The organism is Streptomyces sp. NPDC028305, from assembly GCF_055569495.1.
In genome coordinates, this window is the sequence record NZ_JBVHTN010000013.1 from 171,437 (window position 1) to 229,107 (window position 57,671).

General features: G+C 71.6%; 41 protein-coding genes, 1 other RNA gene and 1 pseudogene (1 of these 43 cut by a window edge). 20 read left to right on the forward strand and 23 right to left on the reverse strand.

Annotation, left to right across the window (positions count from 1 at the left end; genetic code table 11):
* Nucleotides 1-132: 132 nt before the first annotated feature.
* A pseudogene (locus ACZ4WQ_RS44035) lies at nucleotides 133-453 on the forward strand (ATP-grasp peptide maturase system methyltransferase); the annotation flags it as partial.
* A gap of 22 nt (nucleotides 454-475) precedes the next feature.
* Here ACZ4WQ_RS44035 and ACZ4WQ_RS44040 read toward each other — a convergent pair.
* The 6 genes from ACZ4WQ_RS44040 to ftsE form a co-directional block, all read right to left on the reverse strand.
* Complete coding sequence (locus ACZ4WQ_RS44040; protein ID WP_398368861.1) at nucleotides 476-1,528, reverse strand: right-handed parallel beta-helix repeat-containing protein; 1,053 nt, start codon at nucleotides 1,526-1,528, stop codon at nucleotides 476-478.
* A gap of 180 nt (nucleotides 1,529-1,708) precedes the next feature.
* Nucleotides 1,709-2,078: a transfer-messenger RNA gene (gene ssrA / locus ACZ4WQ_RS44045) on the reverse strand.
* Nucleotides 2,079-2,175: 97 nt separating this feature from the next.
* On the reverse strand, nucleotides 2,176-2,655 hold the full coding sequence (gene smpB, locus ACZ4WQ_RS44050) for an SsrA-binding protein SmpB (RefSeq protein ID WP_311727413.1): 480 nt from the start codon (nucleotides 2,653-2,655) through the stop codon (nucleotides 2,176-2,178).
* Between the two features lie 18 nt (nucleotides 2,656-2,673).
* Nucleotides 2,674-3,876, reverse strand: coding sequence for a S41 family peptidase (locus ACZ4WQ_RS44055; RefSeq protein WP_468022882.1), 1,203 nt, complete (start codon nucleotides 3,874-3,876; stop codon nucleotides 2,674-2,676).
* A gap of 68 nt (nucleotides 3,877-3,944) precedes the next feature.
* Complete coding sequence (ftsX, locus tag ACZ4WQ_RS44060) at nucleotides 3,945-4,856, reverse strand: permease-like cell division protein FtsX (protein WP_311727415.1); 912 nt, start codon at nucleotides 4,854-4,856, stop codon at nucleotides 3,945-3,947.
* Nucleotides 4,857-4,865: 9 nt separating this feature from the next.
* Nucleotides 4,866-5,555: a cell division ATP-binding protein FtsE gene (gene ftsE / locus ACZ4WQ_RS44065; RefSeq protein WP_311727417.1), complete on the reverse strand. Its 690-nt coding sequence runs from the start codon at nucleotides 5,553-5,555 to the stop codon at nucleotides 4,866-4,868.
* A 329-nt stretch (nucleotides 5,556-5,884) separates the two neighbouring features.
* Here ftsE and ACZ4WQ_RS44070 point away from each other — a divergent pair, with 329 nt between their 5' ends.
* Nucleotides 5,885-6,079, forward strand: coding sequence for a hypothetical protein (locus tag ACZ4WQ_RS44070; protein ID WP_311727419.1), 195 nt, complete (start codon nucleotides 5,885-5,887; stop codon nucleotides 6,077-6,079).
* Nucleotides 6,080-6,229: 150 nt separating this feature from the next.
* Here the strand turns inward: ACZ4WQ_RS44070 and ACZ4WQ_RS44075 are convergent, their stop codons facing one another.
* The 4 genes from ACZ4WQ_RS44075 to ACZ4WQ_RS44090 all read right to left on the reverse strand — a co-directional run bounded on the left by ACZ4WQ_RS44075 (nucleotide 6,230) and on the right by ACZ4WQ_RS44090 (nucleotide 11,852).
* Nucleotides 6,230-6,892, reverse strand: coding sequence for an LPXTG cell wall anchor domain-containing protein (locus ACZ4WQ_RS44075; RefSeq protein WP_398368855.1), 663 nt, complete (start codon nucleotides 6,890-6,892; stop codon nucleotides 6,230-6,232).
* Between the two features lie 408 nt (nucleotides 6,893-7,300).
* On the reverse strand, nucleotides 7,301-8,407 hold the full coding sequence (prfB, locus tag ACZ4WQ_RS44080; protein WP_311727421.1) for a peptide chain release factor 2: 1,107 nt from the start codon (nucleotides 8,405-8,407) through the stop codon (nucleotides 7,301-7,303).
* 61 nt (nucleotides 8,408-8,468) lie between these two features.
* Nucleotides 8,469-9,797 carry a serine/threonine-protein kinase gene (locus tag ACZ4WQ_RS44085; RefSeq protein ID WP_385340241.1) on the reverse strand — a complete coding sequence of 443 codons (1,329 nt, stop codon included), beginning with the start codon at nucleotides 9,795-9,797 and terminating at the stop codon, nucleotides 8,469-8,471.
* Nucleotides 9,798-10,106: 309 nt separating this feature from the next.
* The gene (locus tag ACZ4WQ_RS44090; RefSeq protein WP_398370465.1) at nucleotides 10,107-11,852 is read right to left on the reverse strand and encodes a serine/threonine-protein kinase; all 1,746 of its coding nucleotides are present in this window, start codon (nucleotides 11,850-11,852) and stop codon (nucleotides 10,107-10,109) included.
* A gap of 529 nt (nucleotides 11,853-12,381) precedes the next feature.
* On the opposite strand from ACZ4WQ_RS44090, the gene ACZ4WQ_RS44095 reads away from it, so the two are divergent.
* From ACZ4WQ_RS44095 to ACZ4WQ_RS44130, 8 genes are all read left to right on the forward strand, one after another.
* Entirely contained in the window at nucleotides 12,382-16,479 is a 4,098-nt protein-coding gene (locus ACZ4WQ_RS44095) for an FHA domain-containing protein (RefSeq protein WP_468022883.1), read from the forward strand.
* Nucleotides 16,480-16,802: 323 nt separating this feature from the next.
* Nucleotides 16,803-18,170 (forward strand): ABC transporter substrate-binding protein, encoded by a 1,368-nt coding sequence (locus tag ACZ4WQ_RS44100; protein WP_311727426.1) that lies wholly within the window; start codon nucleotides 16,803-16,805, stop codon nucleotides 18,168-18,170.
* Nucleotides 18,171-18,194: 24 nt separating this feature from the next.
* Nucleotides 18,195-19,571 carry a carbohydrate ABC transporter permease gene (locus ACZ4WQ_RS44105; protein ID WP_398368850.1) on the forward strand — a complete coding sequence of 459 codons (1,377 nt, stop codon included), beginning with the start codon at nucleotides 18,195-18,197 and terminating at the stop codon, nucleotides 19,569-19,571.
* Nucleotides 19,568-20,449 carry a carbohydrate ABC transporter permease gene (locus ACZ4WQ_RS44110; protein WP_311727429.1) on the forward strand — a complete coding sequence of 294 codons (882 nt, stop codon included), beginning with the start codon at nucleotides 19,568-19,570 and terminating at the stop codon, nucleotides 20,447-20,449. The genes ACZ4WQ_RS44105 and ACZ4WQ_RS44110 overlap by 4 nt, the downstream gene beginning before the upstream one ends.
* A gap of 210 nt (nucleotides 20,450-20,659) precedes the next feature.
* A complete protein-coding gene (locus ACZ4WQ_RS44115; protein ID WP_398368847.1) occupies nucleotides 20,660-22,912 on the forward strand; it encodes a bifunctional glycosyltransferase/CDP-glycerol:glycerophosphate glycerophosphotransferase in 2,253 nt (750 codons plus the stop codon).
* Between the two features lie 76 nt (nucleotides 22,913-22,988).
* The gene (locus tag ACZ4WQ_RS44120; protein WP_398368845.1) at nucleotides 22,989-24,905 is read left to right on the forward strand and encodes a stealth family protein; all 1,917 of its coding nucleotides are present in this window, start codon (nucleotides 22,989-22,991) and stop codon (nucleotides 24,903-24,905) included.
* Complete coding sequence (locus ACZ4WQ_RS44125) at nucleotides 24,878-25,906, forward strand: FkbM family methyltransferase (RefSeq protein WP_398368843.1); 1,029 nt, start codon at nucleotides 24,878-24,880, stop codon at nucleotides 25,904-25,906. Before ACZ4WQ_RS44120 ends, ACZ4WQ_RS44125 begins: the two co-directional genes overlap by 28 nt.
* A 233-nt stretch (nucleotides 25,907-26,139) precedes the next feature.
* Nucleotides 26,140-30,390: an nSTAND1 domain-containing NTPase gene (locus ACZ4WQ_RS44130; RefSeq protein WP_398368841.1), complete on the forward strand. Its 4,251-nt coding sequence runs from the start codon at nucleotides 26,140-26,142 to the stop codon at nucleotides 30,388-30,390.
* A gap of 65 nt (nucleotides 30,391-30,455) precedes the next feature.
* On the opposite strand, the gene ACZ4WQ_RS44135 is transcribed toward ACZ4WQ_RS44130, so the two are convergent.
* Both ACZ4WQ_RS44135 and ACZ4WQ_RS44140 read right to left on the reverse strand, forming a co-directional pair.
* Nucleotides 30,456-30,746 (reverse strand): hypothetical protein, encoded by a 291-nt coding sequence (locus tag ACZ4WQ_RS44135; RefSeq protein ID WP_385349616.1) that lies wholly within the window; start codon nucleotides 30,744-30,746, stop codon nucleotides 30,456-30,458.
* Nucleotides 30,747-30,781: 35 nt separating this feature from the next.
* Nucleotides 30,782-31,033, reverse strand: a complete 252-nt coding sequence (locus tag ACZ4WQ_RS44140) for a hypothetical protein (protein WP_398368839.1) — start codon at nucleotides 31,031-31,033, stop codon at nucleotides 30,782-30,784.
* Nucleotides 31,034-31,303: 270 nt separating this feature from the next.
* Between ACZ4WQ_RS44140 and ACZ4WQ_RS44145 the strand changes: the two genes are divergently transcribed.
* Complete coding sequence (locus ACZ4WQ_RS44145; RefSeq protein ID WP_311727438.1) at nucleotides 31,304-32,140, forward strand: helix-turn-helix domain-containing protein; 837 nt, start codon at nucleotides 31,304-31,306, stop codon at nucleotides 32,138-32,140.
* Nucleotides 32,137-32,346, forward strand: a complete 210-nt coding sequence (locus ACZ4WQ_RS44150; protein WP_311727439.1) for a DUF397 domain-containing protein — start codon at nucleotides 32,137-32,139, stop codon at nucleotides 32,344-32,346. The genes ACZ4WQ_RS44145 and ACZ4WQ_RS44150 overlap by 4 nt, the downstream gene beginning before the upstream one ends.
* 160 nt (nucleotides 32,347-32,506) lie before the next feature.
* Here the strand turns inward: ACZ4WQ_RS44150 and ACZ4WQ_RS44155 are convergent, their stop codons facing one another.
* The 3 genes from ACZ4WQ_RS44155 to ACZ4WQ_RS44165 are packed head-to-tail and all read right to left on the reverse strand — an operon-like array spanning nucleotide 32,507 to nucleotide 34,142.
* Nucleotides 32,507-33,358: a helix-turn-helix domain-containing protein gene (locus tag ACZ4WQ_RS44155; protein ID WP_385349604.1), complete on the reverse strand. Its 852-nt coding sequence runs from the start codon at nucleotides 33,356-33,358 to the stop codon at nucleotides 32,507-32,509.
* 24 nt (nucleotides 33,359-33,382) lie between these two features.
* Nucleotides 33,383-33,910, reverse strand: coding sequence for a DUF6879 family protein (locus ACZ4WQ_RS44160; protein WP_311727441.1), 528 nt, complete (start codon nucleotides 33,908-33,910; stop codon nucleotides 33,383-33,385).
* The gene (locus tag ACZ4WQ_RS44165; RefSeq protein ID WP_311727478.1) at nucleotides 33,882-34,142 is read right to left on the reverse strand and encodes a hypothetical protein; all 261 of its coding nucleotides are present in this window, start codon (nucleotides 34,140-34,142) and stop codon (nucleotides 33,882-33,884) included. Before ACZ4WQ_RS44165 ends, ACZ4WQ_RS44160 begins: the two co-directional genes overlap by 29 nt.
* A gap of 335 nt (nucleotides 34,143-34,477) precedes the next feature.
* Between ACZ4WQ_RS44165 and ACZ4WQ_RS44170 the strand changes: the two genes are divergently transcribed.
* The 4 genes from ACZ4WQ_RS44170 to ACZ4WQ_RS44185 are packed head-to-tail and all read left to right on the forward strand — an operon-like array spanning nucleotide 34,478 to nucleotide 36,853.
* A complete protein-coding gene (locus tag ACZ4WQ_RS44170; protein ID WP_311727442.1) occupies nucleotides 34,478-34,894 on the forward strand; it encodes a hypothetical protein in 417 nt (138 codons plus the stop codon).
* Nucleotides 34,891-35,520: a hypothetical protein gene (locus tag ACZ4WQ_RS44175; protein ID WP_311727443.1), complete on the forward strand. Its 630-nt coding sequence runs from the start codon at nucleotides 34,891-34,893 to the stop codon at nucleotides 35,518-35,520. Before ACZ4WQ_RS44170 ends, ACZ4WQ_RS44175 begins: the two co-directional genes overlap by 4 nt.
* Nucleotides 35,490-36,365 (forward strand): protein kinase domain-containing protein, encoded by an 876-nt coding sequence (locus tag ACZ4WQ_RS44180; protein ID WP_398368835.1) that lies wholly within the window; start codon nucleotides 35,490-35,492, stop codon nucleotides 36,363-36,365. Before ACZ4WQ_RS44175 ends, ACZ4WQ_RS44180 begins: the two co-directional genes overlap by 31 nt.
* On the forward strand, nucleotides 36,359-36,853 hold the full coding sequence (locus ACZ4WQ_RS44185) for a GNAT family N-acetyltransferase (protein ID WP_398368833.1): 495 nt from the start codon (nucleotides 36,359-36,361) through the stop codon (nucleotides 36,851-36,853). The genes ACZ4WQ_RS44180 and ACZ4WQ_RS44185 overlap by 7 nt, the downstream gene beginning before the upstream one ends.
* A gap of 700 nt (nucleotides 36,854-37,553) precedes the next feature.
* Here ACZ4WQ_RS44185 and ACZ4WQ_RS44190 read toward each other — a convergent pair.
* The 3 genes from ACZ4WQ_RS44190 to ACZ4WQ_RS44200 form a co-directional block, all read right to left on the reverse strand.
* On the reverse strand, nucleotides 37,554-39,677 hold the full coding sequence (locus tag ACZ4WQ_RS44190) for a glycosyltransferase family 2 protein (RefSeq protein WP_398368831.1): 2,124 nt from the start codon (nucleotides 39,675-39,677) through the stop codon (nucleotides 37,554-37,556).
* A 54-nt stretch (nucleotides 39,678-39,731) separates the two neighbouring features.
* On the reverse strand, nucleotides 39,732-42,122 hold the full coding sequence (locus ACZ4WQ_RS44195) for a bifunctional glycosyltransferase/CDP-glycerol:glycerophosphate glycerophosphotransferase (protein ID WP_398368829.1): 2,391 nt from the start codon (nucleotides 42,120-42,122) through the stop codon (nucleotides 39,732-39,734).
* 206 nt (nucleotides 42,123-42,328) lie between these two features.
* Nucleotides 42,329-47,314: an NAD-glutamate dehydrogenase gene (locus ACZ4WQ_RS44200; RefSeq protein WP_398368827.1), complete on the reverse strand. Its 4,986-nt coding sequence runs from the start codon at nucleotides 47,312-47,314 to the stop codon at nucleotides 42,329-42,331.
* A 507-nt stretch (nucleotides 47,315-47,821) separates the two neighbouring features.
* Between ACZ4WQ_RS44200 and ACZ4WQ_RS44205 the strand changes: the two genes are divergently transcribed.
* The gene (locus ACZ4WQ_RS44205; protein WP_311727449.1) at nucleotides 47,822-48,388 is read left to right on the forward strand and encodes a DJ-1/PfpI family protein; all 567 of its coding nucleotides are present in this window, start codon (nucleotides 47,822-47,824) and stop codon (nucleotides 48,386-48,388) included.
* A 73-nt stretch (nucleotides 48,389-48,461) separates the two neighbouring features.
* Here ACZ4WQ_RS44205 and ACZ4WQ_RS44210 read toward each other — a convergent pair whose 3' ends face one another.
* Together ACZ4WQ_RS44210 and ACZ4WQ_RS44215 are read right to left on the reverse strand one after the other, a co-directional pair.
* Nucleotides 48,462-49,124, reverse strand: coding sequence for an HAD family hydrolase (locus ACZ4WQ_RS44210; RefSeq protein WP_398368824.1), 663 nt, complete (start codon nucleotides 49,122-49,124; stop codon nucleotides 48,462-48,464).
* Between the two features lie 65 nt (nucleotides 49,125-49,189).
* Nucleotides 49,190-49,696: a DUF6912 family protein gene (locus ACZ4WQ_RS44215; protein WP_398368822.1), complete on the reverse strand. Its 507-nt coding sequence runs from the start codon at nucleotides 49,694-49,696 to the stop codon at nucleotides 49,190-49,192.
* Between the two features lie 456 nt (nucleotides 49,697-50,152).
* Between ACZ4WQ_RS44215 and ACZ4WQ_RS44220 the strand changes: the two genes are divergently transcribed.
* Nucleotides 50,153-50,677: an Rv3235 family protein gene (locus tag ACZ4WQ_RS44220; RefSeq protein WP_398368820.1), complete on the forward strand. Its 525-nt coding sequence runs from the start codon at nucleotides 50,153-50,155 to the stop codon at nucleotides 50,675-50,677.
* A gap of 766 nt (nucleotides 50,678-51,443) precedes the next feature.
* On the opposite strand, the gene secA is transcribed toward ACZ4WQ_RS44220, so the two are convergent.
* Entirely contained in the window at nucleotides 51,444-54,293 is a 2,850-nt protein-coding gene (secA, locus tag ACZ4WQ_RS44225; RefSeq protein WP_398368818.1) for a preprotein translocase subunit SecA, read from the reverse strand.
* A 238-nt stretch (nucleotides 54,294-54,531) separates the two neighbouring features.
* Between secA and ACZ4WQ_RS44230 the strand changes: the two genes are divergently transcribed.
* Nucleotides 54,532-55,143 carry a GNAT family N-acetyltransferase gene (locus tag ACZ4WQ_RS44230; protein ID WP_358847541.1) on the forward strand — a complete coding sequence of 204 codons (612 nt, stop codon included), beginning with the start codon at nucleotides 54,532-54,534 and terminating at the stop codon, nucleotides 55,141-55,143.
* 96 nt (nucleotides 55,144-55,239) lie between these two features.
* On the forward strand, nucleotides 55,240-56,424 hold the full coding sequence (locus ACZ4WQ_RS44235; RefSeq protein WP_385349580.1) for a winged helix-turn-helix domain-containing protein: 1,185 nt from the start codon (nucleotides 55,240-55,242) through the stop codon (nucleotides 56,422-56,424).
* 60 nt (nucleotides 56,425-56,484) lie between these two features.
* Here the strand turns inward: ACZ4WQ_RS44235 and ACZ4WQ_RS44240 are convergent, their stop codons facing one another.
* Both ACZ4WQ_RS44240 and hpf read right to left on the reverse strand, forming a co-directional pair.
* Nucleotides 56,485-57,231, reverse strand: a complete 747-nt coding sequence (locus ACZ4WQ_RS44240; RefSeq protein WP_311727456.1) for a response regulator transcription factor — start codon at nucleotides 57,229-57,231, stop codon at nucleotides 56,485-56,487.
* Nucleotides 57,232-57,521: 290 nt separating this feature from the next.
* Nucleotides 57,522-57,671, reverse strand: partial view of a ribosome hibernation-promoting factor, HPF/YfiA family gene (gene hpf, locus ACZ4WQ_RS44245; protein ID WP_311727457.1) — the end only. Its footprint extends 540 nt past the window's final position; the window shows 150 of its 690 coding nt (coding positions 541-690); its start codon lies beyond the right edge, outside the window; the stop codon is at nucleotides 57,522-57,524.

The window sequence follows — 57,671 nt, forward strand, 5'->3', positions numbered from 1 at the left end:
AGCGAGTTTGGTTAGTTTTTTACATCCCTACCCCCGTTGGATTCGGCGTGTCGTCGTCTCAAACTCACCACAAGTCCATGCCTCCAATCGGGAGCGACCCGGCGACGGGGCCGTCCAGCCCCAGCCGAGAACGACGACGGCACGGCCGAGGGGCTGATCATCGGGGAATCGTCGTTCATGCAGGCCCGCTCCCAGGCCGCCACACCGCTCGCCGGGGACCTGTCGGCGCGCACCGCCTACGCCGACAGCGAGCGCGAGGCGAAGGTGCCGCCGACACTGCTGGAGCAGTGGATGCCCGCCTTCCTCGCCCAACTCGCCGCGCCCGGCGCCCAGCGCTGGCAGGACGCCGGACGCCTGGACATCAGCACTGTGCGGCTCCGCGTCACCCCCCACACCCACACGTACTGGATCGGCGACGGGCCCGCGCTGTGCTGGGAACACCGCCTCACCTGAGTTCCGCGCCGACCGAGGTCCCTTACCAGGGCCGTGAGGTCACATACCGGTTCCCGCCGCCGCTCTTCACCGGCGCCGGGCTGCAGCCGCCCAGGTTGGCGTTGGTGGGGGCGTCATGTCCCCACATCAGGATCTTGATCGGCTTGACCTTGCCCTGTTTGGCCGAGCCGAACTTCTTTCCGTAGTACGAGGTTCGGCCGACCACGTTGTTCTTGAAGACGTTTCCCCTGCCGCAGGCCTCCCCGCTGAACCGCCAGTCGCTGAAGATCGCGTACGTCCCGGCCCGCCAGAACTTGTTGCCGCTGACGGTGTTGTTCTTGCTGTTGTTCCTGGTCCGGATCGGATCACCCGAGACATAGCCGAACCGGTTGCCGGAGATGACGCTGGAGTTGGTGGCGTTGGCGAGATAGACGCCGTGGATGGCGCCTGGGCTGCTCCTGTTCTCCAAGTAATAGAACTTGTTCCCGGTGATCTTGACCTTGGAGGAGCTGGTGATGTGGACGCCCCCGTAGCCGATGCCGCCGGAGCTGTGTTTGTTGCCGAGGTACCGGAACGTGTTTCCCTTGATGGTGACGTTGTTCACCCGGTCTCCCGACCCGCCGCGGATCCGGATGCCGCCGTTGGTGTAGCGCTGGATCGTCCGGCCCGAGACGGTGATGTTGCTGTTGGCCGACGTGATCGTCATGTAGTAGCCGGACGCCGCCGCGGCCCGGTTTCCCCGCGAGCCGTCGAAGACGACTTTCCCCGTGCCCGGCACCGCCGCGAACGTCAGATCGCCGCCCGGTGGGTCATAGGACCAGTTGATCTCCTTCTCGGGGTAGTACGTGCCACCGGGGGTGAGGATCCTGGCGTTGATCGCACCCTTGCTCCTGAGAATCCGCTCGGCCTCTTCGAACGAGGCGACGGCGTCGCCGGCCGTCCGCCCGCTGCGGGCACGGGCTTCCCCGGCAGGCACATCGGGGTCCACGTACACGGTGATCTCCTCCGGGGCCGCGGCTCCCGCCGGGGCCGCCGCCATCGCACCTCCCCCCGCCAGGAGTGCGAGGATGAGCGCGGGAACACCGGACTTCCGCATGATCGAATCCTTCCTCGTGCCGTCTGCCGTACGCGACCACGATGTGTGGAAGGCATTGCCGCAACCTGGCGAAAACCTTGAATCGGCTGATCAGCAGTCCAGCGCCCCTTTCGGGGCGCGCCGGAACGCGACGAGGGCCCCGCGGTCGGTTGACCGCGGGGCCCTCGTCGTACATGGGATGAGTGGAGATGGCGGGAATCGAACCCGCGTCCAACGGTGTGGAACCAGGACTTCTCCGAGCGCAGTCCGCTGTGATTTTCTCAGCCCCGGAGATCACGCGGACAAGTCTCCGACGGGCTCAGCCACTGTTTGATTTCCCACCAGGCCCCGTGGCCGGGTCTAGTGGTTTAGTCCCCTAGCTGATGCCAGGATCCGGGTCGGGAACAGCCCCGGGCTGACACTTCGCAAGTCGCTACTTAGGCAGCGAGGGCGAAGGAATCGCGCTTGGTGTTGGCGATTATTGGTTTCGGCATATGGTTAACGAGATCATTGCCGCTTCCTCGGCTCGCTTCCCCTGCTTCGACAGCCGCTGTCGAAACCGATCATCCCCATGTGGTGTTATCAAGGTGGTGCCACACTCCCCTGAAGGGGTGTGCAGCCTCATCGTACGGGAACAACGCACGGCAGTGCCAGCGTATTCCCGCCGGTCAGGCCCGCTGCCGCCGCCGCGCCGCGGAGATCGCCCGGTCGGACTCGCGCCGGTCCTGCTTCTCGCGCAGGGTCTGCCGCTTGTCGTACTCCTTCTTGCCCTTGGCCAGGGCGATCTCGACCTTGGCCCGGCCGTCCTTGAAGTACAGCGCCAGCGGGACCAGCGTGTGCCCGGTCTCCTGCGTCTTGCCGATCAGCTTGTCGATCTCCGCGCGGTGCAGCAGCAGCTTCCGCTTGCGGCGAGCGGCATGGTTGGTCCACGTCCCCTGGCTGTACTCCGGAATGTGCACGTTGTGCAGCCACGCCTCGCCGCCGTCGAGCTGCGCGAAGCCGTCCACCAGTGAGGCCCGGCCCTGCCGCAGCGACTTGACCTCGGTGCCGGTCAGCACCAGACCGCACTCGTACGTGTCCAGAATGTGGTAGTCGTGTCGCGCCTTCTTGTTCTGCGCGATCAGCTTGCGCCCCGTCTCTTTAGCCATAGCCCGGCCATTCTCGCACTAAGCCCCGCCTCCGAGGCCACTCAATACTGTCCGCGCGCGCGTTTCGGCGCCCCGCGAGTCGTCGTCGCCGACGGACAGGTCGGGGGTGATCCCCTTGCCGTCGACGCTACGCCCCGCGGGGGTGCGGTAGTGGCCGACGGTGAGCTCGGCGACCGAGCCGTCGGGGAGCTCGCTGGGCATCTGGACGGACCCCTTGCCGAAGGTCCGGGAGCCGACGACCACGGCCCGGCGGCGGTCCTGAAGCGCGCCGGTGAGCATCTCGGCGGCGCTCATGGTGCCGCCGTCGACGAGGACGACGAGGGGGGAGTCGGTGTCGCCGCCCCGGTGGGCCTCCAGCACCCGCTGTTCCCCCCGGACGTCGTAGGTGGCGATCAGGCCGCCGTCCAGGAAGGAGGAGGCGGTGGTGGCGGCCTCGGAGACCAGGCCGCCGGAGTTGCCGCGCAGGTCGAGCAGGATCCCCTCGCCCTCGGGGATGGCCCGCACCGCGCGGCGGACCCGCTCGCCCGCGCCTCTGGTGAAGGCGTCGACCTTGATCCGGACGGCGGCGGGGTGCTGGTCGGTGAGGCGGTCGACGGTCACCGGTTCGGTGGCCAGCCGCGCCCGCCACAGGGTCTGCCGCCAGCTGTGCTCGCCGCGCCGCAGCCCGACCTCGACCCGGCTGCCCACGGTGTCGTCCGCGCCACCGCGCAGCCAGGAGACCACCTCGGTGACCGGGCGGCCGGTCGCCGACCGGCCGTCCACGGCGCGCAGCCGGTCGCCGGCCCGGATCCCGGCCTTCTGGGCGGGGCTGCCGGGCTGGACGCGGTCCACCTCGATCGCCCCGCCCCGCCCCGCGCGGGCGGAGATCCCCACGCCCACGTACTCGCCGTCCAGATTCCGGCGGAAGCCCTCGTACTCGCGGGCGCTGTAGACCGCGCCCCATCGGTCGCCGCTGCGGCTGACCACCTCCCGGGCGGCCTCGGAGCCGGACTCGCCGTCCTCCTCGGCCTCCGCCGCGGCCGCCTTGACCTCGGCGCTCTCGACGGTGCTCGACACGGAGCGGGACGGTATCCGGGCGGCGGCCGGGTCCCGGCCGTCCTCGGCCTCGGCGCCCCAGGAGCCGACGGCGGCCCCGGTGGCCAGCACACTCACAAACACCACAGTCAGGGTTGCCCCACGGCGAATGCGGCGGGGCCGGACGAACAAACACGGGCCCGACATGCCGGTGAGTGTAGGGCAACGCGGGGCGCCGCACCGGGGGTTGTGAGGTACGGCGCCCTGGACGAATGTCACACCTTGAGGTACTTGCGGAGCGCGAAGAACGCCGCGAGGGCGGGCATCAGCAGCCCGATCGCCAGCACCAGCGGCAGCTTGGCCAGCACCGCGTCGCCGCCGATGAAGTTGATCACCTTGATCTGGCCGGCCAGCCAGTTCTTGACCAGGAAGTAGTAGCCGCCCACCAGCAGCACACAGGCGAAACCCGCGCCCAGCAGGCCCGCGAGGGCCGCCTCCAGGATGAACGGCATCTGGATGTAGAAGCTGGACGCGCCGACCAGCCGCATGATCCCGGTCTCCCGGCGGCGGGAGAAGGCCGACACCCGCACCGTGTTGACGATCAGCATCAGCGCGACGATCAGCATCAGCGACATCACCCCCAGCGCCGCGTAGTTCATGCCGTTGAGGAGGTTGAAGAGGTCGTCGACCACTTCCTTCTGGTCCTGCACCTCCTGCACCCCGGGGCGGCCGGCGAAGGCGGTGGTGATCACCTTGTACTTCTCGGGGTCCTTGAGCTTGATCCGGAAGGACTCCTGCATCTGGTCCGCGGTCAGCGAGGCGGCCAGCGGCGAGTCGGCGAACTCCTCCTGGTAGTGCTCGAACGCCTCTTTCGACGTCTCGAAATCGACGCTCTCGACGATGCTCATCTGCTTGAGCTCGGAGCGGATCTCGGCCTTCTGCGCGTCGGTGACCTCGCCCTTCGAGCAGTTGGGCGTGGTCTCCTTGTCCTGCTTGTTGCACAGGAAGATGGAGACGTTGACCTTGTCGTACCAGTAACCCTTCATCGTGCTCACCTGCTCGCGCATGAGCAGGGACCCACCGAACAGGGCGAGCGAGAGCGCGACGGAGACGATCACCGCGAAGGTCATGGTCAGATTGCGGCGGAGACCGACGCCGATCTCCGACAGGACGAACTGGGCGCGCATGGCGTCCTTTCAGTGCTGGTAGCCGTAAACGCCGCGGGACTGGTCGCGCACGAGACGGCCCTTTTCAAGTTCGATCACACGCTTGCGCATCTGGTCGACGATCTGCTGATCGTGCGTGGCCATCACGACCGTGGTCCCGGTCCGGTTGATCCGGTCCAGCAGCTTCATGATGCCGACGGAAGTCTGCGGGTCCAGGTTTCCGGTCGGCTCGTCGGCGATCAGCAGCATCGGCCGGTTGACGAACGCGCGGGCGATGGCGACCCGCTGCTGCTCACCACCGGAGAGCTCCCCGGGCATGCGGTCCTGCTTTCCGCCCAGTCCCACCAGGTCCAGCACCTCGGGGACGGTCTTACGGATGGCAGCGCGCGGCTTGCCGATCACCTCCAGTGCGAAGGCCACATTCTCGCCCACCGTCTTGTTGGGGAGCAGCCGGAAGTCCTGGAAGACCGTGCCCAGCTGGCGGCGCATCTGCGGCACCTTCCAGTTGGAGAGCCTCGCAAGGTCCTTGCCCAGCACATGGACCGCGCCGTGGCTGGCCCGCTCCTCACGCAGCAACAGACGGAGAAAGGTGGATTTACCCGACCCCGAGGAGCCCACCAAGAAGACGAACTCCCCCTTCTCGATCTCGAGCGAAACATCCCGGAGTGCAGGACGGTTCTGCTTGGGGTAGGTCTTGGTTACGTTGTCGAATCGGATCACTGAAGCACCACGGTCGACCTGGATAGGGGTACGGGTGGCCGCTCGGCGGCTCCCGTCGGTGTGCGTGACCATACGCGAACCGCGCACGACCTCGCAGTCGCCGTTCGGGGTTGGTGCGCTGATTCACGGCACTATTGGGGGCAAACGGTTGACAACCCTCCCGCTGAGCTGTCCGAAACAGCTACGGAACCGGTACGGATGCGGTACGGAACCGTGCGGGGCGCGCCGAACCGGGCGGAAGCTGGCACAGTGGAAGGGGAACCAACACATTTTCCAGAGCGTTGGCCCCGTGTCTACTGCGGCATCGCCGCGCGGGAGGAGAAGAGCGCATGACGTATGACAGGCTTGTCTGCGCCAACTGCGCGAGCCCCGTCAGCGAGGGCCGCTGCCCGGTCTGCCGGGCCAGCAGAGAGCGCATGCAGCAGGAGGGCCCGTTCGGCGGGGTGACGCCGGCCGCCCTGATAGCGCTGCTGGTCGCGCTGATCGCCGTGGCCCTGCTCGCCCACCAGGTGGCCGCGGCATAACGGATCGTAGCGACTCGCGCGGCGCGTCTCACACTGTGTGACGGCCGCGTGGTTGTGGCGTGCCCGAGAAGCCGTGTGCCGAACAACACAGACACGCACGAGGGGCCCGGAGTGACGCCGCACTCCGGGCCCCTGGTGTGTGTGATCCGATCAGGCCACGGTGTTGCGGTTGACCAGACGCGGCATGAGGCGGAAGCCGATGCCGCCCGCGATCATCGTCGCGGCGCCGATCAGCAGGAAGGTGGTCTCGGAGGCACCGGTCTCGGCCAGCTCCTCCTTGGGCTTGCTCTGCTCGACCGGCTTGGCGCCGGCGCTGTCGGTGTCGGTGTTGTCCTGGCAGTCGGTGCCGTCGAGCTCCACCGTGCAGGTGTTGGAGTCGTCGCTGCCGCCACCGCCACCGCCGTTGCCGCCGGGCGACTGGGTCGGCTCGGGCGTCGGCTTGCCGGTCGGCTTACCGGTCGGCTCACCGGTGGGCTCGCCCGTCGGGTCGCTCGTGGGCGGGGTGGTGGTCGGGTCGTCCGTCGGGTCGCTCGTCGGCGGATTCGTGGTCGGGTCGTCCGTCGGGTCGCTCGTGGGCGGGTTGGTCGTCGGGTCGTCCGTCGGCTCGGGGATCGACGTCGGGTCGTCGGTCGGGTCCCCGGTCGGGTCCTCGGTCGGGTCGTCCGCGCCGACGGTGACCGAAGCCTCCACGCCGCCGATACCGACGTCGATGCCCACGGCCGATGCGGCACCGGCCGCCGTCAGCGACGCGCCCGCGGCGATCACGGCGCCGGCCGCGATCCGCGCGACGCGCAGCCGCGTCTTCTTCGTCATCTGCCTGCTACCCCCAGTAGCTGTACTCGTCGATGGAGCAGCTATGCACGGAACAACGCTCTGCGGGGAGTTCTGATCCACGGGACCGGCCAGACAAGGCGATCCGCACGCCCCCCATTCACACGCGCCCCAGCACATACGCATGCCGCGCGTCAGCTTTCCCACTTTTCATATGACCGTCAAGGTCATTGCGCACAAGATGTCCGCTATGGAGGTGGTTGGCGGATGCATGGGTACAGGACTGTGACCAATTGACGGTCAAGCCAGGGACGAACGGCCGTCAGGCGGCGGGCGAAGGGGAAGCGCGGCGAGGAGGGTTACTTCTGCTGCTCCTGCTGCTTGCGCCAGCGGATCCCCGCTTCGAGGCTGTGTTTGTCGTTTCTCTCGCAGGGGATCCGCACGGTCGAGTTACTTCTGCTGCTGCTTGCGCCAGCGGATCCCCGCTTCGAGAAATCCGTCCAGCTCGCCGTCGAGGACCGCCTGGGGGTTGCCGACCTCGTACTCCGTCCGCAGGTCCTTGACCATCTGGTACGGGTGGAGGACGTACGAACGCATCTGGTTGCCCCAGGAATTGCCGCCGTCGCCCTTGAGCGCGTCCATCCTGGCCTGCTCCTCCTGGCGGCGCCGCTCGAGCAGCTTGGCCTGGAGCACGTTCATCGCGGTCGCCTTGTTCTGGATCTGCGAGCGCTCGTTCTGGCAGGAGACCACGATGCCGGTCGGGATGTGGGTCAAGCGCACCGCGGAGTCCGTGGTGTTGACGCCCTGGCCGCCGGGGCCCGAGGAGCGGTAGACGTCGACGCGCAGCTCGGACTCGTCGATCTCGATGTGGTCGGTCTGCTCGACCACGGGCAGCACCTCGACGCCCGCGAAGGACGTCTGACGGCGGCCCTGGTTGTCGAACGGCGAGATGCGCACCAGACGGTGGGTGCCCTGCTCGACGGAGAGGGTGCCGTACGCGTACGGGATCTGGACGGCGAAGGTGGTCGACTTGATGCCGGCCTCTTCCGCGTACGACGTCTCGTAAACCTCGGTCTTGTAGCCATGGCGCTCGGCCCAGCGCAGATACATCCGCTGGAGCTGCTCGGCGAAGTCCGCGGCGTCCACGCCACCCGCCTCGGCCCGGATGTTGACGAGCGCCTCACGGGAGTCGTACTCGCCGGACAGGAGGGTGCGCACCTCCATCTCGTCGACCGCCTTGCGCACCGACTCCAGCTCGGCGGCGGCCTCGGCGCGGGCGTCGGCGTCGTCCTCGGCGTCGGCGAGCTCGAAGAGCACTTCGAGGTCGTCGATGCGGCCGCGGAGCTCCTCCGCCCTGCGCAGGTGGCCCTGGAGATAGGACAGCTTGCTGGTGATCTTCTGCGCGCTCTCCGGGTCGTCCCACAGGGAGGGGGCCGCCGCCTGCTCCTCGAGCACGGCGATGTCGGCCCTCATCTTGTCGAGGTCCAGGACGGCCTCGATCGACCCCATGGTCGAGGAGAGGGACTTCAGCTCTTCGGATACATCGACGACTGCCACGGGACCAGCGTAACCGGACGGGCGGGCGACCGGGCCCACGGGCGCCCGACCGCCCCGGTCCTCAGCGGCTGCCGGAGTCCGCCGGGGCCGAGTGCTCGCCGCCCTTCGGCTGCTCCTCGCTCTCGTCGCCGCCGGAGGCGAGCCAGCCGCCGATCCCCACCGCGGCCAGCAGCGCGCCCGCGACCACGGCGAGCCTGACCCGGCGGCGGCGCACCGCCTCCGACACCGGCCGGTTGCGGGCCGAGCCCGCGCGGCGCTGGCCGCTGACCCGGGGGGCGCGCGCCGTGCCGTGCGGGCCCCCGGCGAGCTCGTCCGCGCTGGGCACCCGCATGCTGGTGTGCGTCTCGCGGCTGGAGTCGGGCACCGCCCCGGGCACCAGCGGCACCGCGCCGCGGCGCCGCTGCGGCTTCTCGGCGGCCGGGACGCGGCGCGGGGTCGGCGCCTCGTCGTACCGGCCCTCCGGCTCGGCCCCGGACTCGTCGGGCTCGTCGATGTCCAGCGGCGGGTAGCCGGCCAGCGACGGCAGCACCTCGCGCAGCCGGGCCGCCAGCTCGGAGGCGCGCAGCCGGGAGGCGGGCGCCTTGGCGAGGCACTGGACCAGCAGCTGCCACAGCTCGTCGGGGATGCCGGGCAGCGGCGCGACGGTCTCCGTCACATGGCGGCGCAGGATCGCGCCGGGGTGGCCGCCGCCGAAGGGGGTGAAGCCCGCCAGGAGCTCGTACAGGACCGTGGCGAGGGCGTACACATCGACGCTCGCCCGCGGCGGCAGCCCCTCGACGATCTCGGGGGCGAGATAGTCCGGGGTGCCTATCACGCTGCGCGGGTTCGGCGAGCGTCCCTGGGCGCCGCCCTGCGGGCGTCCCTGGGCGGTGCCCTGCGAGCGCGCCCGGCGCGGCGCGTCCACCAGGCGGGCCACGCCGAAGTCGGTCAGCAGGGCCGGGTGGGAGCCGCCGGGTCCCAGCGGGCCCTGCATGTCCAGCAGGACGTTCTCCGGCTTGACGTCGCGGTGCACGATCCCGGCCGCGTGGGCCGCGGCCAGGGCGTCGGCGATGTCCGCCGCGATGGCGACGGCCGCCTCGGGGGCCAGCCGCCGCTCGCGGTCGAGCCGGGTGCGCAGGTCGGTGCCGCGCACCAGGTCCATGACCAGGGCCAGGTCGTTGCCGTCGACGACGAGGTCGCGCACGCCGACCACCCGGGGGTGGTCCAGGCTCAGCAGCGCGGTGCGCTCCTGGACGAAGCGGCCGACGAGCTCCTGGTCGGAGGAGAGTTCCTCGTGCAGCAGCTTGATGGCGACCGGGCCCTCGGGACCCTCGCCCAGCCACACCGTCCCGGCACTGCCGCGGCCAAGGACCTGGTTGGCGGTGTACCGGCTGCCGATCTTCCGTGACAAGACTGCTCCGAATCCTTCGACAGGGGGCACGTTGGCGACAAAGCTACGCGGCTACCGGCGCGTTGGGTGCCATGGACAGCGCCAACTGTCACTTCTGTGCGGAAAACACCCCTCGGATGTCGACAAATCCCCTTAGTCGCGAGGGGCGTTGGCGGCCGCGGCCCGCCGAGGGTGGGCACGGGGCGGCCGAGCAGCTCGGACCGCCCCGGGGCGGCCGGGGGCGCCCCGGAAGCGGCTGAGGGCGCCCCGGCCTGCCGGGGCGCCCGGGCAGAGCGCGGGGCCGTCAGGGGCGGCCGGCGGCGCCGGGGATCAGCTGGGGCCGCCGAGGCCGGCGATCCAGTCCTTCACGTCGGTGATCCAGCCGGTGACCGCGTCCCAGTAGCTCTTGCCCTCGGCGATCCAGTCCTTGAGCGGGGTCAGCTCCCAGACCAGCCAGGAACCCACGATCAGGATCACGATCACGAACAGACAGCCCTTGAGGCACCCCATGCCGGGGATCTTCATCGGGCTGGAGCTGCGCTGCCGGGGCTGGCGCGGCTCGGGCTGCTGCGGCTGCGGGGGCGGCGCGTAGTGCTGGGGCTGCGGCTGCTGGGGGTGGTGCGGCGCCGGGGCGTAGCCCTGGGGCTGCTGCTGGGCGTACGGCTGCGGCTGCTGCTGACGCCGCTGCTGCCGGCGCGGCGGCTGCTGGGGCGGCTGCTGGGGCTGGTATTGCTGCGGCTGGTACTGCTGGGGCTGCTGATACTGCTGCGGCGGCTGCGGAGCGGGGCGGCGCTGCGGGCGGCGGCGCAGCGGGTCCTCGCTCGGGTCGAGGTACTGGACCTGCGTCTGGTCGTTGCGGTCCCGCGCCGCGCGCAGCTGGCTCTGCCAGGGGTGCGGCTGGTCGTCTCCCGGGCCCTGGCCGCCGGGCGGCACGGGCGGCATCGCGCGGGTCGGGTCGGCGCCGCCGGCCGGGCCGGAGCCCGCGGGCAGCACCTGGGTGGGGTCGGCGCTCGGGCCGCCCCCGGGGCCGCCGGTCTGCGGCAGCACGCTGGTGGCCGCCGCGGGGTCGTACCCGCCGGCGCCGGGGCCCGCGTTGGACGGCAGCACCTGGGTCGGGTCGGCGGCACCCGCGGGGTCGGTGTCGGGCACCGGGGCGGGCGCCGGGTCCGGGGCGAGCAGCGCGCCAACGCCGAGTGCGGCCTCGGCCTGCGCGGGCGAGGCGTGCACCCCGACGCCCGCGGCGACCACGCGCAGCGCGCGGGCCAGGTTCTCGGCGCTGGGCCGGTCCTCCGGGCTCTTGCGCAGACAGCGCTCTATGACCGTCCACAGCGGCTCGGGCACGGTGGTGGGGCGGCGCGGCTCCTCGCTCAGATGCCGGTGCAGCACCTCGAGCGCGGTGTTGCCCGCGAACGGCGGACGGCCGGTGACCAGCTCGTACAGCATGATCCCGGCGCCGTAGATGTCCACCGCGGAGGTCTGCGGGCGGCCCTCGGCGGACTCCGGCGCCACATAGGCGGGCGTGCCGACGAACTCATGGGTGCGGGTGAGGCCGGGCGAGTCCGCGAGGCGCGCGATGCCGAAGTCGGTCAGCATCGGGTGCATCTCCTCGCCCTCGCCCGTGCCGGCCAGCAGCACGTTGGCGGGTTTGAGGTCGCGGTGCACCACGCCGTCCGCGTGGCTGGCGGCGAGCGCGTCGGCGATCTGCGCCATCAGCAGGGCGCCGGCCACGGGGGTGAACGGGCCGTTGCCACGCAGGTAGTTGTGCAGGTCCGGGCCGTCGATCAGGTCCATGACCAGGGCGAGCAGATCACCCTCGACGACCAGGTCGCGGGTGCGCACGATGTTGGGGTGGGTGAGCCGGAGCAGCACGGAGCGCTCGCGCAGAAAGCGCATCACGATCTCCGCGTCGTTCGCGAGCTCCTCCTTGAGGACCTTGATCGCGACGGTCTCGCCGGGCTGACCGGCCACGGCGGCCTCGGAGCCCGCCGCCTCCCGCTGGCGGGCTCGCCAGACGGTGCCCGTGGCTCCGCGTCCGAGCGGCTCCTCGAGCAGGTACTTGCTGCCTACCGGCCGCACGTCATGCGCTCCCTGGTCGTGGTCCATGTTGTTTGCGTTGTTTGCGTTGTCCGCGTCCTGCCGACTGCTGGTTCGCGTCGCCGGCATCGCCTGCGTCCGCCCCACTGTAGTGGGGCCCTGTGACATGCCGCAGTGATCTCCGTACGAGCCGCGCATGCACCGCGGACGTGCCGCGCGCATGGCTCGGAGTGCTCAGCTTGCCGAGAAGACGCACGATCCGGACAGATGGTTGCCAAGCGCCGGAACGATCTACGCCGTCTGGCGACAGAAGGACACCTACTCCGATCACAATCGACCAGTTTCGGCCAGTCAGTCGAGCAATCAAGATCACGAAAGGGCGGTCGCCGGGCGGGATGTCCGCGGCAAGTGCGAGGATGCACGCAGCACGGAAGCGGCGGGGAGCCTGGGGGGACCCGCGCGCCGTGCCCGTACACCCGTACGGACCTTGTACGTGCCGACGCGCCTGGGGGCGGTGGGGGAAGCGGCAGCCCCTGCCCGGCCCCTCGGAGAGAAGGGACCGTTGACGGCTATGCAGATTCGGCTGACCGTCCTCGGGCCGCGCAGCGCCCACCCGGGCCGTCCGGGCCAGCCCGCGCCCGGCCACGTCCACGCCGGGCCCTGCGCCGTGGACGTGCTGATCACCGCCCCGGCCGGCACGGCCCTCGCCTCGGTGACCGGCGGCCTGGCCGCCGCCCTCGCCGCCGCCGGCTGCGACACGGGCGGCGGCAGCGGCGCCGCCGTGCTGTACGCGGGGGCGGAGCGGCTCGACGCACAGCGCTGCGCCCTCGGCGAGCCGCCCCTGGTGGACGGCGCGGTCCTGGCGCTCAACACCCCCGCCGACCCCGATCGCTACCCCGGCTACCCGGGCCTGCCGGAGGCCGCCGCGCCGGACGCGGCCGTCCGGCTCGACGTGGTGGCCGGGCCCGACGCGGGCGGCGTCCATCTGCTGCACGGCGGCCAGGTCCGCATCGGCCGCTCCGCCGAGGCGGACGTCCCCCTCGACGACCCCGACGTCTCCCGCATCCACTGCGCGGTGACGGTCGCCGACGACGGCCGGGTCACCATCGCCGACCTCGGCTCGACCAACGGCACCGCGGTCGACGGCGCCCCCGTCGGCCCCCGCGCCGTCCCCCTGCCGCCCGAGGCCCTGCTGCGCATCGGCGAGTCCGCCCTCCGGCTGCGCGCCCCGGGCCCCTCCACCGCACCGCCGGAGCGCCTCCCGGCCCACCCGGACGGCGAGGGCCATCTGCGGGTCACCCCCCAGCCCCCGGCGCCGCCCTCCCCCGGCCCCGCCCCGGCCGCCACCACCACGGGCCAGGGCGACTGGCTCCCGGGCGGGGGCCCGGCCGCGCGGCGCGGGGGCGTCCCCCAGGTGCCGGAGGACCACGGCTCGACGGCGGCGTACGGCGAGCCGTACGCCGACCAGGGCAGCCGGAACCACGCCGGGCACCCCGCGCCGGGCGGCGCCCCGGCCGCGCGCGGCGCGGGAGGCGGGTGGCGCGCCGACGACCACGCCCTGCCGGGGACGGACGAGAACCCGACGCACTACGGCGCCTCCGGGTTGAGCCAGGGGCCCTGGGCCGCCACCGGCGCGGCCGGCGCGGGTGCGGCGTGGGCGGAGGACGCTCCGGGGCACGGCCGGGCCGACGAACCGGCGCGGCCGGGCGCGGGAGCCCCCGGCGGACCGGCAGCGGGCGGCGGCGCGGACCATACGCACGCGGGAGCACCCGGCGGGCAGCCGGGCGGGCTTCCGGGCGGCTATGACGTGGCCGGGGCACAGGTGCGGCGCCGGGGCGGGATAGGCGCCTGGGCGCGGCGGCTGGCCTCGGGGCTCGGCGCCGGTGAGCGGGACGAGGCGGACGGCGCGGAGCCGGGCGGCGATGTCGCCGGGCAGGCCGCCGCCGAAGCCGCCGCGCTGCACCGGCGGTGGCCCGATCCCGCCGCCGTGCTGATGACGGCGCTCGGCCCGGGCCCGCGCCTGTGGGAGCGCGACCCGGCGCACCCGGACGCGCTGACCGTGCGGCTGGGGTCGACCGACCGGCCCGCCGTGGGCGGCGGACTGCTGCCCGTCGCGCCCGTGACCGTCGATCTGCGGGAGGCGGGCTCGCTGGGCCTGGCCGGCCCGCGCGCCCGGCTGGCCGGGCTCGCCCGCTCCGTCGTCGCGCAGCTGGCGGCGCTGCACTCGCCCACCGCGCTGGAGATCGTCCTGGTCAGCACGGACCACCGGCGCGCCGTCGCGGAGCGGCTCGCGGAGTGGTCGTGGCTCGGCTGGCTGCCCCATGCGCAGCCGCTGCGCGGGCAGGACTGCCGGCTGCTGCTGGCCTTCGACCCGGAGCAGGCCACGGCCCGTACGAACGAGCTGGTGCGGCGGCTGGAGGACGGCCGGCCGGGGCCGGGCTGGGCCACCGCGTCCCCGGCGGCCGTGGCCGCCGCCGCGGCCCGGCACTCCGGCCCGTACACGCTGGTCGTCGTGGACGGCGACCCCGGCCCGGCGGCGCTGCGCGAGACGCTCGCGGCCCTGGCACTGGGCGGCCCGGCGGGCGGCGTCCATCTGCTGTCCCTGGTGGAGGCGCCCGCCGCCTCTCCCACGTCCCCGCTGCCGGCGAGCTATGGGGCGGCCCGTTCCGCGTCCCCGGTGTTCGCCGCGTGCGGGGTGGCGGCGCTGCTCAGCGGCGATGTCGCCACGGGGCTCCAGATCGTGCGCCGCGGCGGCCAGGACGGGGCCGCGGGCGCGGTGGCGACCGTGGACGCGGTGTCGGCGGCGTGGGCCGAGCGGTTCGCGCGGGCCCTGGCGCCCCTGCGCCCGGCCGACTCCGCGGTGGACGGCGGCGGCTCCGGCCGCGCGGCGGCCGCTCCGCTGCCGCGTACGTCGCGGCTGCTGGACGAGTTGGGGCTGGCCCGGGCCACGCCCGCGTCCCTGCTGGCGCGTTGGGCGGCCGCGGCCGACGAGGTCCCGGCCGGCGGCCAGGCCCTGGCCGTGCTCGGCGCGGGCCCGCGCGGCCCGCTCGTCGTCGACCTGGTGGCCGACGGCCCGCATCTGCTGATCGGCGGCGGGCCCGGCACCGGCAAGACCGAGCTGCTGCGGTCGCTCGCCGCCTCGCTCGCGGCCGCCGAGCGCCCGGACCGCCTCGGGCTCGTGCTCGTCGACGGCGGGGGCGCGGAGCGCGGCGAGGGGCTGCGGGTGTGCACGGACCTGCCGCAGGTCTCGACGTATCTGGCGGCCTCCGACCCGGTGCGGATGCGGGAGTTCGCCCAGGCGCTCAGCTCGGAGCTCAAGCAGCGCGCGGAGCTGCTGGGCGACCAGGACTTCGTCACCTGGCACGCCCAGCGCCCCGCCACGCCCGCCTGGACCACGGGCGGCGACGCGGGGAGCGTGGGCGTGAGCGCCGCCTCGGCGCGGAGCGCGGGCGGCGTCGGCGCGCAGCGGCCCGGCGGCGCGCGCCCGAGCACCGCGGCGGACCCCGCCGCGGGCGGCGGTACGGCCAGGCGCCCCGACACCCCGGACCGGAGCACGGGCGAGCGTCCGAGCACCGGCGACGCCTCGGCCCGCGGTGCGGGCGGACGTGCGGGAATCGGCAACGACGGCAGTACGGCCCACCGCCCGGACGCCCCGGACCGGAGCACGGGCTACGCCCCCGTGCGCGGGGCGGGCGAGCGTCCGAGCACCGACGGCGGCACGGCCCGCCACTCCGACGCCGAGGCCCGGAACGCGGGCTACGCGCCGGGACGCGGCACAGGCGCGCGTCCGAGCGTCGACGACACCTCAGCCCGCGGCGCGAGCAGTCGCGCGGGCGGCGGCACGTACGCGGGCACCGACGGCGGCGGAGGCGAGGGCGGTCGTACAGCCGTGAGTGACGCCTCGGCCGCCCGGGGCATGAGCGGCGGCAGCGGACACGCGGACTCGCCGGGTACCGGCGGCACCCCGGCGGGGGACGTGAGCGGCGCGCGGGTGGTCGCGCCGCGGCGGGCGGGGGATCTCGACGCCCCCGCCTCCGGCAGCACCCTGCGGCTGCGGACGACCCAACCCGGCAGGGAAGACGCGGCAGCGGCCGCGCTGCCCCGGCTCGTCGTCCTCGTCGACGACTTCGACGCACTGGTCGCCCCCGCCCTGGGCAGCACCGGCCGGCCGGCAGCCGGGTCGGTCGTCCGGGCGCTGGAGGCGGTCGCCCGCGACGGCGCGCGCCTGGGGGTGCATCTGATCGCCGCCTCCGGCCGCCCGGACCGTACGGCGGACACGGCGGCGGCCGAGCGGGCCGGGCTGTGGATCACCCTGGAGGCCCGCCCGCTGTCGCCCTCGGCGCCCGGAGCGCTCACCGGCTCCGGCGCCGACTCGGGCGCCGGCTCCGGGGCGGCGGAGGCGGCCATCGGCCGCGGGCAGCTGCACCGGCGGCGCGACGACAGCGCGCCCACGCCGTTCCAGGCGGGCCGGGTGACCGGGCGGATACCTCGTACGGCGACGCAGCGCCCCACCGTGGTGGCGGTGGACTGGGAGCGCGTGGGCGACCCGCCCGCCCGGCGCCCGGTGCGGGAGCTGGGCAACGGGCCCACGGACCTGGCCCTGCTCGCCAGCGCGCTCCAGCGCGCGGCGCAGTCGGCGGGCGCCCCCACCGCGCCCGCGCTCATCTGACCCAGCCGGGAGACCCCAACCGGAGACCTCAGCCGGAGACCCCAGCCGGGAGACCCCAGCCGGGAGACCCCAGCCGGACAACCCATTCGTCCGGCCCGCTCGCCGGGCTCCCGCCTTCCGACCCGTCCGGCTTTCGGATCGATCTTCCCATCCTCCTGTCTGACCGCCCTGCCCCGTTCCCTCCTGACTGTTCATCACGGCCCGGTCACAATCGGAGAGTTACCGCAGAAAACGGTATTGCGACGGACCGTGACCGGGCGTAGGACTGTCCGCACGGGATACGGCCGCAGCGGGGGAACGGCCGATTTGGGAGGAAAACGGGGATGCTCACACCGCTTCGCACGAAGCGCAGCAAGCGTTCGACACGAGCCGCACTGGCCCTCTGTTCGGCGGGGGCACTACTGCTCACCGTCGCGGGCTGCGGCACCGATGACGGGGAGGGGGCCGGCGGCAGCCCGCCGCCCGTGACCGTGAAGCTGCCCAATCTCAAGGGCAAGCAGCTCGAGGTCACGGCCGTATGGACGGGCACCGAACAGAAGAACTTCACCAAGGTGCTCAAGGAGTTCGAGAAACGCACCGGCGCCAAGGTGGCGTTCGTGCCGAGCGGCGACGACATGGCCGGCTTCGTCGGCTCGAAGATGGCGGGCGGCCAGCCGCCCGACGTGGCGCTGGTCGGGCAGGTCGGCGTCTTGCGCGAGTTCGCCCAGAAGGGCTGGGCCAAGCCGGTCAACGACGCCACCAAGGCGGAGCTGGCCAAGAACTTCTCGAAGGGCTGGCAGGAGCTCGGCTCGTACAAGGGCAAGCAGTACGGCGTCTACTTCAAGGTCAGCAACAAGTCGCTGATCTGGTACAACACCTCGGCGTTCGAGTACGCGGGCGCCAAAGAGGCGAAGACCTGGAAGGAATTCCTCGCCCAGGCGCAGCTGATCTCCGACTCCGGCACCGACCCGGTCTCGGTCGGCGGCGCGGACGGCTGGACGCTCACCGACTGGTTCGAGAACGTCTATCTGTCCCAGGCGGGGCCGGAGAAGTACGACCTGCTCGCCGAGCACAAGATCAAGTGGACCGATCCCTCGGTGAAGCAGGCGCTCACGACGCTGGCCGAGCTGTGGGGCGCCAAGGGGCTGCTCGCGGGGGGCAGGTCGGGCGCGCTCCAGACGGCGTTCCCGGATTCGGTCGTCAAGGCCTTCGCCAACGCCGCCGAGCCGGACGCCGCGATGGTCTTCGAGGGTGACTTCGCCGCGGCCAACGTCTCCGACGCGGGGGCGAAGCTGGGCTCGGAGGCGAAGGTCTTCCCGTTCCCGGCGGTGGGTGAGACCGCCCCGGTGGTCACCGGCGGCGATGTGGCCGTGGCGCTGAAGGACAGCGAGGCCTCGCAGGCGCTGCTGACCTTCCTGGCCTCGCCCGACGCCGCGCACATCTGGGCCGAGGCGGGGGGCTTCATCTCGGCGAACAGGAAGCTCGACACCAACGCCTACCCCAATGAGCCGCTGCGCAAGATCGCCAAGGCGGTGATAGCGGCGGGCGACAACTTCCGCTTCGACATGTCGGACCAGGCCCCGGCCTCGTTCGGCGGCAAGCCGGCCCAGGGCGAGTGGAAAGCGCTCCAGGACTTCCTGAAGAACCCCAAGGACGTCGAGGGCACTCAGCGCCAGCTGGAACGTGACGCCGCCAAGGCATACGGGAACTGACGACGCGACCGGGAGATCCACATCATGTCGACCGCGACAGCGGGCGGCGCGGCAGAACCGGGCCGCGTAACGCCTGTGCAGGCGAACAATAAGGACGAGAAGAACAAGAAGAAGAAAAGCATCACGGGCACCCGGCTCTGGGTGGCGGGGATCTTCCTGCTGCCCGCGCTGGTGCTGCTCGGCGCGCTCGTCGTCTACCCGATCGGCTACTCCGTCTACCGCAGTCTTTTCGACGCGTCGGGCGACGGGTTCGTCGGGCTGGACAACTACCACGAGATGTTCAGCGACGACGCGACGATGACGGCGATCAAGAACAACATCATCTGGGTCATCGTCGCCCCCTCCGTGGCCACCGCCCTGGGTCTGATCTTCGCCGTGCTCACCGAGCGCGTGCGCTGGGGCACGGCCTTCAAGCTGGTCGTCTTCATGCCGATGGCGATCTCCATGCTGGCGGCGGGCATCATCTTCCGGCTGGTGTACGAGGCCGACCCGGACCGGGGCGTGGCCAACGCCATCTGGGTGAGCGTGCACGACACGTTCAAGGAGTCGCCGCCCTTCCCCGGCGCCCACCCACGGCCCGACGCCGGGCTGACCGAGTCGTCGAACGGGTCGTTCACCACGGGCGCGACGGCGAAGGCGGGCACCCCCGTCTCGCTGCCGCTGGTCGGCGCCAAGCGCGGCGACGTGACCGGCGCGCAGGACGCCAAGGCCGCGAAGCCGGAGCCCGGGAAGGTCACCGGCACGGTCTGGTTCGACTTCACCAAGGGCGACCTCGGTGAGCACAACGTGCTCGACAAGGGCGAGAAGGCGCTCGCCGACGTCAAGATCGAGGCGGTCAAGGACGGCAAGGTCGTCGCCACGACCACGACCCGCGCCGACGGTACGTACACCCTCCCGGCCAAGGCGGACGGCGCCGAGCTGCGGCTGCCCGCCTGGAACTTCGGCCAGCCGTACAACGGGGTGGACTGGCTCGGCCCGTCGCTGGTCACCCCGGCGATCATCGGATCGTATGTATGGATCTGGGCCGGCTTCGCGATGGTGCTGATCGCGGCGGGGCTCGCGGGCGTGCCGCGCGAGCTGCTGGAGGCGGCGCGGATGGACGGCGCCAATGAGTGGCAGGTCTTCCGGCGGGTCACGGTGCCGCTGCTGGCGCCGGTGCTGTCGGTGGTCGCCGTCACCCTCATGATCAACGTTCTGAAGATCTTCGACCTGGTGTACATCATCGCGCCACAGACCAGCCAGGACGAGGCCAATGTGCTCGCCCTCCAGCTCTATCAGTCCTCCTTCGGGACCGATGTCAACCAGGGCGTCGGCAGCGCGATCGCCGTGTTCCTCCTGGTGTTCGTATTGCCCGTCATGTTCTTCAACATCCGCCGGATGCGAAGGGAGAGCCGCCGATGACCAGCGCGGACACGGTCGTAAAAGCCAAGCAGTCGCTCGCCGCGCGGATCGCGGCCCGGGCCGGCGGCGGGGTGATGCGGGTCTTCCTGATCCTCATCGGGCTGTTCTGGCTGATGCCCACGGTCGGGCTGCTGCTCTCCTCGCTGCGCGACCCCTCCGAGGTGGCCGTCTCGGGCTGGTGGAAGGTCTTCACCGACCCCGGTCAGCTCAGCTTCAGCGCGTATGACGATCTGCTGTCCAACCAGCAGATCACCGACTCGCTGTGGACCACCCTCGCGATCACCGTCCCGGCCACGGTCCTGGTGGTGGTGCTCGGGGCGCTGGCGGGCTACGCCTTCGCCTGGATGGACTTCCCCGGCCGCGACTGGTGGTTCCTGGTCGTCGTCGGCCTCCTGGTGGTCCCGGTGCAGGTCGCGCTGATCCCGGTGGCCAAGCTCTTCGGCGAGATCGGCATCTTCCAGACGACGACGGGCGTGGTGCTCTTCCACACCGCCTTCGGCCTGCCCTTCGCGATCTTCCTGCTGCGGAACTTCTTCGCGGAGATCCCGCGCGAGCTGCTGGAGGCGGCGCGGCTGGACGGGGCGGGCGAGCTGCGGCTGTTCGTACGGGTCGTGATGCCGCTGGGCGGGCCGGCCATCGCCTCGCTCGGCATCTTCCAGTTCCTGTGGGTGTGGAACGACATGCTGATCGCGCTGATCTTCGCGGACAGCGGCAACCCGCCCATCACGGTGGCGCTTCAGCAGCAGGTGAGGCAGTTCGGCAACAACATCGACATCCTGGGTCCTGGCGCCTTCATATCGATGGTGATCCCGCTGGCCGTCTTCTTCGCCTTCCAGCGGCAGTTCGTCGCCGGGGTGATGGCGGGCGCGGTGAAGTAGACCGAACCCACTGAGTCCCAGGCACTGAGCCACCACCACTGAGCCGGTCGGCCCGTCGAGGGCCGGCCGGCTCGGTGCTGTGCGCGCGGCGCCGCTGCGCCGAACGGGTTACTTTCCGTACCTCCCCGGCACGCGTCGCACCGCATTGTGCGTACGTTCCGATGATGCTGATAAACCACATCTGCGCCGCCTCAACCGATGGGATGCGCTTTGCCCCGGTTCAGCGTCATCGTGCCCGCGTACCAGGTCCAGCCCTACCTCCATGACTGTCTGCGCTCGGTGCTCACGCAGGACTTCACCGACTTCGAGCTGATCGCGGTCGACGACCGCTCGCCCGACGCCTGTGGGTCGATCATCGACGACGCCGCGACCCGGGATCCACGGGTGCGGCCGGTGCATCTGAAGGACAACGTGGGGCTGGGGCCCGCCCGTAACGCCGGGATGGAGCGGGCCGCCGGGGAGTATGTGCTGTTCCTCGACGGCGACGACACGCTCGCGCCCGGGGCGCTGCGGGCCATGGCCGAGCGGCTGACGGCGGCCGGTGAGCCGGAGGTGCTGCTGTTCGACTACGCGCGGGTGTACTGGACGGGGCGCGCGGTCCGGAACGTACGGGCGGAGCTGCTGCGCCAGAGCGGGCCCGCGACGTTCCGGCTGGACGACCGGCCCGAGCTGCTGCGGCTGCTGATGGTGGCGTGGAACAAGGCGTACCGGCGGGACTTCCTGGAGCGGGAGGGGTTCACCTTCCCGCCGGGCTACTACGAGGACACGCCCTGGACCTATCCGGTGCTGCTGACCGCCCGCTCGCTCGCCGTGCTGGACCGGGTGTGCGTGCACTACCGGCAGCGGCGGCGCGGCGGCATCCTGCGCACCGCCAGCCGCCGCCACCTGGATGTCTTCGACCAGTACGACCGGGTCTTCCGGTTTCTGGACAGCCGCCCGGACCTTTCCCACTGGCGGCCCGCGCTGTTCCAGCGGATGCTCGACCACCTCGCCGCCGTGTTCACCGCGCCCGGGCGGCTGCCGCGCGGGGCGCGCGCCGAGTTCTTCCGGCGGGCCGGGGCGCACCACCGCCGCTATCGGCCCGGCGGCGCGACCGGCCCGCCGGGGCGGGCCTGGTGGCGGGGGCTGCTGCTGCGCATCGGGGCCCGCCGGGTCTTCCAGTTCCTGCGCGGCGCCGACCGGATGCGGCGGCGGGCGGGAGAGCTGGGGGTGGCCGCGTACGCGGGGCTGCGCTCGGCGGCGCTGCGGGGGTACTACCGGCTCCAGCGGCTGCTCCCCCTGGACCGGCGGCTCGCCGTCTTCGCGGCGTACTGGCACAAGGGCTACGCCTGCAATCCGGCGGCGATCGAGGCCAAGCTCCGCGAGCTCGCGCCGCACATCCGCACCGCCTGGATCACCGGCCGCGAGTACGCGCACACCCTGCCGCCCGGCGTGCGCCGCCTGCACCCCGGCTCGCCCGCGTACTGGGCGGCGCTCGCCCGCGCCGGATACCTCGTCAACAACATCAACTTCACGCCCCGGCTGCGCAAGCGGCCCGGCCAGATCCACCTCCAGACCCACCACGGCACCCCGCTCAAGCACATGGGCCTGGATCTGCTCGACCGCCCGGCCGCCGCCCGCTCCACCGACTTCGGCGAACTGCTGGAGCGGGTGGACCGCTGGGACTACAGCCTCTCCGCCAACCGCCACTCCACCCTGGTGTGGGAGCGGGTCTATCCGTCCGGCTACGCCACGCTCGAGTACGGCTTTCCGCGCAACGACATCTTCCAGCGCGCCACCCCCGAGGACGTGGCGCGGCTACGGGAGCGGCTCGGCGTCCCGGAGGGCACCACGGCCGTGCTGTACGCGCCCACGCACCGCGACTACCAGCGCGGCTATCTGCCGCGCCTGGACCTGGAGCGGGTGGCCCGCGCGCTGGGGCCCGGCTTCACCTTCCTGGTGCGACCGCACTACTTCTACTCGGTGGCCGGCCCGGAGGGGGCGGGCGGCGGGCGGGTCGTCGACGTCTCGGTCCACCCCAGCGTGGAGGAGCTGTGCCTGGCCGCCGACGCGCTGCTCACCGACTACTCGTCGATCATGTTCGACTACGCCAACCTCGACCGGCCGATCGTCATCCACGCCGACGACTGGGACGCCTACCGCGCCGCCCGCGGCACGTACTTCGACATCACCACCGCCCCGCCCGGCCCGGTCACCCGCTCCGAGGACGAGCTGATCGACGTCTTCGCCACCGCCGCCTGGTGCGATCCGCGCCATGACGCGCGACGGGCCGGATTCCGGTCGCGGTACTGCCCGCACGACGACGGGCGGGCGGCCGAGCGCGTGGTGCGGCGGGTCTTCCTCGGCGAGCGCTCCGAGGCGCTGCCGCCCGTCGTCCCGCTCGCCGACCGCCGCCCCGCCCCCGCCGCGGGCCGGCCGGCCACGGCCCAAGCTCAAGCGGCCCAGGCCCAGGCGCCGCCGTGATCCGGGCGGCCGTCCGCGCGCGCCGGCCCCACCACCTCCCCTGATCCAGGCCCCCCCACACACACCAGGACCCAGGATGCCCCGCACCGCACCGCCCGCCCCCCGCCTGCCCTGGCACACCGACACCCCACGCCTGGTGCGCGGCTATCGGCGCCGGGTCCCCCTGCCCGTCCGCCGCGCCGTCGTGGCCGTGACCGGCGCCAGGCTGCGCCGGGCGGCCAAGCGGGGCCTGGCCCGCCTCTCGGCGGCGTCCGCGACGCTGCGGCTGCGGTGGGGGCGGCGCCGGCTGCGCCGGGCCGGGCTGCTGTCGACGCCGGACCGGATCGTGGTCGTCGACCGGCACGGCCCGCGCATCGCCCACCTCACCACCGTGCCCACCCCCCTGCACGCGCGCACCGAGAATCTGCGGCTGGTGTGCGAGGCGCTGGAGCGGGCGGGGGTCGACCACTTCGTGGTCCGCGCGTACGGCAATGTGTCCTCCGCCGTCGGGGTGCCCGCCGAGGCGCGGCCCCGGGCGGTCGCGGCGCTCACCGAGCTGTGCGCCCGCGAGGCGGGCTATGTGTCGCTGCCCGCGCGCGGCAGACGCCCCGGGACCGCGCCCCGGTCCGGCCACACCGCGCGGGCCTGGGGCCGGCTGTCCACCGCCCCCGTCGTCCGCTTCACCCGCTTCTACGCGAGCCCGGGCGCGCGCTCGGGCGCGGGCTCCGGCGCGGGCCTGGTGCTCGGCGTGGCGCAGGGCTGCGACATCGAGTTCTGGCGGCGGGGCAGAGCCGAGAGCGGGGCCGGGACCGAAGGAGGGATCGAAGGGGGCCCGGACCTGCTGCTCGCGCCGCGCCCCAACCGCACCACCGCCTCCGTCGCCGCGGCCGCCACCGCCGTGCACGCGCCGGGCCACCTGTTCACCCGGCTGGCCCCGGCCGAGGGCTGGCGGGCGGGACCGCTGGTGCGCACCCGCCCGGAGTTCACCACCCGCCTCCCCGACGAGGTCCGCTTCCCCATCGACGTCGTCTACACCTGGGTCGACGGCGCCGACCCCGCCTGGCGCAGGCGCCGCGCCGAGTGGACGGCCGTCGCCGACGACGCGGCCGAGCCGTACCACGAGCAGGCGGCCAACGAGGCCCGCTACGCCAACCGGGACGAGCTGCGCTACTCCCTGCGCTCCCTGCACATGTACGCCCCCTGGGTGCGTCATATCTACCTGGTGACCGACGACCAGGTGCCGCCGTGGCTGACGGGCTCGCACCCCGGGATCACGGTCGTCGACCACCGCGACATCTTCGACGACCCGCGGGTGCTGCCCACCTTCAACTCCCAGGCCATCGAGACCCGGCTGCACCACATCGACGGGCTGGCCGAGCACTTCCTGTACTTCAACGACGACGTTTTCCTCGGCTCGCCGGTGACCCCGCAGGACTTCTTCCTGGCCAACGGCATGACGAAGTTCTTCCTCTCCCGCGCACTGATCCCGCTCGGCCCCGCCCACCCCGGCGACGTCCCGGTCTCGGCGGCCGGGAAGAACAACCGGGCGCTGCTGGAGGGCCGGTTCGGGACGACGGTCACCCAGAAGCTCAAGCACACCCCGCACGCGCTGCGCAGAAGCGTCCTCGCCGAGATCGAGGGCGAGTTCCCCGGCCCGTACCGCGCCACCATGGCCAGCCGGGTGCGCAGCGCCTCGGACATCTCCCTGCCCTCCGCGCTCCACCACTACTACGCCTTCCTGACCGGCCGGGCCGTCCCCGCGCCGCTGCGCTACGACTACTTCGACCTGTCCCGGCCCGGCATCCCGGCCCGGCTGGCCCGGCTGCTGCGGTCCCGGCGCTGCCAGGCGTTCTGCCTCAACGACACGGTCTCGTGCGAGCGGGATCTCGCGGACCAGCTGGCGCTGCTCCGCCCCTTCCTCGACGCCTACTTCCCGGTCCCCAGCCCGCTGGAGCGGGCCATCGCCCGTCAGGAGGCCCGTCAGCCATGCCCCTCGCCATCACCCTCCCGCTGAATCCGGACGTCATCGCCGCCGAGGGCCCCTACCCGCGGGCGCTGAACGTGCTCAGCCGCAAGCAGACGGCGGTGCAGCGGCAGTTGCGCCGGGCGGGTCTCGCCGGATACGAGCCGACCACACAGGCCACCCTGCTGGCCCTGGCCCAGCGGGCGCCGACGGGGAGCGCGGTGTACGACATCGGGGCGCACATCGGGCTGTACTCGGCGCTGATCAGCGCGGTCTACGGGCGCGGCAGGCTGCGGACGTACGCGTTCGAGCCGACCCCGGACACCGCCGGTCTTTGCCGCCGTATCCGCGCGTGCAACCGGCTGTCCTACGAGGTGGTGGAGTCCGCGGTCTCCTCGGCGCCCGGGACCGCCGAGCTGTATCTGTCCGAGAAGACGGAGTCCTCGAACTCACTGAACCGCGCGCACCGCAAGCACAGCCGGTCGGTGCGCGTCCCCGTCACCACGGTCGACGACTTCACGGCGGAGCGGAGCGCCGCCCCGTACCTCGTCAAGATCGACGTGGAGACGCTGGAGGCGGCCGTGCTGGAGGGCGCGCTGCACACCATCGACCGCCATCGCCCCTGGATCGTCTGCGAGCTGCTGCCCGGCGCCGACCACGACGCGCTGCGCCGGGCGCTGGCCCCGCTGGTCGCGCTCGGCTACGGGCTGCACCCCATCACCCCCGAGGCGCCGTGGAGCCGCTACGACGAGAGCGGCTACCGGCGGGCGGTCAGCGGCCAGTGCCGCGACTGGCTGCTCGCCCCCGAGCCGCTGACCCCGGGCTTCCACCGGGCGGTGCGGCGGTGGCTGATCGCGATCCTGGCGTGCGACGAGACGACGAACCTCCTCACGCCCGCCGGCTCGCCCTTCCCCTGCGGCTGGAACGCCCCCTACCCGCCCCCCGGCCGCCGCCGACCGACCCGACCGGACTACCGGAAGTACGCCTCCCGGAGGCTCCGGGAGGGCCTGGCGGCCCTGGCGGCCCTGCCCCGCCGCGGAGCGGGGCCGTAGGGCGCGAAGTGAAACGGCCCGAAGCCTGAGTTGCGGTGAGTATCGGACGGCGACACGCCGTGGTGTCGGCGTGTCGCCGTCCGATACTCACCGCAAAGTCACCGGCATTCGCCCCTACGCCGGTACGGTCCGGTGTGCGTCAACTCGACGGTTATACGCAGCATTGTGCGAGGCGCCTTCGCCAGGAATGCTGACTTGTGGCGTATCACGCGACAAGTCGGAAGGCGGGGTCCATGACCGCTGTACGGGGGAGTGATGTCCTGGAGGCGTCGCAGGTGCGGATCTGCTCGGCCGCCGGTGAGGTGGTCGGCGCCGGGTTCCTCGTCACCGCCGATGTGGTGTGCACCTGCGCCCATGTCGTAACCATGGCACTCGGGGTGCCGAATGCCGTGGAGCAGGCGCCCGGCGAGCCGGTGGACCTCGACTTTCCGCTGCTGGGCGGCCGGCCCCGCGCGCGGGCGACCGTGGTGTCCTGGCGGCACGGCGGGGCGGACGTCGCGCTGCTGCGGCTCGACGCGGCAGTCGAGGGCGCCCGGCCGGTGCAGCTCGTCGACGGGACCGGCGTATGGGGGCACACATTCCGTGCGCTCGGCTACCCGGACGGCGCCGACAACGGCATATGGGCCTCGGGCACGCTCCGCGCCGGGCAGGGCTCGGGATGGGTGCAGATGGAGGCGCAGGAGCCGGGGCCGCGCATCATGGAAGGGTTCAGCGGGGCGCCGGTCTGGGACGACGTGCAGGACGGCGTCGTCGGGATGACGGCCGCCGCGCACCGGGGCGAGCGCACTGCGTATCTGTTGCCATCGGCCGAGCTGGTCGACGAACGGATTCTGCGGCCGCGCTGCCCGTTCAAGGGACTCGCGGTGTTCACGGAGGACGACGCGGAGTTCTTCCACGGTCGCGACAGCGACACCGCCCGCGCGCACACGGCCGTGCGCGGGCGCCCGGTGACACTGGTGGCGGGGCCCTCCGGGTGCGGGAAGTCGTCCCTCGTCCGGGCCGGAGTGCTGCCCCGCCTGCGGGCCGGGGGCATGAGCGTTTCCGAGCTGCGGCCCGTCCCCGGCGTGCGGCCGACCGCCGTGCTCGCCCGGGCGCTGACCGGGGTCCTGGAGCCGGGGCTCGGCGAGGTCGACAGGCTCGCCAAGGCCGAGGAACTGGCGGGGCTCCTGGAGGCCGGCGACGATGTGCCTGCCGAGCTACGTGCCAGGATCCTCGCCTGTGGAGAAAGCGCTGGGCACGTCCTCTTCGTCGACCAGCTCGAGGAGTACGCGGGCGCCGAGCCGGATGCCGCGCGCGACCTGTTCGGGCTGCTCGCCGCCCTGGCAGGCCAGGACGGCGCGGCCGTGCTGCGGGTCGTCGCCACCGCGCGGCCCGACTCCCTTGATGCGCTGGTGACGGCTGACACGTCCGACCTCGTCAGCGATGCCGTGCAGTTCCTCGCGCCTTTGGCCGCCGACGACCTGGAGCGGGCGGTGACCGCGCCCGTCGACGCCGTGCCGGGGCTGTGGTTCGAGCCAGGGCTGCCGGAGCGGATCGTCGCGGACGCGGGCAACGAGCCCGGGCGGATGCCGCTGGTCCAGTTCGCCCTGACCGAGCTGTGGAAGCGCCGCACCCGCTCGATGCTCACCCACGCTGCCTACGACGACCTGGGCGGCGTCGCGGGCGCCCTCGTCACATACGCGAACGACGCCCTCGCCGGACTGACCCAGGCCCACCAGGAGTGCGCTCGGCGGCTGTTCGTGCAGCTGGCTCGGCCCGGCGACGGTGACGCCTTCTCCCGCAGGCCCACCCGCACCGCCGACCTCGCCCCCGAACTCCTCAGCCTGGCCGAGAAGCTTGCCCCCGGCAAGCTCGTCGTCCTCTCCCCCACTCCGGGTGGTGCCGAAAACGAGGTTTTCGTCGACCTGGCGCACGAGGCACTCACCAAGCTCTGGCCGCGCCTGAGGCAATGGCTCGCCGACTCCCGGGACTTCCGCCTCTGGCAGGAACAGCTGAGGGCCGACCTGAAGCGATGGAAGGCTCAACATCGTGAGCCCGCCCGCCTGCTGAGCGGAACCGACCTGATAGAGGCCGACAGAAGACTGGCCAAGCACCAGGCGGACATCTCCGTCGACGAGCGCGGCTACATCCTGCTCAGCCGCCGCCACTCCCGGCGCAGCGCCCGCCTCAAGCGGGCCGCCGTCGGGGCGCTGGCCGTTCTCACGGTGCTCGCCGTCGTCCTGGCGCTGTCCACCTGGCAGAGCCTCAAGCGGACCGAGGAGCAGTTACGCACGCAGGCCGCAGGCCTGCTCGCCCAGGCCGCCGAGGACCGCCCGGGCAGCGATCCCGCCACCGCGTTGCAGCTCGCCCTGGCCGCGTGGAAGACCAAGCAGACCGCCAAGACCCGCCAGGCCCTGCTGCACCAGTACGCGCGAGGGCAGTACCTGGTGGGCAGCTACCCGTCGGTATGGCGGGGCCGGGTCACCGGCATGAACGCCACCCCGGACGCCCGCACCCTCGTTGTGCAGTCGAAGCCCGGCGGCGGCGACCGGTCGACGATCACCGTGGTCACAGGAGCTCTCCAAGGCAAGCCCCGGGCACGGGAACTGAGCGGCGTCCCCGAAAGAGAGATCCCAGCCGCCGCCATCAGCCCGGACGGCCGCTTCTTTGCCGCGGCCGCAGGCGGACGGGTACAGCTGTGGCGGCTGAGCGACCCGAAGCACCCTGCCATCCTTGACCTCGGCGGCCATGACGTCCCCGAGAGATTCGCGGCGACCCTGGACTTCAGCAGCAACGGGAAGCGGCTGCTGCTGACGATGGACGACCGGTCCGCAGAGTGTTACAAGGACACCCAGCGGTGCGCTCCCGTCTTCGCTGAGGCATGGCGGGTGCCCTCCGGTGCCCGCATCGGCGTACCGGACCAGCTCATCCCTGAGACGGTGAAGGATGCCGCGTTCACATCCGACGCAAACACCGTCGCGACAATCAGCACCATCAAGGAGCTGCGCAAGCGCATCGAGGTCAGAGACTTCACCACCGGTCGGCTGCGGTACGCCTCCACCACCGGGGGAGACGACTACGCGGAGCTTCGAGCGGGCGGTGAGATCCTCGTCAGGACGGACACCACGTACGCCCAGGCGCTCGACCGCATACCCGGCCGCAGGAGCGAGCTGCCCACTGGCGGGGGCACGCCGGATGCGACCTCCTGGTACGGAGTCGACGGGACAGCAGCCGCATACGCCCCAGGGCTCTCGGACGCGGACTACGCCGAGCCGACCCTGACCGACCTGCGCACCGGGCGCACATACCGCACCCGCATCCCGACCTCGGGCAGCACTCCCACCGATTACAAGGGTCTCGCCGCCGCGCCGCGTGCCGACGGCGGGCTCACTGTTCTCGTGCCCGTCGGCACGGCGTTGATAGCGGTCCGGGCCGAGCCGACGGGCAACGAACGGTTCTCGAAGAACAGCGCCGCCGACGAGAAGTACACGGTGTCACCCAACGGGCGCTTCGTCGCCCGGGCCACCGACCGGCGCCTTGAGGTCCTGGACGCCTCCCGCACCCGCCACCGGTCGGTGCCGCTGCCGCCACCGGCCGAGGCAGTCGACTGGATACCTGTTTGGACCGCTGACTCGAAGCGGATCGTGGTGTGGAGCGAGAACGACAGCCTCTACCGGTCGTACTCGGTGCAGGACCTGAGCGACAGCGTGTCGTTCGATGACGTCGTTCCGAAGGCGACGGAAGTGGACAGTGTCGCCCCGCTGCAGGGCAGCGAGATCGTCCTGCTGGCCAAGGACGGTACGCTCACCCGCGTCGACGCCGCCGACGCGGCCGTGCGCGCCCAGCCCTTCCTCGTCCACCCCACACCGACCTCCACCGGCTCCACCAACGAGCTCTCTGTCGCCGGCCAACTGATCGCCCGTCCCGGGCACCCTGGACAGGTTGTCGCGGTCACCAGGAGGGGGACCGTGCGCGGAGAAATCCTCTTGTGGGATGTCCGTGCTCCCCGGCCCATCACGACGCTGTCGGGGCGAGCCATCAGCACGCCATCCACTCTCACATCCGCTGTCACCAGCACACTCGCCTTCGACGCGGACGGCTCGCACCTGGCCGTGCGGAACACCGACGGGCAGGTACGCGTCTGGGACGTGGACCGCAAGAAACAGCTGAGCGGTGGCGCACCCGTCTCGACTCTCGGCACCCTGGTCGGGTTCGGGCCCGGTGGCAGCATCGTCACGTACGTCGCAGCGAAGCACCAGGTCCTGATCCACGCTCTGACAGGCGACGGTGCCTCCGGCACGTTGGCAGTCTCGGGTGACGAGTGGACGGCGGGCCTCGTGAACGGCCGCCACCTGACCATCGAGACCGGTCACCTGCGCCAGACCTTCGACCTGCGCCCCGACGCCCAGTTCCGCACCCTGTGCGCCGCCGCAGGGCGCGACTACACCACAGCCGAGCGCAAGCTGCTCCCGGAGGGAACCCCATCGAATCCGCCTTGCGCCTGACAGGCCCTGCGGGCGTCGTGTGCACCGTCCGCATCTGGTACTCCTTTCGGGTCGGCCGCTTTCCCTTATGGCGAAAAGCAAACCTTTACGTTCGCCCAGCCGTCCGGACTCAGGTATTGCCATGTGCCGGTCTCGTCGGCCGTAAGCATTGCTTCGGAGTACAAGGCTCCGGCCAGGAGTTTCCAGGGCTCGTCTCTCTCAGTGGTTTCATTGTGTGCCAGGTCCCGTAGCGACTTGTCTGCCGCCTTGAAGATGGCGGTACGGAGATCGAAGTACCGGGCCTTGTCGACTGTTCCTGTGGTGACGCCGGATGTGCTGATGAACGTCCATTCGGCGTGCCAGGGTCCATCAGCCATGGGCGAGAATCCGATCCGGGGAAGTGCTCTGGGGCCTATGCGGACGCCGTGCCTCGTTGTCGCTGGGCATGAAGCCGGGCGATGGCCCGCAGCTGCCGCCGCTCGTATGCCGTAGCGGGGCGCACCGAGGCACAGTGCGACCGCCATTCGAGGCCGGTGGGACGGCTGAGGCACACCATCGGCCCATCAAAGTCGGCGATGGTCCCGGGCATGTCGTAACGCCGGTCGTAGACCACCATGCCGACCGCGAGAGTGGGCAGGACCTTGGTCCAGTCCCTGCCGTTCACTGCGGCCCCCGCCCCAGATGCTGGGCGATCTGTTCGCTCAGGGCCGCTGATTGCTGTCGCAGTTCCTCAAGGGTGGGGCGGTCGCCGCCGCCATGCTGCCCCTGCTGCTGTCCAACGGGCTGGGGCTCGGGCCCGCCCGGTGGGGTCGTGGTCTCGCTGGGCACCGACGACTCCTCTCTGTAGTGCTGTGACTACCAAGGAGGTTCAGCGTGGCCTTCAGCGGGGAATCAAGCAACTGCTCAAACAAGAACGAAGGACGGTGAACGCCTCTTGAACCGCAAGGAGTTGCATCCGGACAGCAGTCCGCTGGCTGCCTTCGGGGCGCGTCTGCGCAGCTTACGTGAGAGCCGTGGCTGGACCCAGGAAGAGCTGGGGGAGCTGACGGGATATTCCAGCGTGCATGTTTCGGCCGTCGAAACTGCTCGCAAGCCTCCCACTCTTCGGTTCGTGCGCAGTACGGACCGCGCCTTCGGGATCGAGGGGACGGAAGACTCGTTCGAGCGCGAGTGGCGCAAGATCCGCCACGGCAGCCTGCTGGAGGGCTTCCCCGAGTACGTCGGGCACGAGGGCCGGGCAGCGGAGATCCGGCTGTACGAAGTGGGGGTCATCCCTGGTCTGCTCCAGACACCGGAGTACGCGACGATCCTCGCGGAGAGCGCCGTCAAGCGGGGGGCGATCACCGCCGAGCAGGCGCAGGAGCGGGTGGCGTTCGTCGCGGAGCGGCAAGCCGCGCTCGTCCGGACGCCTCCGCCGCTGGTCTTCGTGGTACTGGACGAAAGCTGTGTCCGTCGGCCCATCGGCGAACCCGCCGTCATGGAGGCCCAGTTCGCGCGGTTGCGCGAGTTCGCCGAGCTGCCGAACACCGTGCTCCAGGTCGCTCCGTTCGACATGGGCACGCGCCGCCCGTTCAACCTGCCGCTCTACATCCTGACGATGTCGGACCGTTCGCTCGTGTCGTACGCGGAGTCCGCCCAGCGAGGCCATTTCGAACGGGAAAGCACCTCCGTGGTGCCCATACTGACGGCCTACCATCAGCTACAGGCCGAAGCGCCTTCTCAGGCGGAGTCTGTGGCCATGATCAGCCAGTTGCGAAAGGGCACCCCGTGACGACCGAATCCCCCCGTTGGTTCAAGTCCTCGTACAGCGACAACGGCGGCGCCTGCATAGAGGTCGCCGCCAACCTCGTCGCCTCGCGCGGCGTTGTTCCCGTCCGTGACAGCAAGGACCCGAACGGTCCGGCACTGGTTTTCTCAGCGGACGGGTGGTCATCGTTCGTCTCCGCCGTCCAGCGTGAGGAGTTCCCCACCCTCTGAGTCCGGCACCAGCCCCGCCCCATACAGCGACAATGCGCCCTGCCCACAGCAACAGCTGTGAGCAGGGCGCATTCAGTCGGCCCTAACCGGTGTACGAGATCCGCCATCCCTGACGGCATCACGGGGCGCCGCCGACGAGGGGGCTTTGTCGCGCCCGGCGTCAGTGAAGGGCCTCGATGGCCTTGAGGATCAACCCCCGCGCCTCAGCTCCGTATACGGCCATGCTGCGCAGCCGCTCGAACGTCTTCAGATACTCCGCGAGTTCCCCGGGCTGAACCACGTTGACCTCGGCCGTCACCAGCTCCACAGACACCATCCGGTCGTCGTAGATGTGGAAGGTTTCCTCGGTCCAGTGCGTCCTCCGGGTCGCCATCGGGATAATCCCGAGCGACACTGCGGGCAGCGCCCCGGCAGTCAGCAGGTAGCCCAACTGGGCGGCCATGGCGTCAGTATCGGCGACCTGGCAGTACAACACCGACTCCTCGATGACCACGACGAAGCGATGCCCCTGCTCGTGGATGATCCGGGACCGCTCGATCCGCGCGCGGGCCGCGGCCTCGCTGTCGTCGATGGGCAGGTCGTGGACGCTCGCGGCGATCCCGAGGACGGCCCGCGCGTAGCCCTCGGTCTGCAGCAGGCCGGGCACGAGGCTGGAGGAGTACATGCGGAACACCTCGGTCGCCTGAAACGCCTGGACGCGGCTCTCCTGAATGTGCCGGAGTCCGGCCCGGACCTGGTCGCGCCACTGCCGGTACATCGTCTCAGCGTTGATGGACTGGACGACGAGTTCCCGCGCCTGGCCGTCGGCGCAGGTCGCGGCACACCAGCGGCGGATGTCCGTGGCGGACGGCCCGGTGAGGGCGTTCTCGATGCGGCTGGTCTTGGAGTAGTGCCAGCCACACGCGGCAGCCAGCTGCACGACCGTCAGGCCGGCTTCCTTGCGGAGGTCGCGCAGCCGCTGGGCGACGGCTTCACGTGCGGCCTGGGCAGATGAGGACGGCGAGACGGGCATGAGCTGGCTGCCGGTGCTTCCTGGTCAGTGGATCTGGTAGTGGTCGTGGGGTGTGGCGCGCGCCCAGACGGCGTCGAAAGCCTCCGCGCACAGCTTGGCGGCCACCGGGTCCTTGGAGATCTCGTGGCCGACGAGGGCACCGTTCCCAGAGAAGAAGCCCCAGCGGATCAGGTGGTCGTCGAACAGCCAGAAGTCGTTGCCGGGCAGAGCGATGTCCGAGGCACGCCGACGGGGCAACCAGCGCACTTGCTCGCCTGCGTGCACGTTGACGACGGTGGACGCGTGCTCGTAGCGGATGTAGTCGGTGACCGGCTCGGACACGATCCGGGCCCGGCGCACGACGACACCACGTGCCACCGCGCTGGAGACGAGGTCGACCCAGGGCGCCCAACCCGGCGAGCCGGGGTCGGTGTCCACGCTGCCGGTCTGCAGCCACTCCCTGAACTCGTCGGCTTCCGCGGCTACTCCGTAGTGGTCTCGCATCTCAAGGTGCACGGCGGAGCGCGTGCAGTCGGCCATCAGGTCAGCGATGGTCGGGATGCTCGAGGGCATCACATGCCTCCCTGATCATGCGCACCATCCTGGCGGGGATACGAATCACGGCCTCATCGTCCGGGATGCCGACGGCATGCCCCGGCACCTCGAACGCGGCGCACTCGGCTTCGAGTTCAGGGCCCGGTTTCCAGCCCTGGAAGACGAGTTCGTGCTTCTCCTGGTCGACCCACACGGTCGGGGAGTCTCCTGTCTTGGTGTCGGGATCGATCCCGATGAACCGTAGCGGCACGCCTGCCTCCATCCACGTGATGTGCAGTTCTTTGCGTCACAGTCATGCAGTCCGAGGGCCACGTCAAGGGCGCGAGCATGGCAAGTCACGGGCCAGCAGCCCACCCCTGCAAATATCTGCACATTGCTGGCTGTGCTGCACATCTCACTCCTAGCATCGGCGGGTACGACGAAACCCGGCGAGGCGGCGGAGCCTCCCGGGGCACGACGGCTTGCCCCTGACTCCTTCCAACCCCACAGAAAGCTCCACGGCGCCCCCTCCCCGATCTGCCACCACTCGACGGTGGCGGGGCCGCCCGTCACAGCACCACCCGAACGCACACAGAGGAGCACCACATGAGTAGCGCACTGACCCCGGAGAGGGTCGAACTGGGCAAGTTCTTCAAGGTCAGCGCCCGGCAGTTCGAGGCCCGTCGTACCACGCCGGAGATGTTCTCCACCGCCATCGACGCCGAATGGCACCGGCTGATGAAGACGCCCGAGTACGCCGCGTTCTGCGCCGAACACGCCGGTCAGGCCATCGGCCACAGCCCTGCGAAAGGCGCGGGCGAAATCTCCTGGATCTCCGTGTACGAGGAGCTGTTCGGCCCGCTGCCCGAGATCTGGTTCACGGGCGATGACGGTCAGGTCGACGAGAAGGCGCTGGGCACCTACCGGGAGAGCGGAGTCGTGGTCGCCGAGTGGGACTGCTCGCCAGTCCCGGGCGACAGCGGCGACGTCGCCCCCAAGCAAGAGAAGGCACTGGCCCGGTGACCACCACACACATCGACGGAGCGCTCCGGTCCACGGCTGGGGCGCTCCGCCTCGTTGAGAGTAGAACCACCAGCCCGAAGACGGTGGACGTCGCGGAATACGTCGAAGTCGTCGCCGCCCACTGCCCCTATCTCGCGCCGTCCGTGGAGCGCGGGCTGACGGGCTGGACGGTGTACGAGCTGCGCGGAGGCGCAGCGGACATCGAGGCGGAGGTGTTCCATGCCGGCGTTCGGGCCGCGGAGTGGGTACGTCCCTTGGCGACTCGGCCGCATGGCGCGTTAGTGTGCGAGAACATCGTGGTTCTCGGCGCCGGGCAGGATGCGCTGGCGTGGCCTCACTGGGTCCTCAAGCACTTGTACGGGCCGGTAGGGCTGATGTTCGGCAAATTCTCGGCGGGCGAGGAGAAGATCGACCGGCACGGCCGCCGTATTCCGTCGCCCCCGGTGTCGTTCCTCCCCGTGCGGGTCGCCGTACGGCCCCGCGATCCCCGGCTTCTGGAGGGGACACCGGATCTCGCTGCCGCCGTGGCGGCCGCGGTCGACGACGGCCGAGACGCTTTCGAGGGCATTCCGCAGGAGTGGAAGGAGATCAAGGAGTGGGCGCACCACCTCCTGCCGAGGCAGTAAAAGCCCTGGAAGACCGGTTCGGGCCGGTCAGCGCATGCCTGCTCAGTGACCGGCGAGGCTCTCGGGCGTGGAAGGTCGCCACCCCCAAGGGCCACTTGGCGCTGAAGGCCAACGCTCCGGGGTCCGAGGACACCCGGGACAAGGCCAGGGAACTGGAGCAGGAAAACCGTCACCTCTTCCAGCTGGCCCAGGCGGACGCCGTCGACCGGGCGTACCGGATCGAGTCCGGTACGTGGGAGGGCGGGCGGTGGCTGGCCGTGCGGTGGATCGAGGGTGAGCTCCTGTGGCGGGCCTTCAGGCTCGCCCATGCGCCCGAGGGAAACCGCCCCTCAGTGCGGCCCTGGCTGCTCGGCATCGCCCGAACCTGGGCACACCGCCTCGCGGCGATGCATGCCGCTGGCTGGGCCCACGCGGATGTACAGCCCACCAACACCCTCGTGACCAACAGCGGCACCGCCGAGGTCATCGACTACGCGCTGGCCTGCGGGCCTGGCCAGGACGAGCGCCTTCCGTACCGGGGCGCCCTCACCCACACGACCGCCCCGGAGGTCGCCGAGGCCATCCTGTCCACCAGCGACGACACCCACGTCCAAGCAGGGCCCGCGGCAGACGTGTGGGGCCTGGGCGCGTCTCTGTTCTGGTGCTGGGCAGGACATCGACCGGTGGCATACAAGGACGATCTGGACCGCCTGGACAAGCTCCGCACCATCGCAAAAGGGCACACACTCCGCCTGGAAGACGTACGGCCATGGCCCTTCCCGGAGTTCGAGCAGCTGATCACAGCCTGCATGAACGCTGACCCTGGCGCCCGGCCCACGGCCGCCGAGCTGGCCAGTGCATGCTGACCCTGCGGGAGCTGGCCGTGGACGACTCCACGGCCATCCGGCGCATCTACAGTGGCGCTTCGGTCCGCTTCACCCACGGCCACGGGTATGAGATGACCGACGAGGATGCCCGCCACCGCGTCGCCAGGGCCCTGGAATCGGCCCGGACAAGCCCCCGCCCGCGCTGGGACTTCGGCATCACGGTCGTCGGCGATGTGATCGGCATGATCTCCCTCCGCGTGCGGGAACCGGGCCTCGGGACCCTCAGCTACATCCTCCGTGAGGACTGCTGGGGTAACGGCTACGCCACCCAGGCTGCGAAAAGAGTTGTCGACTTCGCCTTCGCTCACACCGAGCTGAAGCGTCTGGAGGCCAAGCACCACCCCGACAACTCCGCTTCCGGCCGCGTCCTGACCAAAGCCGGATTCACCCGCCTCGGCCTCTCTGGCCTTCACGCCGAAGACGGAGTCGTCGTGCCCTACCCGGTGTACGAGATCCGCTGCCCCTGACCACGCGCCGGAAAGCCAGCGGCCCCGGCAGAGGATCCGCCGCCTAGAGCCACCCAAAAGGCAGGAAACGGATCACTCACCTAATGTTTGCGTAAGTAAGCATGATCCACAGCGAAGGGCACATGTGTCATGGAGCGCCTTGGCATACGATCCACCCTCGGCCTCGCGGCCTTCGTCGTCATGGCCGGCTGCCTGGCGGCGGCCCCCTTCGCCGCGCTGTGCGGCGCCGGCTGGCCCTTCGCCGCGGCCGCGCTGCTCGGCGTGGGGTGCGACCTGTTCCTGCACCGCACCGAGCCCGCGCTGATGGGCCGTCTGGGGCGGCTGCACCTCGGCGGGACCCTCCGCTTCGAGGTGCGCAGCGTGGTGCTGCTGTTGCTGCTCGCGCGGCTGGACCTGGCGGGCCACACCGGCCTGACCGCCGCCATCACGCTGGTCGTGTGTCTGCTGGGCGGCCAGGCGCTGCACTCCGCGATGCGCACCATGATCGGCCGGCGGCTCCGCGCCCCGGTCGCGGCCCGCGATGTCGCCCCGCGCCTTCCGGGCATCAGCGACCGGCCCCTGCGGTCGCTGACCGAATGGCCCGGGCAGCGGATGCTCGGATACGAGCTGACCGCCCTGCTCGGCCTCACCGGGACGCTGGCCACCGGCGACGCCCGCTGGGTGGTGGCCGGCCTCACGGCAGCCACCGGGGCGTGTCTGCTCACCCTGCTGGCGCTCGCCCCGTACCTCGTCCGGGCGATCCACCTGGCCCGGCTGGCCCGTCCGGCCCGCGCTGGTTCCCGCGCCGGGTCCCGAAGGGGGGACGACCGAGCCGCCGCAGTCGCCGCCGCACGCCCGTGGCGACCTTGACCGGCGCCACCTCGAAGGCGAGCGCCATGGCCGGACCCCAGGTCAGCGGCTTGGCGTAGTACGGGCGGCCGAAGCGGAACCAACGCGTCCCGGCCAGGCCATCGAAGCGGGGCACGACCGTGGCGCGGCACGGCTCGGGGCCGTCCTCGCCCATCACCAGGGTCAGCGTCCACAGGCCCCGGGCGAGCCTTCTGACGGGCAGCCGGACCGTGAAATCGCCCGGCGGCTCGTCATGCCACCGCACCGGCACCTCGCGCACTTCGCCCCGTCCGTTCTCCGCGCGCAGCAGCACCTCCCCCACGTCCGCGCCGGTCAGCCGCCCGCTGACGGCCAGGACGCCGCTCCTGGCGCCGTGCCAGTCCGCCTCGGTGACCTGGCACGGGGCGTCGAGGTGGTGGGCGACCTGGCCGACGTCGAGGGAGAGGTTGCCGTACGGGGTGAAGTACGGCGTGACGACCGTGGTCCGCCCGCCGGGCCCCGCCGTGACGCACCGGGGCTCGGGGTGGGCGGCCGCGCCGCCCTCGCGGGTGTTGCCGAACCGTACGGTGCGGCTGACGCCCTGCGCCCGCACGTCCAGGTAGATGTTCCACAGGCCGCGCTCCAGCGGCGCCCCGCCGTCCGCCGTGGCCGGGTCGATCTCGACGGTGAAGCCCGCGTTGTCGTACGCGCCGTCGTCGGGCAGACCGGTGGCGGCGCGGGGGGTGACGGGCAGCCGGATCTCGGGGCGGTCGGACTGGTATCTGCGCAGAACCACCTCGGTGCGCGGGTGCAGGGCGGCGACATGCTCGATGTAGGCGTGGCCGGTCAGCCGCAACACGTCGTTGCCGTCGTCGCCGTCGCCGTGCCAGCGCGCCGCGTCGAGGCGGTGGTGGACCGGCAGCCGGTCGGTGACGTCGAAACAGTCGTCGGGGACGGCGGCGGCCGGGTCGCGGAAGAAGGGGTGCGCCCAGTAGACGCGTCCCTTGTCGACGACATGACCGCGCCGCGCGTCCTCCTTGGCGTTGCGCGCGACCGTCAGCACGTCCTCGAAGCGATCGGCGAGCAGCAGATGGACCAGAAGCCGGTCGGGCGCGTCGATCTGCCGGCAGATCTCCTCGCTCGCCCAGTTCAGCGCCCACTGCCGGAAGCGGGGGTAGAAGCGCTCGCGCGCGTCCCGCTCGCTCTCGCGGGGCAGCAGCCCGCGCAGCGGCCCGCACAGCTCCCATTCGACATGGCGGCGCATGGCGCGGTCCCGGCGCGGGCCGGGCTCCAGATAGCGGGCCACGGTCTCGAAGCACAGGCCGATCCCGTCCATGCGGTGGACGAGGTCCCCGGCGGTGAGGGTGAGGTTGCTGCGGTCCTCGCGGTAGCGGACGTAGTAGCAGTCGTAGTCGGCGACCACCGAGATGCCGGAGGCGTTGAGGTAGGCGGCGATGGTGAACGGCTTGTCCTCGCAGTTGCGGAAGGGCGGGAAGCGCAGCCCCAGCCGCTCGACCAGGGAGCGGCGGAACAGCTTCCAGGGGCCCAGGGTCAGATAGGCGGCGGAGGAGAAGATGTCGGTGCGGGGCTGGTTGTGGCTGAAGACGGCCCGGGGGACGGCGCGCCCGCCGACCGAGGCGATCTTGCCGAGGACGATGTCGGTGCCGTTCTCGTCGGCCATGGCCACCATGCGGCGCAGCGCGTCCGGCCCCAGGTAGTCGTCGGAGTCGAGGAAGAAGACGAAGTCGCCGCGGGCCAGGTCGAGACCGGTGTTGCGCGGGCGGCCCGCGCAGCCGGAGTTCTCCTGGTGGACGACGCGGAGCGCGGGGCACCCGAGGGCCAGGCGCTCCAGCTCCGCGCCGGTGCCGTCGGTCGAGCCGTCGTTCACCGCGATGATCTCGATGCGGTCGTGGCCGAGCGTCTGGCCCAGCGCGGAGGTGATGGCGCGGGTCAGCTCCGGCATGGCGTTGTAGGCGGGGACGATCACGCTGACGCGGGGAGGGGGCGCAGAGGACATGAGTGCTCCGGTCTCCGGGTTCACGGCATGGGCGCGGCAGGATCAGCCGCTAGGTCAGTCGTGGTCGGGGGCCAGCGGCGTGGGCCGGGCCGGGTGCGGCGGCACGCCGGTGATCAGGCCGCGCTTGACGGGCAGGCCGTGGCGGTCGGCCCGGCACTGGTCCGGGTGCGGCTCGGGCACGGGCGGCGCGGGCAGCGGGGGCAGCGGGGGCGCGGCGGCGGTCACTGCGTCGGCGGTCACGACGTCCACAGTGGCGGCGTCCACCGTGGCGGCGTCCACCGTGGCGGCGTCCTGGCCCAGCATGAGGGTCCGTACCACCCGCTCCGCCGCGTGCCCGTCGTCGTACTGGCAGAAGCGGGCCCGGAACGCGGCGCGCAGCGCGCTCGCGTCCTCGTCGCGCCAGCGCCCCTCGCGGAAGACGGCGATCAGCTCGTCCTCCGTACGGGCGACGGGCCCCGGGGTGTCGCCCGGCCGCCCCGACAGCAGGTCGAAGTAGACCCCGCGGGTGGCCTGGTAGATATCCCAGTCGTCCGCGTAGACGACGATGGGGCGGTCCAGGTTGGCGTAGTCGAACATGATCGACGAGTAGTCCGTGACCAGCACATCGGCGGCCAGGCAGAGCTCTTCCACCGACGGGTGGCGCGAGACGTCGATCGCCAGCCCCGCCTCCTGGAGCTGCCGCAGCCCGGCGTGCGGCTGGTACGAGTAGTGGGCGCGCACCAGCAGCACCGCCTCCGGGCCCAGGGCGCGGCTGACGCGTTCGAGGTCCAGCCGGGGCGTGAACCCCTTCTGGTAGTCGCGGATCGTGGGGGCGTAGAGGACCGTGAGGGCCCCGTCCGGGATCTCCAGCTCCTTGCGGATGCGCCGGATCTCCTCGGCGGAGGCCGAGAAGAAGACGTCGTTGCGCGGATATCCGTACTCCAGCAGCCGGTACGCGGCGGGGTAGACGCGCTCCCAGACCTCGCTCGAGTGCCGGTTGGCGGAGAGGGCGTAGTCCCAGCGGTCGACGCGCTTGAGGAGGTTGCCGAAGCTCATCCCCGACGCGGCGGCGGGATAGCGCTGCTGGTCCAGGCCCATGCACTTGAGCGGCGTTCCGTGGAAGGTCTGGAGATGCACGGTCCCCGGCCGCTTCACCACGTCATTGGGGAAGTTGACGTTGTTGACGAGGTACTTGGCGCGGGCCATGGCCCAGTAGAAGTCCCGGGTCCCCGAGATGACGTAGTCGACGCCTTCCGGGAGCGACTCGACCGCGGCCTTTCGCACCACCCACACGCCGTGCACATGCGGGGCCAGCTCCCTGGCCTTGTAGTAGATCGCCGCCGGGTTGCACAGCACTCCACGGCCCCAGTACGCCGAGTACACGGCCAGGTCCGCGTCGACGGGCCGCCGCCGGTGGACCCGGTACAGGCTCCGCTTGGCCCGCGCGGCCAGCGGCCGCCGGGTCATCCGCTTGAGCTTGCGGGCCCCGGCCGCCGCCCGCTCCGACAGCTCGTGCTCCCGGTAGCGGACGAAGGAGCCGCGGGCCAGCGCCTCGAAGCGCCACTGGGCGTCGGCGGGCGGGGTGAAGCCGTCGGGCAGATGGGCCCGGTACCACTTGGCGGCCCGGTCGAAGAAGCGCGGCCGGTCCTCGGCCGCCACCCGGGAACGGCGGCCCAGGCAGAACAGGAAGTGCGAGACGGCCCGCTCGAACAGCTGCGGGCGCAGCGGCTCCAGGTGCGGCTTGCCCTCCAGGAAGTCGAAGAGCCGGGTGTACTGCTTGAAGATGGCGAAATGCTTCTCACCGGGGCTGGCGGTGCTGGCGCCCACGCGCCGCTGGCGGTACTCGAGCCCGACCAGGTCCACGCAGGCTATTCGCTCGGCCGTGAGCATCGTCTTGTACGAGAGCAGGGCGTCCTCGTAGATGCCCTCGCTGAACGCGAAGCCGTGGCGGGTGTAGAAGGCCCGGTGGTAGACGCGGTTGGACGACATCGCGAAGATGCGCAGGAACTCCGGGCGCTCCAGGACCGAGAAGACCTCGGTCCCGGCCGAGGCCAGCAGCCCGCCGAAGAGGCTGGGTTCCGTGCGGTCCCACCAATAGGTGCGCACATGGTTGAAGTAGAGGATGTCCGGGTCCTGGACGAGATCCAGCCGGTCGGCGAGGCCCTGGAGGGTGCCGGGGGCGAGCGTGTCGTCGCCGTCGAGGAAGAGCAGATAGTCGCCGGTGGCCCGGTCGACCCCGGCGTTACGGGCGTGGCCGGGGCCGGAGTTGACCGGCTGGTGGACGGGGACGACCCGGCTGTCCCGGGCCGCGTACTCCTCGACGATCGTGCCGCAGTGGTCCGGAGAGCAGTCGTCGACCGCCACTACCTCGATGTCCCCGAACGACTGGGTCAGCACCGAGTCCAGGCAGCTGCTCAGATAGCCCTGCACTCGATAGGCGGCGATGACGATGCTGAATCGGGGCATGGAACACCTCCGGACAGGAGAGAACAGCGCTCACCGTCTGCCCACTATAGGGTGATGCGTCCCGATAGGCCCGATAGGGCGACATTGGGGTGAAAAGATCGCGAAGCCGCCGACAGGAGCCCCCGTGAAACGCGCCGCGCCGCCCGGGGCGGGCCCCGGACGGCGCGGCAAATGGCTCAGTGCCGGTCAGCTCTACTGAGAGCCGCTCAGCGCTGGCTGCGCAGCAGCGTGCGCATGGTGCGCATGGCGACGGACAGATTCGCCAGGTCGAAGGTCTCCGACCCCTGAATCTCGTCCAGCGTGGTGCGCGCCCGCTGGAGGATCGACGCGTTCTTCTCCTCCCAGGCCTTGAAGCGCTGCTCGGGCGTGGCACCGCCGTCGCCCACCGACAGCACATCGGAGGTCAGGGCGGCGTGCGCCGCGTACAGCTCCTCGCGGATGGAGGCGCGGGCCATGGACTGCCACCGGTCGGCGCGCGGCAGGTTGATGATCCGGTCCATCAGCTGGCTGATCCGCAGCCGGTCGGCGAGGTCGTAGTACACCTCGGCGACGGACAGCGGCTCCTTGCCCACCCGGTCGGCGATGGCCACGATGTCCAGCGTCGGGAAGGCGGAGGAGAAGCCCGCCACCCGCGTGGCCAGGTCATCCGGCACCCCGGCGGCGGTCAGCTCGTCGTGGATCTTCTGGTACCACTCCACGTCCGCGCCGCGCAGCAGCTTGGGCAGCTGGGCGCGGACCGCCGCGACCCGCTCGCCGAAGAACTCGATGGTCTCGGCCAGCTCCAGCGGCTGCGGGCGGTTGCCGAGCAGCCAGCGGGTGCCGCGCTCGACCAGGCGCCGCGAGTGCAGCCGCATCCGGGTCTGGATATCGGCCGGGACGACGTTGTCGAGGGACTCGACCTCGTCCCACACCTCGCCCAGCTCGAAGATCACCCGGGCCGAGGTCTGGGCGCGCACCACCTCTTCGGTGGAGGCGCCGGTCTCCTCGCGCATCCGGTGCAGGAAGGTCGTACCGGCGGTGTTGACGGTGTCGTTGACCAGCACCGTGGTGACGATCTCCCGGCGCAGCGCATGGCCGTCGACACGCTCGGGGAACTGCTGGCGCAGCGCCTGCGGGAAGTACGCGTGCAGCAGCCGCTGGAGGTACGGGTCGTCCGGCAGCCCGGTGGCGATCAGCTCCTCGGCCACCGTGATCTTGATGTAGGCGAGCAGCACGGCCAGTTCGGGCTGGGACAGCCCGCGCCCGGCGGCCAGCCGCTCCCGGATCTGGCGGTCGGTGGGCAGGAACTCCAGCGAACGGTCCAGCCGCCCCTCGCGCCCCAGCCGGCGCATCACCCGCTGGTGGGCGTGGAGCAGGCTGGGGGCCTGGGCCGCGGAGTTGGCGAGCGCGACGTTCTGGGCGTAGTTGTTGCGCAGCACCAGCGCGCCGACCTCGTCGGTCATCTCGGCCAGCAGCTTGTTGCGCTGCTTGACCGTCATATCGCCCTCGCGGACCAGCTCATTGAGCAGGATCTTGATGTTCACCTCGTGGTCGGAGGTGTCCACACCGGCGCTGTTGTCGATCGCGTCGGTGTTGATCCGCCCGCCGTTCAGCGCGAACTCGATCCGGCCCAGCTGGGTCAGGCCCAGGTTGCCGCCCTCGCCGACGACCTTGACCCGCAGATCCTGGCCGTCCACCCGGATGGCGTCGTTGGCCTTGTCGCCCACGTCGGCGTGCGACTCGGCGGAGGCCTTGACGTAGGTGCCGATGCCGCCGTTCCACAGCAGGTCGACCGGGGCCTTGAAGATCGCCTTCATCAGGTCGGCCGGGGTCATCTTGGCGACCCGGGACTCGATGCCCAGGGCCTTCCGCACCTGCGGGGTGATCGGGATGGCCTTGGCGGTACGCGGGTGGACGCCGCCGCCCTGCGAGAGCAGGGAGGTGTCGTAGTCGGCCCACGAGGAGCGCGGCAGCTCGAACAGGCGGCGGCGCTCGGCGTAGGAGACCGCGCTGTCCGGGTTGGGGTCGAGGAAGATGTGGCGGTGGTCGAAGGCCGCGACCAGCCGGATGTGCTCGCTCAGCAGCATGCCGTTGCCGAACACGTCGCCGGACATGTCGCCGACGCCGACCACCGTGAAGTCCTCGGTCTGGGTGTCGTGGCCCAGCTCGCGGAAGTGCCGCTTGACGGACTCCCAGGCGCCGCGGGCCGTGATGCCCATGCCCTTGTGGTCGTACCCGGCGGAGCCGCCGGAGGCGAAGGCGTCGCCCAGCCAGAACCCGTACGACTGGGCGACCTCGTTGGCGATGTCGGAGAAGGTCGCGGTGCCCTTGTCGGCGGCGACCACCAGGTAGGTGTCGTCGCCGTCGTGGCGGACGACGTCCTTGGGCGGCTGGACCTGACCGCCGACCATGTTGTCGGTGATGTCGAGCAGACCGGAGATGAAGGTCTTGTACGAGGCGATGCCCTCGGCCAGCCAGGCGTCCCGGTCGACCGCCGGGTCGGGCAGCCGCTTGCCGACGAAGCCGCCCTTGGCGCCCACCGGCACGATGACGGTGTTCTTCACCATCTGCGCCTTGACCAGGCCAAGGATCTCGGTGCGGAAGTCCTCACGCCGGTCGGACCAGCGCAGACCGCCGCGCGCGACCTTGCCGAAGCGCAGATGCACACCCTCCACCCGCGGGGAGTAGACCCAGATCTCGTACGCCGGGCGCGGCGCGGGCAGATCGGGGATGGCCTGCGGGTCCAGCTTCATGGACAGGTACGCGTGCGGCTGCCCGTCCTCGCTCTTCTGGAAGTGGTTGGTGCGCAGGGTGGCCTTGATGAGGGTGAGGAAGGAGCGCAGGATGCGGTCCTCGTCCAGCGAGGCCACCTGGTCCAGCGCCGCGTCCAGCTCCTCCAGCAGGGCGTCGGTCAGCTCGGTGCCGGCCCGCTGCCGCTCGGGGGACATCCGCGCCTCGAACAGGCTCACCAGCAGCCGCGTGGTGTGCACATTCGTGCGGAGGGTGTCCTCCATGTACGACTGGCTGAAGGTGGACCCGGCCTGGCGCAGATACTTCGCGTACGCGCGCAGCACCATCGCCTGGCGCCAGGTCAGCCCGGCGCCCAGCACCAGCTCGTTGAAGTTGTCGTTCTCCGCCTGCCCGGTCCACACCGCGGCGAACGCGTTCTGGAAGCGCTCGCGGGCGTCGTCGGCGAGGCCGTCGTCATGGCGCGGCAGCCGCAGCCCGAAGTCGTAGATCCAGGCGCTGGTCCGGTCCGAGCAGCGCAGCTCGTACGGGCGCTCGTCGACGACCTCGACGCCCAGCCGGGTGAGGACCGGCAGCACCGCGGAGAGCGAGACCTGCTCGCCGACCCGGTAGATCTTGAAGCGGCGCTCGGCGGGGGCCGCCCCCACCGGCTCGTACAGGCTGACCGCGAAGTCGCGGTCGCTGTCCTTCAGCCGCTCCAGCTTCTGGAGGTCGGCGACCGCGCCGCGCGGCGAGTGGTCGGCCTTGTAGCCCTCGGGGAAGGCGTGCTGGTAGCGGCGGAGCAGCTCGGCGGCGCGCTCCTCGCCGACCTCGGAGGTCAGCGCCTCGGCGAAGCCGTCGGCCCAGGAGCGGGCGGCCTCCACCAGCCGGGCCTCGATGCGCTCCACATCGGCGTCGGTGAGGTCCGGCAGCTCGGTGCCGGCCTGGACGCGGACCACGAAGTGCAGCCGGGAGAGCACCGATTCGGTGTGCAGAGCGGTGAAGTCGACCGGTACCCGGCCGTTCAGCTCCTCCAGCAGGATGTCGGTCAGCCGCAGCCGCACCTCGGTGGTGAAGCGGTCACGCGGCAGATAGACCAGGGCCGAGTAGTAGCGCCCGTACTCGTCCTGACGCAGGAACAGCCGCAGCCGGCGGCGCTCCTGGAGGTACAGCACGCTGGTCACGATGGACCGCAGCTGGTCGACCGGGGTCTGGAACAGCTCGTCGCGCGGGTAGGTCTCCAGGATCTGGAGCAGATCCCGGCCGTCGTGGCTGTTGGGCTGGAACCCGGCGCCCTCCAGGACCTCCTCGACCTTGCGGCGGATCACCGGGACCCGGCGCACGGACTCGGTGTACGCGGCGGAGGAGAACAGGCCGAGGAAGCGCCGCTCGCCGATCACATTGCCCTTGGCGTCGAACTTCTTGACGCCGATGTAGTCCAGGTACGAGGGGCGGTGGACGGTGGCGCGGCTGTTGGCCTTGGTGAGGACCAGCAGCTTGTGCTCGCGCGCCTTGGCGCGGGCGTCGGCCGGCAGCCGGTTGAACGACGGCGAGACGGGGCGCCCGGCGCCCTCGGCGGCCGCGGGCAGCCCGGCGTGCGCGCTCTCGTCGGTGTCCCGGTGGTGCGGGTCGGAGCGGAGGATGCCGAGGCCGGTGCCGGGCACCGCGCTCAGCACGTCCTCCTCGCCACCGGACTCGGTGGGCGCCTGCGTCAGCTCGTACTCGCGGAAACCGATGAAGGTGAAGTGGTCGTCGGCCAGCCAGCGCAGCAGCTCGCGGGCCTCCTCGATCTCCTGGGGGCGCACCTCGCCGGCCGTGGGCTCCTCGGGCAGGCCCTCGGCGATGCGCAGCGCCGCCTCGCGCATCTTCTCCCAGTCCTCGACGGCCTCGCGGACGTCGGAGAGCACGCGCAGCAGATCGGCGTTGATCTGCTTGAGGTCACCGCGGTCGGTCTCGCGGTCGATCTCGACATGGATCCAGGACTCGATGACCGCGTCGTGCGGCAGCTTCTCGGGCCGGCCGTCCGGGGAGACGTCCAGCACCTCGATCAGCTTCCCGGTGAGATCGCGGCGCACCAGGATCTGCGGGTGGATGACGACGTGGATGCCGCGGCCCTGGCGCGTCAGCTCATTGGTGACGGAGTCGACCAGGAAGGGCATGTCGTCGGTGACCACCTCGACCACGGAGTGGCTGCACGTCCAGCCGTGCTCCTCGACGGTCGGGGTGTGCACCCGGACGTTCGCGGTGCCCTGCGGGCGCGACTCGGCCAGGCGGTAGTGGGAGAGGGCCGCGCCGAAGACGTCGACCGGGTCGCGGCCCGCGAGGTCCTCCGGCGGCGTGTGCTGGTAGTAGTGCTGAAGGTAGGCGGTCAGAGTCTCGGGGCCTGGGCCCTGTACCGGTTGCTGTCCCCCGGCAGGACTGCTCTCAGCTACCCGGGCGGCCCGTGTGAGCAGCTCGGCCTTGGCTTCGTCCAGCTTGGTCTGCATGTCCTCTGGCTCCTGTCGCGCGCCGTTGCGTGACATCGATAGCGGTGGCATGACGTCGCGACGCGGGATATCCGGTCTGGGACGACGATATGCCCGTGCGGGGGATGGCCGGGGCGGACTCGGCCGAAAGTGACCAAGGCCCCAGGCGGCACCGGTCAGCGGCGGCCCGAGCCCGGTGGGAATCCGGGACCGGTGCGGGGGCCTCATCGCCCCCACGGCCTATCGCGCTGATCACGCAGTAAGGCTATCGCCCCTCCCCCGGGGAACGTCATGAGCCGTCCGTGTACAAAACCGAGCCTCGAAGTTTGACGTTATGGACAGCGACGTGGACAGCGACGCAGGTCCCGCGCGGTCTCTTGGCAAAGCGGCCCGGCGCGGGCACTGTGACCTTTACGGTGATTGGTGAGGCTTGTTCGGCCGTCGGCGTGTCCCGCCCGGCGCTCGGTGTGTCCTGTCCGGCGCTCGGCGTGACGGCCCCGGCCGACACGACCTGTGGAGGTGGGCGGCATGCCTGCGAAGATCCTGCTCGTGACCGGAGACGCGGCCGAGTCCCTGGAGGTGCTCTACCCGCTCCAGCGGCTGCGCGAGGAGGGCTACGAGGTGCATGTGGCGGCCCCGGCCCGCAAGACGCTGCGGTTCGTGGTGCACGACTTCGAAGACGGCTTCGACACATACACCGAGAAGCCCGGCTACACCTGGCCCGCCGACCTCGCCTTCTCCGAGGTCGATCCGGGCCAGTACGCGGCGCTGGTGATCCCCGGCGGACGGGCCCCCGAATACCTGCGCAACGACCCCGAGCTGCGCAAGATCCTCAAGGCCTTCTTCGACGCGGACAAGCCGGTCGCGCAGATCTGCCACGGGCCGCTGCTGACGGCGGCGATCGGCGGGCTCGGCGGGCGGCGGGTCACCGCGTATCCGGCGCTGGAGATGGACATGCAAGCGGCGGGGGCGGAGTTCCAGGACGCGGAGGTGGTGGTCGACGGCACGCTGGTGTCCTCGCGGGCCTGGCCGGACCATCCGGGGTGGATGCGGGAGTTCCTGGCGGTGCTGCGGGCGAAGGCGCCGGTGATCTGAGGCACGGGCGCCGTGCCGCCGTGCCGCTGTGCTCCCGCGTACGGCCGCGGGTGCGGGCGCGGGCGCGGGCTGATCAGTCGACGAGCTGCCCGGCCTCGGCGACGGCCTCCTCCAGGGTGTCCACGACCGGCACGCCCGCGGCCAGCAGGCTGGCCCGGCTGTGCGAGCCCCCCGTGTACAGCACGGCGCGGGCGCCCGCGTGCCGCGCCGCGACGGCGTCGTCGACCGCGTCCCCGATCACCACGACGCGGTCCGGCGTGACGCCCTCCAGCGCGGTGACATGGTGCACCATCTGCTCCGCCTTGCCCGTGTCGCTCTGGCCCGTGCGCCCGTCCACGCGCACGAAGTGCGGCTCGATGCCGTGGGTGCGCACCAGGGGGATCAGCCGCTCGTGCTCGGCCAGCGAGCACAGCGACTGGGTGAGCCCGGCCGCCTGCCACTCGGCGAGCAGCTGCCTGGCCCCGAGCGCCAGCCCGGCGCTCTCGGCCAGCACCCAGTAGTGACGGTGGAACGCCTCGTCCATCGCCTGCCACTCGACGTCGGTGGGCCGCCGCCCCATCAGCCGCTCGTAGAAGCGCGGGACCGGGACGCAGTACAGCTCGCGGTAGCGCTCCAGGGTGATCGGAGGCAGCCCGATCTCGGCGAACGAGGCGTTCGTCGCCGAGATCACGGCGTCGTTGTCGTGAAAGAGGGTGCCGTTCCAGTCCCAGACGATGTGCGTCACGTTCTTGCCCATCTCATGACCGTACCCAACGGGTCCGACAGGGCGGTCTGACCTGGTCTCCCTTGGTCTCCCCGGCCTCACCCGACGAGATCGGGGATCTCCTTGGCGTCGTACCACAGCAGTTCGTGATCCTCCGCGCCGTCCACCGTGAACTGCGCGTCGTCGTCCCCGACATCCGCCGCGCCCAGCGCCTCGGCCGCGGCGGCGACATCCCGCTCGGCTTCGTCGGAGTCCACGTGCACCGCGGCGGCCTTGTCCAGCGGCACGGGGAGGGCGAGCCGCACCTCCCCCAGCGCGGACTGGTCGAGCCCCCGGTCCGGGTCCGCGACCGCGACGGTGTCGGGCACGTCCACCGCCACCACGACCCGCCGCCGGGGCGCCTGCCGGTCCACCGCCAGATGCCGCAGCGACGCCTGCGCGGCACGGGACAGCGCCGCGTACTCCAGTTCCTCGATGTCGTCGGAGACGTACCACTCGCGCAGCGCGGGAGTGACCGCGTAGGCGATCAGCGGGGCCGGGCCCAGTTCCCCCGCCTTGTGCGCCTCGGCGAGACCGGGGAGGGTCAGGGGGACGTAGACGCGCATGGCTGCCGCTTCCTGGAGTTCCTGAAATTCCTGTAGTTGCCAGCCAGCATACGTTCGACACCCCGTCCCCCGGGCCCAACCGGGACCGCGGACGGAAGCATCCGGTGCCCCGCGCCGCCCGGTTCCTTGTCCCCCATCGGGGGTAATCCCGGCCCCGGGCCCTGGCTCTCGCGCGGGCCGCCGGTCGAGCCCGGGTGAGCGGGCCGGGCGCCCGGCTCCGCACCGCCCGGAAGCGCGTCCGGCCTGGTCAGGGGGGTGACAGGGCTCGGGCGGGCAGTGGCCGCCGCGGCGTCGGCGCCCGGGTGCCGTTGCCCGGGCGCCCCGGATAGGTGAATCCCGGGGGCCGGGCCGCGAGCGGGGCGCACTCCTTGCCGTTGCCGGAAGGGCGCCGATAGAAGTCTGCCGACCAAGCTACTGCCCGGTATCTTCGCCGGGCCCGGGAGAGCGGCGGGGCGCATGAACAGGACGACCTACACGACGCGCGACACAGCCGGTACGAGCGGAGGCCGAGGCGCGGGCCCCGCGCGGACGGGACCCGCGCGGACGGGACCCGCGCGGAGCGGGCCGCCGCGACGCCGCGATTCGCGGCGCCCGGCGGGTCCCGGGTCCGTATCGCGTACGGCGGCCGCCGCCGCGCGGCGCAGAGAGCTCGAGCGGCTGCCGCGCTACTGGTTCGCCAATCAGCTGCTGCTCACCCTGAGCGGGCGGCGCCCGGTCCACACGCTGCTCGGCCACACCCTCCCGGACGCCTACGACCGGCTGATCGAGCTCGCGCCCCAGGCGCCCCTGCGACCGGCCGAAACCCGCGACAGCGCCCCCGTCGTTCGGCGCTGCGACGAGTACCAGCCGCGGCAGGGGGTCATCGAGGCGTTCGCCCGGATCGCCTACGGCGACCGGCTCCGCGCGCTCGCCTTCCGCCTCGAACTCGCCCCCGACACCCGCTGGCGCTGCGCCACCTTCGACATCGGCCCGACCGCATAACCCCCACGACCCCGCGACGCGGGCAGGGCGACAGGGCAGCCGGGCACCCGCCTCCAGCCCGCCGCGCCCACGATGCCGAGCACGGCCCGCGGAGCCACGGCGCTACTCCGGGGGCGGAGGGCGAAGCGACCTCGCCCGGCGCGGCCGTGGGCGCCGCGTACGAGACCCTGCCCAGGTGCCCGGGAGCCGGGCCCCGGTCGCTCTACGGGCCCCGGCCGGGTGGCCCATAACGGCGCCAAGCCGCGGGCCGGGCAGCTCCGGGGCTGACCAACCGGACGGGCCCCGCAACGCCGCCCGGCCCCGCCCAAGCAAGCCGAACCCCGGCCACCGCACGTGCACGCACCCCGGCCCGGGGAACCCGCGACGCGGGCCCGCCGCAGCCGTAGGGCCCCGCGTACGGCCCCGCCCCACGCACCCCGGGCGCCTGGCCGTACCGCCCCCGGCGGGTGGCCCATGACGGCCCCAAGCCGCGGGCCGGGCAGTCCTGGGGCCGACCCACCGGACGGGCCCCCGGGCGCCGCCCGGCCGGGCGGCGCCCGGCCCGTACCGGCCCGCCCGGCGCCGCCGTGGGCCCCGCGTACGGGCCCCGCCCAGGCGACCCCGGAACCGGCCGCGCGAGCACGGCCGGGGGGCCTACCGCCCGCGACGGGGTGGCCCGTGATCGCGTCGGGGCGCGGCCGCGTGGGGCCCGCAACGCCGACGGGCCGGGCCCCGCGCGCTGCTCGCGCGTGGGGCCCGGCCCGTCCGTCGTCTGCCGGCGTGGCGGTTACTTCTTGCGGCGGCGGCCGCCCTTGTTCGCCTTGCGCCGCTCCGCGCGCGTCATGCCGTCGGACTCGGAGCGGGGCGCGGGGGGCGTGTCGCCGTTGGTGAAGTCGCCTTCGACGATGCCGCCCTCGCCGTCCACCGTCGGGGCGGAGAAGTGCAGCCGGTCCGGGCGCTGGGGGGCCTCCAGGCCCTTGGCGTGGATCTCGGGACGGCCGTTGGTCGACCCGGACGTCACGGCTGCGGGGACCGCGTCCTGCGCGCCGTCGCCGGCCGCCTCGGCCGCCTTCTCGCCCTCCTCGACCGGGACCTCCTCGACCTGCTGCTCGACCTGGACCTCCAGGTTGAACAGATAGCCGACGGACTCCTCCTTGATGCCGTCCATCATCGCCTGGAACATGTCGAAGCCCTCGCGCTGGTACTCGACCAGCGGGTCCTTCTGGGCCATCGCACGCAGGCCGATGCCCTCCTGGAGGTAGTCCATCTCGTAGAGGTGCTCGCGCCACTTGCGGTCCAGGACGGACAGCACCACGCGCCGCTCCAGCTCACGCATGATGTCGGAGCTCAGCTGCTCCTCACGGGCTTCGTACTGCTCGTGGATGTCGTCCTTGATGGACTCGGCGATGAACTCGTCGGTCAGCCCGGCGCGGTCGCCGACCGCCTCCTCCAGCTCCTCGATGGTGGCCTTCACCGGGTAGAGCTGCTTGAAGGCGCCCCACAGCCGGTCCAGGTCCCACTCCTCCGCGAAGCCCTCGGAGGTCTCGGCGGTGATGTAGGCGTCGATGGTGTCGTCCATGAAGTGGCGCACGTGCTCGTGCAGGTCCTCGCCCTCCAGGACGCGGCGGCGCTCGCCGTAGATGACCTCGCGCTGCCGATTGAGCACCTCGTCGTACTTCAGGACGTTCTTACGGGTCTCGAAGTTCTGCTGCTCGACCTGCGACTGCGCGGAGGCGATCGCGCGGGTGACCATCTTGTTCTCGATCGGGACCTCGTCGGGAACGTTGGCCATGGCCATGACGCGCTCGACCATCTGCGCCTTGAACAGCCGCATCAGATCGTCGCCGAGCGAGAGGTAGAAGCGGGACTCGCCGGGGTCGCCCTGACGGCCGGAGCGGCCGCGCAGCTGGTTGTCGATGCGGCGCGACTCGTGGCGCTCGGTGCCCAGCACATACAGCCCGCCGAGCTCCTTGACCTCCTCGAACTCGGCCTTGACCGCGGCCTCGGCCTTCTCCAGCGCGGCGGGCAGCGCGGCTGCCCACTCCTCGCCGTGCTCGACCGGGTCGAGGCCGCGCTGGCGCAGCTCCGCCTCGGCGAGGTCGTCGGGGTTGCCGCCGAGCTTGATGTCGGTGCCGCGGCCGGCCATGTTCGTCGCGACGGTGACCGCGCCCCTGCGCCCGGCCTGGGCGACGATCGAAGCCTCACGGTCGTGCTGCTTCGCGTTGAGCACCTCGTGCGGCACGCCGCGCTTGGCGAGCTGCTGGGAGAGGTACTCGGACTTCTCCACGGAGGTGGTGCCGACCAGGACCGGCTGGCCCTTCTCGTGCTTCTCGACGATGTCCTCGACGACCGCGTCGAACTTGGCCACCTCGGTGCGGTAGATCAGGTCGGACTGGTCGAGGCGGGCGAGCGCGCGGTGGGTCGGGATCGGGACGACGCCGAGCTTGTAGATCTGGTGGAACTCGGCGGCCTCGGTCATCGCCGTACCGGTCATGCCGGAGAGCTTGCCGTAGAGGCGGAAGAAGTTCTGGAGGGTGATCGTGGCGAGGGTCTGGTTCTCGTCCTTGATGTCCACCCCTTCCTTCGCCTCGATCGCCTGGTGCATGCCCTCGTTGTAGCGGCGGCCGGCGAGGATACGGCCGGTGTGCTCGTCGACGATCATGACTTCGCCGTCCATGACGACGTAGTCCTTGTCCTTCTTGAAGAGCTCCTTGGCCTTGATCGCGTTGTTGAGGTAGCCGACCAGCGGGGTGTTGACCGACTCGTACAGATTGTCGATCCCCAGCCAGTCCTCGACCTTGGTGACGCCCGACTCGTGGATGCCGACGGTGCGCTTCTTCTCGTCGACCTCGTAGTCCCCGGTCTCCTCCTGGCCCTTCTGCGGGTTGGCCGCCTCGCCCTTGGCCAGGCGGGTGACCAGCTTCGCGAAGTCGCCGTACCACTTGGTGGCCTGGTCGGCCGGGCCGGAGATGATCAGCGGCGTACGGGCCTCGTCAACAAGGATCGAGTCCACCTCGTCGACGACGGCGAAGTTGTGGCCGCGCTGCACCAGCTCGTCCTTCGACCACGCCATGTTGTCGCGCAGATAGTCGAAGCCGAACTCGTTGTTGGTGCCGTAGGTGATGTCGCACGCGTACTGCTCACGGCGCTGCGCGGGGGTCATGTTGGCGAGGATGCAGCCGACCTCGAGGCCGAGGAACTTGTGCACCCGGCCCATCCACTCCGAGTCGCGCTCGGCCAGGTAGTCGTTCACCGTGATCAGGTGGACGCCCTTGCCGGACAGCGCGTTCAGATACGCGGGGAGCGTGCCGACGAGGGTCTTGCCCTCACCGGTCTTCATCTCGGCCACATACCCCAGGTGCAGCGCCGCGCCGCCCATCAGCTGGACGTCGTAGTGGCGCTGCCCGAGCACCCGCTTGGCCGCCTCGCGCACCGTAGCGAAGGCCTCGGGCATCAGGTCGTCAAGGGTCTCGCCGTCGGCGTAGCGCTCCTTGTACTCGTCAGTCAGGGCGCGGAGCTCGGCGTCGGAGAGGTCGACGAAGTCCTCTTCGATGGAATTGACCTGGTCCGCGATGCGGTGCAGCTTGCGCAGGATCTTTCCTTCGCCTGCACGCATGAGCTTGTTGAGGACGGACACGTAGGCTGACTCCTTGCCGGTCGGGCCTGGCACGGTCGGGTGCGCTGGCGCGGCATTATCGAGGGGCGCAGGCCCCGCCGCAACGGCCATCGTAAGACAGGACCCCACCACGCCGGGAGGTCCGTCACTACGAGGAACCGGTGTCACCTCTCCGTGTCAACGTACGAGGGGCCTCTGAGGTGCCCCTGAACGCGAGAAACGCTCGCGGGCGCCTGGGCCACGTCCCAGACTCGGGCATATGGATCCTGTCACCCTCACCACCGAGCGCCTGCTGCTGCGCCCCTTCGGACCCTCGGACGCCGAGGCGGTGCACGCCGCCTGTCAGGACCCGGAGATCCGGCGCTGGACCCCCGTGCCCACCCCGTACCGGCGCGCGGACGCCGAGGAATTCGTCCGGCAGATCTGCCCGGAGGAGTGGCGGGACGACATCACCTACCGCTTCGCCGTGATCACCCGGGACGGCGGCGCCCTCGTCGGCTCCATGGCCCTGGTGCGCCTGGCCCAGCTGCGCACCGAGGAGCGCCAGGCGGAGCTGGGCTACTGGACGGTGCCGGAGCAGCGGCGGCGCGGGTACACCGGCGAGGCGGCGCGGGCGGTGGTCGAGTGGGCCTTCACGGGGCTGGGGGTGGAGCGGCTGGAGTGGTGCGCCCAGGTCGGCAACGAGGGCTCGCGGGCGGTGGCGCTGGCGGCGGGGTTCCGGATGGAGGGGATCGACCGGGCGCGGATCGTGCACAACGGGACCCGGCGGGACGCCTGGCGGGGCGCGGTGCTGCCCTCGGACTGGGGGCTGCCACAGGCGACGCCGTATCTGCCCGCGCCCGAGCGGCCGGCGGTCGCGGACCCCGCCTGACCCCCGGGCCCCCGCCTGAGCCCGGGACCCCGCCTGAGCGGGGGTGCCGACCGCGGCGGGCCCGCGTTGTCAGTGGCACCCCGTACGGTGTCCGGCATGACGATTGCAGCGTCCGGGCCCGCGTCCCGCCCCAGGCCCGAGGTGGCCCTCTCCGCAGACGAGGCGCGGCGGATCGCGCTGCGCGCCCAGGGGCTGCTCGGCGCGCCGGACCGGCGGGCCGGGGTGCGAGGGGTGCTGCGCCATCTGGGGGCGGTGCAGCTGGACACCATCTCGGTGCTGGCCCGCTCCCATGAGCTGATTCCCTACGCGCGGCTCGGCGCGGTCGGCCGGGCGGCGGTCGAATCGGCGTACTGGACCGAGACCCACGCCTTTGAGTACTGGTCGCACGCCGCCTGTGTGCTGCCGATCGAGGAGTGGCCGTACTTCGCCTTCCGTCGCCGGGCCTACCGCGGCCGCCCGCACTGGTACCACGAGCTGCCGGACGGGGCGTACGAGACGGTCGTCAAGCGGCTGCGCGAGGACGGCCCGCTGACCGCGACGGAGCTGGGCGGCGCCAAGAACGGCGGCCCGTGGTGGGACTGGTCGGCCGCCAAGGTCGCCGTGGAGCGGGCGCTGATGTACGGCGAGGTGGTGTGCGTCGAGCGGCGCGGCTGGAAGCGGGTGTACGACCTGGCCGAGCGCGCCGTGCCGGGCGATCTGCTCCATGACGGGCTGGACGACGCGGAGTGCCTGCGGCGGCTGGTGGGGCTCGCCGGGCAGGCCCTGGGGGTCGGCACCCGCGCGGACATCGCCGACTACCACCGGCTGAAGGCTGAGCAGGTGGACGCGGTGATCGCGGATTCGGGTCTGGTGCCGGTGACGGTGGCCGGCTGGGACAAGCCGGCCTGGGCGGACCCGGAGGCGCTGGCCACCCCGGTGCGCGGCCGGCATCGCACGACGCTGCTGTCGCCCTTCGACTCCCTGATATGGGATCGCGCCCGCACGGAGCGGATCTTCGGCTTCACCCACCGGCTCGAGGCGTATGTGCCCAAGCCCAAGCGGGTCCACGGCTATTTCGCCATGCCGCTGCTGGCGGGCGGGCGGCTGCTCGGCCGCGTCGACCCGGCCCGCGAGGGGAAGACCCTGGTGGCCCGGCAGGTGTCCCTGGAGGGGCCCAAGGCCGTGGCGCCCATGGCCGAGGCGCTGCTGGAGGCGGCCGGGTGGGTGGGCTGCGAGTCCGTGCGGATCGAGCGCGTCGACAGCCCGGAGCTCGGCGCCGCGCTCACGGCGGCGGTCGCCTGACCATCTCCTGACCGCTCACCGCTCGCCCGCTCGCCCAGCTGATCGCTCAACCGATCGCGTTCACCTGATCTCGAGGATCTTCTCCCGCATCGCGTAGACCACGGCCTCCATCCTGGAGTGCAGTTGGAGCTTCTCCAGGATGTTGCGGACATGGTTCTTCACGGTGTTCTCGCTGATGAACAACTCCTTGGCGATGTCGCGGTTGTTCATGCCCGTGGCCACGAGCTTGAGCACCTCCAGCTCCCGATCGGTCAGCCGGGGCGCGGGCACCAGCCGCCGCTCGTCGGTGCGCTGGATCATCGACTTGAACTCGGTCAGCAGCTTGGACGCCATCGACGGACTGATCTGGGACTGGCCGTCGGCCACCGCCCGGATCGCGGTGGACACCTCGTCGGTCGAGATCTCCTTGAGGAGATAGCCGGTGGCGCCCGCCTTGATCGCGTCGTAGAGGTCCGCCTCCTCGTCGCTGATCGTCAGCATGATGATCTTCGCGCTCGGCGCCACCTCCTTGATGGAGGTGCACGCCTCGATCCCGCCGCGCTTGGGCATCCGCACATCCATCAGCACGATGTCCGGCAGCAGATCGGCCGCCTTGTCCACGGCCTCGGCGCCGTCCCCCGCCTCGCCGACGACCTGGATGTCCTCCTCCTGGGCCAGGACGATCTCCAGTCCGCGCCGGAAGAGCGCATGATCGTCCACCACGAGGACCCGAATCGGCTCCTTGCGCGGCTCGCCGCGCGGCTCGCCCCTCTCCGCTCCGACGCCGTGGTCATCGCCGTCGGTCGCGGGCCCGAAGCTGTCCGCCATCGTTCCTCCCCCTGAAGGCCATGGCCCTGCTCTCCGCACTTTGCTGTGCATGCTGCTATATACGGCGGCATCAACCGGTCTTCTCGATACGAGGGTTGGCCGCTGAGCCATGATTTCATGCCTGGCGGACGGTGTGGTGCCGCCGTGGTCGCACGATGGTGCCCCGGGGGCGCATGGGTGCTCAGGGGCACCACGCCGGATGCGACCCCCCGCGCCGCCGTGGGAGCGGCGTCCCCCGCACCACAGCGGGACCGTGCGGCACGCCCGCCGCACGGTCCCGCCCGTCCTGGTCAGCCTCCCAGTGCGCCGCCGGCGCCGCCGGGCTCCTCCCCGACGAACGCCTCGGGCTTGAGGTGGATGACCCCGTAGTCATAGCCATGGCGCCGGTAGACGACGCTGGGCTGGCCGGTGTCGGAGTCGACGAACAGATAGAAGTCGTG

Excerpts from the sequence above, each read along its gene's own strand:
- ACZ4WQ_RS44040 (WP_398368861.1), bottom strand. The coding sequence starts at position 1,528 with ATGCGGAAGTCCGGTGTTCCCGCGCTCATCCTCGCACTCCTGGCGGGG.
- smpB (WP_311727413.1), bottom strand. The coding sequence starts at position 2,655 with ATGGCTAAAGAGACGGGGCGCAAGCTGATCGCGCAGAACAAGAAGGCG.
- ACZ4WQ_RS44055 (WP_468022882.1), bottom strand. The coding sequence starts at position 3,876 with ATGTCGGGCCCGTGTTTGTTCGTCCGGCCCCGCCGCATTCGCCGTGGG.
- ftsX (WP_311727415.1), bottom strand. The coding sequence starts at position 4,856 with ATGCGCGCCCAGTTCGTCCTGTCGGAGATCGGCGTCGGTCTCCGCCGC.
- ACZ4WQ_RS44070 (WP_311727419.1), top strand. The coding sequence starts at position 5,885 with ATGACGTATGACAGGCTTGTCTGCGCCAACTGCGCGAGCCCCGTCAGC.
- ACZ4WQ_RS44075 (WP_398368855.1), bottom strand. The coding sequence starts at position 6,892 with ATGACGAAGAAGACGCGGCTGCGCGTCGCGCGGATCGCGGCCGGCGCC.
- ACZ4WQ_RS44095 (WP_468022883.1), top strand. The coding sequence starts at position 12,382 with ATGCAGATTCGGCTGACCGTCCTCGGGCCGCGCAGCGCCCACCCGGGC.
- ACZ4WQ_RS44100 (WP_311727426.1), top strand. The coding sequence starts at position 16,803 with ATGCTCACACCGCTTCGCACGAAGCGCAGCAAGCGTTCGACACGAGCC.
- ACZ4WQ_RS44105 (WP_398368850.1), top strand. The coding sequence starts at position 18,195 with ATGTCGACCGCGACAGCGGGCGGCGCGGCAGAACCGGGCCGCGTAACG.
- ACZ4WQ_RS44110 (WP_311727429.1), top strand. The coding sequence starts at position 19,568 with ATGACCAGCGCGGACACGGTCGTAAAAGCCAAGCAGTCGCTCGCCGCG.
- ACZ4WQ_RS44120 (WP_398368845.1), top strand. The coding sequence starts at position 22,989 with ATGCCCCGCACCGCACCGCCCGCCCCCCGCCTGCCCTGGCACACCGAC.
- ACZ4WQ_RS44125 (WP_398368843.1), top strand. The coding sequence starts at position 24,878 with ATGCCCCTCGCCATCACCCTCCCGCTGAATCCGGACGTCATCGCCGCC.
- ACZ4WQ_RS44130 (WP_398368841.1), top strand. The coding sequence starts at position 26,140 with ATGACCGCTGTACGGGGGAGTGATGTCCTGGAGGCGTCGCAGGTGCGG.
- ACZ4WQ_RS44135 (WP_385349616.1), bottom strand. The coding sequence starts at position 30,746 with ATGGCTGATGGACCCTGGCACGCCGAATGGACGTTCATCAGCACATCC.
- ACZ4WQ_RS44155 (WP_385349604.1), bottom strand. The coding sequence starts at position 33,358 with ATGCCCGTCTCGCCGTCCTCATCTGCCCAGGCCGCACGTGAAGCCGTC.
- ACZ4WQ_RS44160 (WP_311727441.1), bottom strand. The coding sequence starts at position 33,910 with ATGCCCTCGAGCATCCCGACCATCGCTGACCTGATGGCCGACTGCACG.
- ACZ4WQ_RS44170 (WP_311727442.1), top strand. The coding sequence starts at position 34,478 with ATGAGTAGCGCACTGACCCCGGAGAGGGTCGAACTGGGCAAGTTCTTC.
- ACZ4WQ_RS44185 (WP_398368833.1), top strand. The coding sequence starts at position 36,359 with ATGCTGACCCTGCGGGAGCTGGCCGTGGACGACTCCACGGCCATCCGG.
- ACZ4WQ_RS44190 (WP_398368831.1), bottom strand. The coding sequence starts at position 39,677 with ATGTCCTCTGCGCCCCCTCCCCGCGTCAGCGTGATCGTCCCCGCCTAC.
- ACZ4WQ_RS44195 (WP_398368829.1), bottom strand. The coding sequence starts at position 42,122 with ATGCCCCGATTCAGCATCGTCATCGCCGCCTATCGAGTGCAGGGCTAT.
- ACZ4WQ_RS44200 (WP_398368827.1), bottom strand. The coding sequence starts at position 47,314 with ATGCAGACCAAGCTGGACGAAGCCAAGGCCGAGCTGCTCACACGGGCC.
- ACZ4WQ_RS44205 (WP_311727449.1), top strand. The coding sequence starts at position 47,822 with ATGCCTGCGAAGATCCTGCTCGTGACCGGAGACGCGGCCGAGTCCCTG.
- ACZ4WQ_RS44210 (WP_398368824.1), bottom strand. The coding sequence starts at position 49,124 with ATGGGCAAGAACGTGACGCACATCGTCTGGGACTGGAACGGCACCCTC.
- ACZ4WQ_RS44215 (WP_398368822.1), bottom strand. The coding sequence starts at position 49,696 with ATGCGCGTCTACGTCCCCCTGACCCTCCCCGGTCTCGCCGAGGCGCAC.
- ACZ4WQ_RS44220 (WP_398368820.1), top strand. The coding sequence starts at position 50,153 with ATGAACAGGACGACCTACACGACGCGCGACACAGCCGGTACGAGCGGA.
- ACZ4WQ_RS44230 (WP_358847541.1), top strand. The coding sequence starts at position 54,532 with ATGGATCCTGTCACCCTCACCACCGAGCGCCTGCTGCTGCGCCCCTTC.
- ACZ4WQ_RS44235 (WP_385349580.1), top strand. The coding sequence starts at position 55,240 with ATGACGATTGCAGCGTCCGGGCCCGCGTCCCGCCCCAGGCCCGAGGTG.
- ACZ4WQ_RS44240 (WP_311727456.1), bottom strand. The coding sequence starts at position 57,231 with ATGGCGGACAGCTTCGGGCCCGCGACCGACGGCGATGACCACGGCGTC.